The organism is Paenibacillus sp. MCAF9 (genome assembly GCF_052114265.1).
Taxonomy (GTDB): domain Bacteria; phylum Bacillota; class Bacilli; order Paenibacillales; family Paenibacillaceae; genus Pristimantibacillus.
In genome coordinates, this window is the sequence record NZ_JBFREL010000034.1 from 1 (window position 1) to 57671 (window position 57671).

53 protein-coding genes and 1 riboswitch (1 of these 54 running past the window's edge) are annotated in these 57671 nt (G+C 46.0%); of the genes, 29 read left to right on the forward strand and 24 right to left on the reverse strand.

What is annotated here, in order from left to right:
- The 3 genes from AB4Z45_RS28645 to AB4Z45_RS28655 all read left to right on the forward strand — a co-directional run.
- On the forward strand, window positions 1-918 hold a 918-nt coding region (locus tag AB4Z45_RS28645), incomplete at its 5' end, for a BclA C-terminal domain-containing protein (RefSeq protein WP_441912783.1).
- 75 nt (window positions 919-993) lie between these two features.
- The gene (locus tag AB4Z45_RS28650) at window positions 994-2100 is read left to right on the forward strand and encodes a glycosyltransferase (RefSeq protein ID WP_441912819.1); all 1107 of its coding nucleotides are present in this window, start codon (window positions 994-996) and stop codon (window positions 2098-2100) included.
- Window positions 2101-2487: 387 nt separating this feature from the next.
- Window positions 2488-2901 carry an organic hydroperoxide resistance protein gene (locus tag AB4Z45_RS28655; protein ID WP_076271553.1) on the forward strand — a complete coding sequence of 138 codons (414 nt, stop codon included), beginning with the start codon at window positions 2488-2490 and terminating at the stop codon, window positions 2899-2901.
- A gap of 68 nt (window positions 2902-2969) precedes the next feature.
- Here the strand turns inward: AB4Z45_RS28655 and AB4Z45_RS28660 are convergent, their stop codons facing one another.
- The 6 genes from AB4Z45_RS28660 to AB4Z45_RS28685 form a co-directional block, all read right to left on the reverse strand.
- Window positions 2970-3683, reverse strand: coding sequence for an aspartate/glutamate racemase family protein (locus tag AB4Z45_RS28660; protein WP_441912784.1), 714 nt, complete (start codon window positions 3681-3683; stop codon window positions 2970-2972).
- A gap of 45 nt (window positions 3684-3728) precedes the next feature.
- Window positions 3729-4793: a C39 family peptidase gene (locus AB4Z45_RS28665; protein WP_441912785.1), complete on the reverse strand. Its 1065-nt coding sequence runs from the start codon at window positions 4791-4793 to the stop codon at window positions 3729-3731.
- Window positions 4794-4876: 83 nt separating this feature from the next.
- Window positions 4877-6724, reverse strand: a complete 1848-nt coding sequence (gene asnB, locus AB4Z45_RS28670) for an asparagine synthase (glutamine-hydrolyzing) (protein WP_441912786.1) — start codon at window positions 6722-6724, stop codon at window positions 4877-4879.
- Window positions 6725-6763: 39 nt separating this feature from the next.
- Entirely contained in the window at window positions 6764-8236 is a 1473-nt protein-coding gene (locus tag AB4Z45_RS28675; RefSeq protein WP_441912787.1) for a UDP-N-acetylmuramoyl-L-alanyl-D-glutamate--2,6-diaminopimelate ligase, read from the reverse strand.
- A 41-nt stretch (window positions 8237-8277) separates the two neighbouring features.
- Entirely contained in the window at window positions 8278-9465 is a 1188-nt protein-coding gene (locus AB4Z45_RS28680; RefSeq protein WP_441912788.1) for a carboxylate--amine ligase, read from the reverse strand.
- Window positions 9462-9665, reverse strand: coding sequence for a hypothetical protein (locus tag AB4Z45_RS28685; protein ID WP_339205953.1), 204 nt, complete (start codon window positions 9663-9665; stop codon window positions 9462-9464). The genes AB4Z45_RS28680 and AB4Z45_RS28685 overlap by 4 nt, the downstream gene beginning before the upstream one ends.
- A gap of 350 nt (window positions 9666-10015) precedes the next feature.
- On the opposite strand from AB4Z45_RS28685, the gene AB4Z45_RS28690 reads away from it, so the two are divergent.
- Window positions 10016-10210: a Spo0E family sporulation regulatory protein-aspartic acid phosphatase gene (locus tag AB4Z45_RS28690; protein ID WP_441912789.1), complete on the forward strand. Its 195-nt coding sequence runs from the start codon at window positions 10016-10018 to the stop codon at window positions 10208-10210.
- Window positions 10211-10216: 6 nt separating this feature from the next.
- On the opposite strand, the gene tadA is transcribed toward AB4Z45_RS28690, so the two are convergent.
- Window positions 10217-10681 (reverse strand): tRNA adenosine(34) deaminase TadA, encoded by a 465-nt coding sequence (gene tadA / locus AB4Z45_RS28695; protein ID WP_441912790.1) that lies wholly within the window; start codon window positions 10679-10681, stop codon window positions 10217-10219.
- 200 nt (window positions 10682-10881) lie between these two features.
- Between tadA and AB4Z45_RS28700 the strand changes: the two genes are divergently transcribed.
- The 3 genes from AB4Z45_RS28700 to rluF are packed head-to-tail and all read left to right on the forward strand — an operon-like array spanning window position 10882 to window position 14239.
- Window positions 10882-12708: an ATP-binding protein gene (locus AB4Z45_RS28700; protein ID WP_441912791.1), complete on the forward strand. Its 1827-nt coding sequence runs from the start codon at window positions 10882-10884 to the stop codon at window positions 12706-12708.
- A gap of 45 nt (window positions 12709-12753) precedes the next feature.
- On the forward strand, window positions 12754-13530 hold the full coding sequence (locus tag AB4Z45_RS28705; protein ID WP_441912792.1) for an NAD(P)H-binding protein: 777 nt from the start codon (window positions 12754-12756) through the stop codon (window positions 13528-13530).
- A gap of 7 nt (window positions 13531-13537) precedes the next feature.
- Entirely contained in the window at window positions 13538-14239 is a 702-nt protein-coding gene (rluF, locus tag AB4Z45_RS28710) for a 23S rRNA pseudouridine(2604) synthase RluF (protein ID WP_441912793.1), read from the forward strand.
- Between the two features lie 75 nt (window positions 14240-14314).
- On the opposite strand, the gene AB4Z45_RS28715 is transcribed toward rluF, so the two are convergent.
- Complete coding sequence (locus AB4Z45_RS28715; protein ID WP_441912794.1) at window positions 14315-15148, reverse strand: flagellar motor protein MotB; 834 nt, start codon at window positions 15146-15148, stop codon at window positions 14315-14317.
- Complete coding sequence (gene motA / locus AB4Z45_RS28720; RefSeq protein ID WP_054027115.1) at window positions 15132-15932, reverse strand: flagellar motor stator protein MotA; 801 nt, start codon at window positions 15930-15932, stop codon at window positions 15132-15134. The genes AB4Z45_RS28715 and motA overlap by 17 nt, the downstream gene beginning before the upstream one ends.
- Window positions 15933-16113: 181 nt before the next feature.
- On the opposite strand from motA, the gene AB4Z45_RS28725 reads away from it, so the two are divergent.
- The gene (locus tag AB4Z45_RS28725) at window positions 16114-16407 is read left to right on the forward strand and encodes a hypothetical protein (RefSeq protein WP_076271564.1); all 294 of its coding nucleotides are present in this window, start codon (window positions 16114-16116) and stop codon (window positions 16405-16407) included.
- Window positions 16408-16529: 122 nt separating this feature from the next.
- Window positions 16530-17768, forward strand: a complete 1239-nt coding sequence (locus AB4Z45_RS28730) for an EAL domain-containing protein (protein WP_441912795.1) — start codon at window positions 16530-16532, stop codon at window positions 17766-17768.
- On the opposite strand, the gene AB4Z45_RS28735 is transcribed toward AB4Z45_RS28730, so the two are convergent.
- The gene (locus AB4Z45_RS28735; protein WP_441912796.1) at window positions 17765-18289 is read right to left on the reverse strand and encodes a GNAT family N-acetyltransferase; all 525 of its coding nucleotides are present in this window, start codon (window positions 18287-18289) and stop codon (window positions 17765-17767) included. The two genes, AB4Z45_RS28730 and AB4Z45_RS28735, sit on opposite strands and share 4 nt — an antisense overlap.
- A 116-nt stretch (window positions 18290-18405) precedes the next feature.
- Here AB4Z45_RS28735 and AB4Z45_RS28740 point away from each other — a divergent pair, with 116 nt between their 5' ends.
- On the forward strand, window positions 18406-19641 hold the full coding sequence (locus AB4Z45_RS28740; protein WP_441912797.1) for an MFS transporter: 1236 nt from the start codon (window positions 18406-18408) through the stop codon (window positions 19639-19641).
- Window positions 19642-19738: 97 nt separating this feature from the next.
- On the opposite strand, the gene AB4Z45_RS28745 is transcribed toward AB4Z45_RS28740, so the two are convergent.
- The 6 genes from AB4Z45_RS28745 to AB4Z45_RS28770 all read right to left on the reverse strand — a co-directional run bounded on the left by AB4Z45_RS28745 (window position 19739) and on the right by AB4Z45_RS28770 (window position 25899).
- Window positions 19739-21082 carry an FAD-binding domain-containing protein gene (locus AB4Z45_RS28745; protein WP_441912798.1) on the reverse strand — a complete coding sequence of 448 codons (1344 nt, stop codon included), beginning with the start codon at window positions 21080-21082 and terminating at the stop codon, window positions 19739-19741.
- 158 nt (window positions 21083-21240) lie between these two features.
- Entirely contained in the window at window positions 21241-21717 is a 477-nt protein-coding gene (locus tag AB4Z45_RS28750) for a C40 family peptidase (RefSeq protein WP_076271568.1), read from the reverse strand.
- A gap of 3 nt (window positions 21718-21720) precedes the next feature.
- Window positions 21721-21874, reverse strand: a riboswitch (cyclic di-AMP (ydaO/yuaA leader).
- Window positions 21875-22106: 232 nt separating this feature from the next.
- On the reverse strand, window positions 22107-22256 hold the full coding sequence (locus tag AB4Z45_RS28755) for a hypothetical protein (protein ID WP_179089944.1): 150 nt from the start codon (window positions 22254-22256) through the stop codon (window positions 22107-22109).
- Between the two features lie 35 nt (window positions 22257-22291).
- On the reverse strand, window positions 22292-22876 hold the full coding sequence (locus AB4Z45_RS28760; RefSeq protein WP_441912799.1) for a hypothetical protein: 585 nt from the start codon (window positions 22874-22876) through the stop codon (window positions 22292-22294).
- Window positions 22877-23040: 164 nt separating this feature from the next.
- Entirely contained in the window at window positions 23041-23856 is an 816-nt protein-coding gene (locus AB4Z45_RS28765) for a hypothetical protein (RefSeq protein ID WP_441912800.1), read from the reverse strand.
- A 27-nt stretch (window positions 23857-23883) separates the two neighbouring features.
- Entirely contained in the window at window positions 23884-25899 is a 2016-nt protein-coding gene (locus tag AB4Z45_RS28770; RefSeq protein WP_441912801.1) for a M1 family metallopeptidase, read from the reverse strand.
- Between the two features lie 106 nt (window positions 25900-26005).
- Here AB4Z45_RS28770 and AB4Z45_RS28775 point away from each other — a divergent pair, with 106 nt between their 5' ends.
- The 5 genes from AB4Z45_RS28775 to AB4Z45_RS28795 all read left to right on the forward strand — a co-directional run bounded on the left by AB4Z45_RS28775 (window position 26006) and on the right by AB4Z45_RS28795 (window position 29734).
- Window positions 26006-26530 carry a YwhD family protein gene (locus AB4Z45_RS28775; protein WP_430053929.1) on the forward strand — a complete coding sequence of 175 codons (525 nt, stop codon included), beginning with the start codon at window positions 26006-26008 and terminating at the stop codon, window positions 26528-26530.
- 306 nt (window positions 26531-26836) lie between these two features.
- The gene (locus tag AB4Z45_RS28780; protein ID WP_441912802.1) at window positions 26837-27289 is read left to right on the forward strand and encodes a sigma-70 family RNA polymerase sigma factor; all 453 of its coding nucleotides are present in this window, start codon (window positions 26837-26839) and stop codon (window positions 27287-27289) included.
- The gene (locus AB4Z45_RS28785; RefSeq protein WP_441912803.1) at window positions 27286-27837 is read left to right on the forward strand and encodes a hypothetical protein; all 552 of its coding nucleotides are present in this window, start codon (window positions 27286-27288) and stop codon (window positions 27835-27837) included. The genes AB4Z45_RS28780 and AB4Z45_RS28785 overlap by 4 nt, the downstream gene beginning before the upstream one ends.
- Window positions 27838-27869: 32 nt before the next feature.
- On the forward strand, window positions 27870-29048 hold the full coding sequence (locus AB4Z45_RS28790; RefSeq protein WP_441912804.1) for a hypothetical protein: 1179 nt from the start codon (window positions 27870-27872) through the stop codon (window positions 29046-29048).
- Window positions 29045-29734: a hypothetical protein gene (locus AB4Z45_RS28795; protein WP_441912805.1), complete on the forward strand. Its 690-nt coding sequence runs from the start codon at window positions 29045-29047 to the stop codon at window positions 29732-29734. The genes AB4Z45_RS28790 and AB4Z45_RS28795 overlap by 4 nt, the downstream gene beginning before the upstream one ends.
- Window positions 29735-29820: 86 nt before the next feature.
- Here AB4Z45_RS28795 and AB4Z45_RS28800 read toward each other — a convergent pair whose 3' ends face one another.
- The 7 genes from AB4Z45_RS28800 to AB4Z45_RS28830 all read right to left on the reverse strand — a co-directional run bounded on the left by AB4Z45_RS28800 (window position 29821) and on the right by AB4Z45_RS28830 (window position 37885).
- Complete coding sequence (locus AB4Z45_RS28800; RefSeq protein ID WP_441912806.1) at window positions 29821-30840, reverse strand: GNAT family N-acetyltransferase; 1020 nt, start codon at window positions 30838-30840, stop codon at window positions 29821-29823.
- Window positions 30841-31010: 170 nt separating this feature from the next.
- Window positions 31011-31349, reverse strand: coding sequence for a cytochrome o ubiquinol oxidase subunit IV (gene cyoD, locus AB4Z45_RS28805; RefSeq protein WP_076271578.1), 339 nt, complete (start codon window positions 31347-31349; stop codon window positions 31011-31013).
- A gap of 1 nt (window position 31350) precedes the next feature.
- Window positions 31351-31992 carry a cytochrome o ubiquinol oxidase subunit III gene (gene cyoC / locus AB4Z45_RS28810; protein ID WP_076271579.1) on the reverse strand — a complete coding sequence of 214 codons (642 nt, stop codon included), beginning with the start codon at window positions 31990-31992 and terminating at the stop codon, window positions 31351-31353.
- Window positions 31992-33962, reverse strand: coding sequence for a cbb3-type cytochrome c oxidase subunit I (locus tag AB4Z45_RS28815; protein ID WP_076271580.1), 1971 nt, complete (start codon window positions 33960-33962; stop codon window positions 31992-31994). Before AB4Z45_RS28815 ends, cyoC begins: the two co-directional genes overlap by 1 nt.
- Window positions 33963-34024: 62 nt before the next feature.
- A complete protein-coding gene (gene cyoA / locus AB4Z45_RS28820) occupies window positions 34025-35023 on the reverse strand; it encodes a ubiquinol oxidase subunit II (protein ID WP_441912807.1) in 999 nt (332 codons plus the stop codon).
- 287 nt (window positions 35024-35310) lie between these two features.
- Complete coding sequence (locus tag AB4Z45_RS28825; protein WP_441912808.1) at window positions 35311-35595, reverse strand: hypothetical protein; 285 nt, start codon at window positions 35593-35595, stop codon at window positions 35311-35313.
- A 181-nt stretch (window positions 35596-35776) separates the two neighbouring features.
- Window positions 35777-37885, reverse strand: a complete 2109-nt coding sequence (locus AB4Z45_RS28830) for a transglycosylase domain-containing protein (RefSeq protein WP_441912809.1) — start codon at window positions 37883-37885, stop codon at window positions 35777-35779.
- A 510-nt stretch (window positions 37886-38395) separates the two neighbouring features.
- On the opposite strand from AB4Z45_RS28830, the gene AB4Z45_RS28835 reads away from it, so the two are divergent.
- The 8 genes from AB4Z45_RS28835 to argS all read left to right on the forward strand — a co-directional run bounded on the left by AB4Z45_RS28835 (window position 38396) and on the right by argS (window position 49896).
- On the forward strand, window positions 38396-41365 hold the full coding sequence (locus AB4Z45_RS28835; protein WP_441912810.1) for a carbohydrate-binding protein: 2970 nt from the start codon (window positions 38396-38398) through the stop codon (window positions 41363-41365).
- Between the two features lie 166 nt (window positions 41366-41531).
- On the forward strand, window positions 41532-42575 hold the full coding sequence (locus AB4Z45_RS28840) for a LacI family DNA-binding transcriptional regulator (protein WP_441912811.1): 1044 nt from the start codon (window positions 41532-41534) through the stop codon (window positions 42573-42575).
- A gap of 243 nt (window positions 42576-42818) precedes the next feature.
- Entirely contained in the window at window positions 42819-43646 is an 828-nt protein-coding gene (speE, locus tag AB4Z45_RS28845; RefSeq protein WP_054025894.1) for a polyamine aminopropyltransferase, read from the forward strand.
- 38 nt (window positions 43647-43684) lie between these two features.
- Window positions 43685-44554 (forward strand): agmatinase, encoded by an 870-nt coding sequence (gene speB / locus AB4Z45_RS28850; protein ID WP_102708963.1) that lies wholly within the window; start codon window positions 43685-43687, stop codon window positions 44552-44554.
- A 195-nt stretch (window positions 44555-44749) separates the two neighbouring features.
- Entirely contained in the window at window positions 44750-46999 is a 2250-nt protein-coding gene (locus AB4Z45_RS28855) for a bifunctional 2',3'-cyclic-nucleotide 2'-phosphodiesterase/3'-nucleotidase (RefSeq protein ID WP_441912812.1), read from the forward strand.
- Between the two features lie 158 nt (window positions 47000-47157).
- Window positions 47158-47667, forward strand: coding sequence for a DNA-deoxyinosine glycosylase (locus AB4Z45_RS28860; protein WP_076271584.1), 510 nt, complete (start codon window positions 47158-47160; stop codon window positions 47665-47667).
- 79 nt (window positions 47668-47746) lie between these two features.
- A complete protein-coding gene (locus AB4Z45_RS28865; RefSeq protein WP_441912813.1) occupies window positions 47747-48217 on the forward strand; it encodes a DUF1934 domain-containing protein in 471 nt (156 codons plus the stop codon).
- On the forward strand, window positions 48217-49896 hold the full coding sequence (gene argS / locus AB4Z45_RS28870) for an arginine--tRNA ligase (RefSeq protein WP_441912814.1): 1680 nt from the start codon (window positions 48217-48219) through the stop codon (window positions 49894-49896). Before AB4Z45_RS28865 ends, argS begins: the two co-directional genes overlap by 1 nt.
- Window positions 49897-49925: 29 nt before the next feature.
- On the opposite strand, the gene AB4Z45_RS28875 is transcribed toward argS, so the two are convergent.
- The gene (locus AB4Z45_RS28875; RefSeq protein ID WP_441912815.1) at window positions 49926-51062 is read right to left on the reverse strand and encodes a S8 family peptidase; all 1137 of its coding nucleotides are present in this window, start codon (window positions 51060-51062) and stop codon (window positions 49926-49928) included.
- Window positions 51063-51522: 460 nt separating this feature from the next.
- Between AB4Z45_RS28875 and rpoE the strand changes: the two genes are divergently transcribed.
- The 6 genes from rpoE to rho all read left to right on the forward strand — a co-directional run.
- Complete coding sequence (gene rpoE / locus AB4Z45_RS28880) at window positions 51523-52095, forward strand: DNA-directed RNA polymerase subunit delta (protein ID WP_076271588.1); 573 nt, start codon at window positions 51523-51525, stop codon at window positions 52093-52095.
- Window positions 52096-52585: 490 nt separating this feature from the next.
- The gene (locus AB4Z45_RS28885) at window positions 52586-54187 is read left to right on the forward strand and encodes a CTP synthase (RefSeq protein WP_441912816.1); all 1602 of its coding nucleotides are present in this window, start codon (window positions 52586-52588) and stop codon (window positions 54185-54187) included.
- Window positions 54188-54343: 156 nt separating this feature from the next.
- Window positions 54344-54742: a response regulator gene (locus AB4Z45_RS28890; RefSeq protein WP_076271590.1), complete on the forward strand. Its 399-nt coding sequence runs from the start codon at window positions 54344-54346 to the stop codon at window positions 54740-54742.
- Window positions 54743-54940: 198 nt separating this feature from the next.
- Window positions 54941-55153 (forward strand): class II fructose-bisphosphate aldolase, encoded by a 213-nt coding sequence (locus tag AB4Z45_RS28895; RefSeq protein ID WP_076271591.1) that lies wholly within the window; start codon window positions 54941-54943, stop codon window positions 55151-55153.
- Between the two features lie 307 nt (window positions 55154-55460).
- A complete protein-coding gene (locus AB4Z45_RS28900; RefSeq protein WP_076271592.1) occupies window positions 55461-56723 on the forward strand; it encodes a UDP-N-acetylglucosamine 1-carboxyvinyltransferase in 1263 nt (420 codons plus the stop codon).
- Window positions 56724-56846: 123 nt separating this feature from the next.
- Window positions 56847-57671: the 5' portion of a transcription termination factor Rho gene (gene rho / locus AB4Z45_RS28905; RefSeq protein WP_339205993.1), read on the forward strand. Its footprint extends 510 nt past the window's final position; 825 of the gene's 1335 nt are visible here — the first part of the coding sequence; it begins with the start codon at window positions 56847-56849; its stop codon lies beyond the right edge, outside the window.

Consider the following 57671-nt stretch of genomic DNA (forward strand, 5'->3'; position numbering starts at 1 on the left):
GTAACWGGTGCGACAGGAACWGCTGGGRCAACAGGYGCGACAGGRGTAGCAGGAGCAACGGGTGCAACAGGCTCCACAGGAGCAACAGGAGCCGACGGCGTAACTGGTGCGACAGGAACAGCTGGGACAACAGGCGCGACAGGARYAGCAGGAGCAACGGGTGCAACAGGCTCCACAGGAGCAACAGGAGCCGACGGTGTAACTGGAGCGACAGGAACTGCTGGGGCAACAGGTGCGACAGGGGTAGCAGGAGCAACGGGTGCAACAGGCTCCACAGGAGCAACAGGAGCCGACGGTGTAACAGGCGCGACAGGTGCGACAGGAGTGGCAGGAGCAACGGGTGTAACAGGCTCCACAGGAGCAACAGGAGCCAACGGTGTAACAGGCGCGACGGGAGCAACTGGAACAAATGGCGTAACAGGCGCGACGGGAGCAACTGGAACAAATGGCGTCACAGGAGCAACGGGAGCAACCGGAACTACGGGAGCCACAGGTGTAACAGGTGCTGAACCAACGGCCGATTCTAGTTATGCTGGCAATACAACGGGTGCACTTATCGCTGTTGTGCTTGGAGGAACAAATGTACCACTCCCAAGCTCACAAAACCTAAGCGCAAATATTACTGTCAACGGAGCGAATGATACCTTTACAGTTGCTAATGCAGGCAGATATTATATCACTTATCAAATCAATACCACGGCTGCCTTACTTCTTAGTACTCGTCTTCTAATTAATGGTACAGCCAATCTTGCATCTACTGTTGCTCCAGTACTAAGCGTATCGAGCTTTAATAATGATACTATTATTACTTTGACTGCAGGCAGCACCATAACGCTTCAAATGTTTGGATTATTAGGAACAGCAACGCTGTTAGGCGGCGGAGCAGGTGCGGCTTTGACCATCATTCGGGTTAGTTAATAAAGCAGGAGTAACAGGATAATGGCATGAGAATATGATGTATCAATCTAATCGACTCATGGGAGTGTGGTTTTGTTGATTTCCATCAGCTTGTGCCTCATTGTCAAAAATGAAGAGAAAACGCTCGGTCGATGTCTAACTTCCATGAAGGATATCGCTGATGAGATTATTATTGTGGATACGGGTTCCACGGATTTAACGAAGCAGGTTGCGAGCGAGTTTACCGATCGCATCGAACATTTTACATGGATCGATGATTTTGCGGCAGCTCGCAACTATGCTTTTTCTTTAGCAACCAAATCCCATATTATGTGGCTGGATGCAGATGATATTTTGAAGGAAATCGATCAGCAGAAACTGCTGGCGCTAAAACAAAATGTAGATCCTGCCGTCGACTCCATTTCTATGGAATACCATTTGGCATTTGATGAATTTGGTAATGTAACTTCAAAGCTAAGACGAAACCGAATTGTAAAAAGATCGCGTGCTTTCAAATGGATTGGTCCGGTGCATGAATACCTTGAAGTCTACGGGGATATATTGAGCAGCGATATCGCCGTAACCCATAGCAGTATACATCATGACAGTGATCGCAATTTGAACATTTATGAGAAACGACTGGCAAAAGGAGAAATCTTTTCTCCGCGCGATTTATTCTATTATGCCAATGAACTTAAGGATCATGGGAAATATGAGGCTGCTATAAGGTACTACGAAAAGTTTCTTGCGACGGGCAAAGGATGGATTGAGGATAACATTGCTTCCTGCGGCAGGCTTGCAGATTGCTACAGCGAGCTTAATGAAGTACGCAACGTGGTCGATTCGATCTTCCGCTCTTTCCATTACGACAAGCCTCGTCCAGAATTTTGTTGCCGCCTCGGTTATTATTTCTTACAGCGTCAAGAGTATAAGCTGGCAATTTATTGGTATAAATTAGCGCTGAGCACGGAGAAGCCGGAAGAGAACTGGGGCTTTGAGAATTTAGCTTGTTCTACATGGCTGCCGCAGCTTCAACTATGCGTTTGTTACGATGGCATAGGTGATTACGAAGCCGCGTACGATCATAATGAAAAAGCAGCACAATTCCGGCCGACAGATGAGCGCATTTTGGCAAATCGTGATTATTTGAACAAACGGTTAGGAAAGAAAACAATCGAGATTAGTCTAGAACCCTCAACTTAGTGGGTATTAGAGCGATTTTCTAAGATCGAATGAGGATTACTATTTAACTGAATATAATAAAACAACAAGATTTCTTCCCTAAATGTGGAGGAAATCTGTTTTGTTATTTGAGCATATATAACTTAGCACTATTGACATCGCCTATGAGCGAGTGTATATTATATTTTATAAAATTAAATTGTATAAAACACAAAATCTTCACTGCACCAAATTGCATAAGGAGAATAGAGAAGGCTCTCTTTGGCAATAAGAAAACAAGAAGTTATTTCAAGTAACGGAGGTTAAATAAAAGCCGTTGTCGATAAGGTGCATTTTCATGGGGAGCTTCAAGGTCTAGAGCTTGCAAAGTAACGTACTAAAATAAAAACCTAAACGGAGGAATTAATGATGCAAAACTTATATACAGCTACGGTAACGGCAACAGGTGGAAGAGATGGCAAGCTTGTTTCAAGCGATAATATTTTGAATGTAGATGTGAGAGCCCCTAAAGAGCTTGGAGGAGTGGGTGGTGCAACGAACCCAGAGCAATTGTTTGCAGGAGGTTACGCAGCTTGTTTCGAGAGTGCTCTTAACGTTGTATGCCGGATGAAGAAGATTAAAGTGGAGAAAACCGAAGTAACCGCTCATGTTACGCTTGGCAAGGATGCAGATGGCGGATATGAGCTGGCTGTGAAGCTGGATATTGCGCTTGAGGGCGTTGAAGCAGACGTAGCGAAGGAATTAGTCGAAGCCGCTCATCAGGTATGTCCGTATTCTAGAGCCACTAGAGGCAACATTAATGTAGAACTCAATCTTCTTTAATCTAAAATAGTACAAGCCCAAAGCATAAAAAAATCCGGAGAATGATCTCCGGATTTTTTGTAATGCTCTTATTTCGCGATGGTTTGTTTGCCCGACAGCTCAATAGATCTTTGTACAAGCACCGTCATTGCATCTACACAAAAGGCTGCGACGTCTTTTTTGATCGGTATGCAGGATAATTCCGTGCATGCGATGATCACACACTGGCACTCATCCTGCACGAGCAAGTGGTTAATGATGCCTTCAAACTCGGAAGGCTCAACAGGCAAATTGCGTTTGACCTTGTTGTAGATAATGTCCATCACATGCTCCTGAATAGCTTCTTCAGGCTCGTGAAGGTGCATATTATACTGATTGCAGCCATGACGGTACACGCCGCTGCTAACCGTTCCATTTGTAGCTAGAATACCAATCTTACAGTGTTCTCCAAAGGTGTCATGGATCTTTTTCAGCGTCTCATCCACCATGTTGATTATATTTATGCTTGTCATTTGCTGCATATCATTATAGAAATAATGCGACGTATTGCAAGGAATCGCAATATTAGATACGCCTGCTGCCTCAAGGATTTTGAAATCTTTAGCAACCGCTTTGAGAAACAACTCGCCTTTGTTTTCTAATATGACACCAGTTCGATCTGGCAAAGTGGCATGATTGAGAATGACGATATCAATATGCTCTTGATCACGGTCTGCTGCCGTTTGCTCGATAATCATATCGAAAAATACGGATGTTGCTTTTGGGCCCATCCCGCCTATGATGCCTAAGCTTTTAGCTTCCATTGCCTCAACCTACTTTTGATGAAGTGTTTAATTGAAATGATTTAGTTATTCAACGATCATAGCATGGCTTCCCATTGCGTCATAGCTGTTAAAAAAAGTGTCTGCATCGTAAGTAACTTGTCCTTTTAACGGATTCATTACATGTACTTTACCATCCTCATATCCATTTAGGACAACCACGTGCAAATTAATAGGAGCTGAATAATATTCACCAGTATCACTGAAATACCAAGCGTAATTCATTTTTGGCGGCGTGAGATCAAGCGTGATCCAAGTTACTACAGGAATCCCTTTATTAAGCTGCTCGATGATTTCCTCCCGAGTGCTGCCGCTAATATCTGAAGTACTGTTGCTGCGCCCTGCGACATCAAAATACAAGTTAGCCGCCTCCACGATAGGAGGAGCAAAGCTGAAAAATCCGCCTTTTAACGACCTAGGTTCGCCAGCGTATGATTTATAGGGATCAGGCCCATACAATTTATTGTTCTTGGTGATAAAAGCTTGCTTCGGCAAGTAATTATCCGACATTTCTGTTTTGGTAACGTCATATCCGTAATAATTGAGTACCGCGGTTAATGAAGTAATTTCACAGCCGTTAGGCAGCTCAGGCTTCTGCATGATGGTATCGACATCCATATAAACCTTCTTAATGTTAATAGAGCCATCAGCTGCCCGCTCATAATCCTTCACATATTCAAACGTTTTGTTGGTGGTTGTCAGCTCTTGTTCAGGGCCTTTAACCGCTATTTGATGCTCTTCCTCCGACAGCTGATAAGGCCTGCCGACCTTCTGTTGTTTTATCTTATAGCTGGTACCGTAATCGAGCAAAATAGATGTTGCTTTACCCATTTCGTCTGTTGTCATGGTGCCGATAACCGATCCGCTATTAGCAGCGGTTATTATAAATACAGCATCTTTAATTGGCTGCTGCGTTGCTTCGTCTTTGCTTATTATTGTAATTGTTCCTTGCTCTATTTCTGGAGTAGGGGCAGTCGTTGGTGAAGAATCGACTTTCTCATTGAATACAGGTTTTGCATCTTCTTTCGTAAACAATGTATAAATAAAAAATATAATACCCAATAACACCAGGAGCTTGATCATTCTTTTCATGTTGGTGGCTCCTTCACTTTATAGCCGTAATAGTTATGCGACAGTGTGTAACGAGCAGGCAGCCGGTGGCTGCCCCATGCCTGTTACGCTTGCTCGAAGAACGTCTTATGCCATATAAGGAACACATACACTGTCCAAATGTATCTAGCGTAGTTCTGCTTGCCTGAATAATGCGAATCCAGATATTTCATCAGCTCATCGGTATGAAAGAACAGCTTCGCTCGGTCCGAGAGAAACATGTCCTTAACGAGCTTATAATATTTCTCCTGTCTTAGCCAGTGCCTAATAGGTACAGGAAAACCAACCTTTGGTCGATTCGCCCATTCATCGGGAAGTACTTCCTTCGCAGCTGTACGCAGTGCATACTTCGTATTGCTTGGATGTACACGAAGATCAGTAGGCAGCTTTGAAGCTAGATCCATAACCACTTTGTCTAAAAATGGGACTCTCAGCTCAATGGAATGGGCGAGGCTCATTTTGTCTGCCTTAAGAAGAATATCTCCCGGAAGCCAAAGCTTCAGATCGAGATATTGCATTTTAGTTATATCATCTTTGCCCCGCACTTGATCATACATAGTCTTCGTAATGCTTTGTACGGATGGTCCTTGCTTATATTCGTCCTTCAATACGGCTAAGGCATCAGCTTCTTCAAACACATGAGCTTGACCGATAAAACGTTCCTCAACCCGCTGTCCGCCTTTTACAACAAAGGAGGTGATTCTGTTTTTGGACAGCTTGCCGCTCAATAATGATAACGGCCGCCTGATTGCAAACGGAAGCTTCTTGTATTTTTTCATCGCTGGTGTCGTATCGTACCAATCATAACCGCCAAAAATTTCGTCTGCGCCTTCTCCAGAGAGCACCACGGTCACATGCTTGCTCGCAAGCTCTGCTAGGAAATAGAGGGGCACGGAGGATGGGTTGGACTGCGGTTCATCCATGTGGTACTGAATCGTTGGCAGCATCTTGAAGCACTCATCCGCTGAAACCAGTCGTTTATAGTTTTCGATGTTTAAAATTTCTGACAAATCCTCTGCGAGGTTCGTCTCATTAAAGTTGCCTTCATAATCCTCAAAGCCGACGGAAAATGTTTTGTTTGGTTTTAGCAAAGCGGTAATATAACTGGAATCAATGCCTCCGGACAAAAAAGACCCGACCGGCACATCGCTAATTTGGTGATAGGCGACTGATTCTTTTACTGTGCTTTTAATTTGGTTGACGTAATGGGACAGGCTGTTCGGTTCTTCTGTAAAGTTAACGTCCCAATAAGGCTTCACTTCTAGCTTGCCTTGTTTGTAAAGCATATAGTGACCAGGCTTCAGCTTGTACACGCCTTTAAAAAACGTTTCATCAAGCACGGAGTATTGAAAGGTCAGGTAAGGCTTGAGCGCATCCTTGTTCAGCTCTTTGCGGAAGGCAGGCTGCTTTAAAAAAGCTTTGATTTCAGAGCTGAATAGAAAGGAATTATCCGTTGTGTTTTGTGTATAATACAACGGCTTTATGCCAAAGAAATCCCTGGCGAGAAACATCGTTTCCGTATTCGTATCCCATATCGCAAAAGCAAACATGCCTCTTAGCTTCTGAAGCAGCGAGGTTCCATACTCTTCATAAGCATGAATGATAACCTCGCTGTCCGTATGGCTAACAAAGGTATGTCCGCACTGAATCAACTCTTCGCGCAGCTCTACATAATTGTAGATTTCTCCATTAAATACAAGAACACAGCTATTATCCTCGTTGTAAATCGGTTGGCTGGCTTCTTCAGACATATCTATAATTTTGAGGCGTCTAAACCCTAAAGTTACTTCCTCATCCGAATAGATACCGCCACTATCGGGTCCTCTATGAACGATCATATCCATCATATCTTTAATAATGGCTACTTGATCAACGTCGGGACGACTATCTGCAAAACCTACAAAACCGCACATGTGGAATACCTTTCATTAACTTTATTGTTTTAAGCGCAGTCAAATCGTCGTTTTTAATTTGATTTCCCTGACGATTTCCGATTCATTAAATGGGATTTCCGTTTTCCCAATAATTTGCGACGTTTCATGACCTTTGCCGGCAATGAGAATGACATCGTCTTTTCTGCTGATATCAATGGCAAAAGCAATAGCGTCTCTTCGGTCGATAACGGCCTCATAAGCTCCGTTATAAGCTTCGACTCCTTCAATAATTTCCCTAATAATCAGATTATTATCCTGCTCCTTGGGATTATCAGAGGTGATTACGGAAAAATCAGCAAATGTAGCGGCTACCTTAGCCATCGCTCTACGTTTCTCTGTGCCTGATTCCCCATCAGATGCGTAAACGCCGAACACTAGAATGATTTTGCCTTTGGTAAAAGGTCTGATTGTTTTTAATGCCTTCTCCAGGCTGTCCTCGGTATGAGCAAAATCGACGATGATCTTCGTATCCTCATCTTGATAGACAACTTCCAGCCGGCCTTTAATACCCTCAACAGCCAAAATGCCGTCTGCGATTTGCTGTAGCGTAAATTGATTGCAATAAGCCGTTGCAATAGCGGCTAGACTATTATATACGTAGATCGTCCCAGGCAGGTTTACTTTAATTGCGATGCTACCCTTTGGCGTATTTACAATATAAGTCGTATAGTCGGCATAATAAGTAATATCCGTCGCGTAAATGTCAGCTTCCTGCTCAATGCCATAAGTAACCAGCTTTGGACCTTTATGCTGCAATCGGTCAATGAGAATACGGCCAAATTTATCATCTGCATTAATAATGTTAAAGTCCGTCGTCATGTCGAACAGCAAAGCCTTCGCTTCGAAATATTCCTCCATCGTATGGTGAAGCTCCAAATGATCCGGCGTTAGATTTGTGAAAATGCCAGTTTTGAAGCTGGAATGAGCAACGCGTTTCAAGTTGAGTGCATGCGAAGAAACCTCCATGACGCAGTGCTTCATATGTGATTCGATCATATCGGAGAAGATTCGTTGCAAATACAGCGATTCCGGCGTCGTATTTTTATTTTGAATCAGCTTGTCGCCGATAACTGTGCCGATCGTGCCAATAATTCCGAGGGCTGTCCCCGTTTGCTCGAATATAGATTTTAGAAAATATGTCGTAGACGTCTTCCCGTTTGTACCGGTGATGCCGATAAGATTCATTTGCTCAGTCGGACGATGATAGAAGTTAGCAGATACCAGGGCGAGCGCCTCACGCGTGTCGTTAACGAGCAACACCGTTATGCCTTCGGGAACATCAACATCCTTCTCTACAATAACAACCGTCGCACCAAGTGCGATCGCTTTATCAATGAAACGGTGTCCGTCAACCGAAAAGCCAGTGATCGCAACAAACACGCCGCCAGCTGTGGCTTCCCTCGAATCAAAGGCAATGGAGCTTACTTCAATATGCAAATCGCCTTTCACGAGCGTGTAATTCAGATCCTTCAGTAAGGAGGTCAATAACATACGATCAGCTCCATTCTATTACCTATTACTATTTTCGCAGGTTATCTTCTTAGAAGCTTTTTCGTAAGCTTGCCACCGATGATAGCCGCATAGGAAAAGGCTGGTTTCGGGTCCTTCCAATCCCAGATCGCATAAGCTTTCGGTTTAAACAAGGATACGAATACTTGCTTCCAAGTCAATTGACCCGTCTTGATGTAATCGCGAACAGCAAGCATGTCCTCATATCCATACCAGAAAACACGGTTCGTATTCTCTTTGACGGCTTTGGGAGGCACAAGGTTGCCGCCAGTTAACTCTTGGTAAGTAATCCATGGAATATTTACCCCAACTCGGTACAGCAGGTTGTTCAGGTTGGTAATCCGGCAATTGACTTCGATTAAATAAAAACGGCCAGTTTCGGCGTCTTTTTTGAATTCAATTTCAGCGAAGCCTTTCCATTTCATCTTCTCTAGAAAAGGAGCTCCGATATCGAACAGCTCTTGTACGTATCTCTGCCCTGTATACACCGATGCGCCGAAGTTAATCGGATATTGGCGGAATTTTTGACAAGTGACCCAGTGAGTGACCTTTGAATCTTGGTTTAAATACGCGTCGAATGTATACATATGATCGTCGAAACCCGGGATGATACGCTGTACGATGACTTCCAATCCCGCTTCCTTCGCTTTGGCCAGCGCTTGTTCGAGCTCAGCGCGGCTGTGTACCTTAAAGAGCTTCCGTCTAAACTTGGCAACGAAGGACGGAGAATCTGTTGGTTTGACGATACAAGGATATTTAATGATTTCGTCGATCTTCTCAAAGAAACGATCTTCGTCTACACGGACCGTTTCGGGAACAGCTACGCCATTTTCTAGAGAAAGGCGCTGCAGCACCTCTTTATTCATCATATCCGAATATATGCCCGGAATGTCTTGTGGTATGAGATAGTGTTCTCTAAGCTCTTCCAAATGCTCATCGATAACCTCAAGATAAGAATCGTGGCATGGAATAAGGACAGGAGGAGCGCTTTGCTTGCGGGCATATTCCTTCAAGAAACGAATGAACGCTGCCGTGTCTTCTTTATAATGAGGAGAGATTAGTCTCTCAGACGTATATTTTGAATCGGCGCCATAGGTATCTTTAGTCGAATAATCTACGGCAACCGTATGTACACCGTTAATGCCTAGGCAACGAATGGTGCTTAAACCTATATAATAATTACAACCCAAAATTACTGCTTTATTATTCACAAAGGCACATCCCGACATCCTAATTTATGTTCATTTCCCTGTATTACGACTAATGTTTTAAATAATTTTACTTCATACTTTCTTATAATACAAATGGATTTATCCTCATAATAGCTACAAAGATGTGGAGGATTTGGACCAAATCCGAGGCGCATGCTGCCGCTTAAAACAGCTTCTTTAACAGCCGTTTTTTCTGGCATTCGACACCATTACCCGTAAATCGCTGAAACCATTTATCGGAATTGTTAACATTAAAGCACTTGATGAGCGTTATTAGCATATTTGTGATTTTATTAACATATTTCAATTATTCATATATATGTATATTTTACTATTCTGTATTTAACGCAAGTAACTTTTTCCATATATTGATCGATTTTACTAGTTAAAAAGAACTAGAAATTGGATAAAATACCTTCATTTTGTCGAATAATGCCCGAAAATTGTCTACGTTCGTCGACAAGTTTTTACAAACTCCTTATTGCTCTACGAGTATAATAGAAGCATTACCACACGAGTGCTAGATAAGGAGCGTGCCCCGAAGCGAGCTATGGACAAAAAACACTTGCTTAAACAATTGCAGTCGTTGCGGCTAAAGCTTCATGAAATAGCCGAAGCGCGCGGCAGTCTGACAGATCCGGATGTTCTAGCGATTAGCGAAGAGGCCGATCAACTAATTGTTGCGTTACAGCATATACAAAGAAACGAGCTAACAGATATTACGATACGCCGCGACGATTTGTAGAGAATATTATCTCTCTCGAAGCCGTCGGAAAAATTGAGTCAACAGGTTTGAGCATTCAGGCTGTAAAATACCACTAGTGAGCTCCGTTTCATGGTTGAAACGGGGCTCTTGCAGTAAATTCATGAGCGTCCCTGCACATCCAGCCTTCGGGTCGCTTGTTCCATAAACGACACGTTTAACCCGAGATTGAACAATGGCGCCGGCGCACATTGGACAAGGCTCCAACGTGACATACAATGTACAATCTAATAATCTCCATGCGCCGATGCGATCGCAGGCGTCACGAATAGCTACCATTTCGGCATGAGCGGTTGGATCAAACCTCGTCTCACGCAAATTGTAGCCTCTTCCGATGATTTCATTGTTTCTGACGATAACAGCCCCGATAGGAACCTCTCCAATTTGCTCGGCTTTTTTGGCTTCTTCAATAGCTTCCAGCATCCATTTCTGATCTTCTTGCTCTCTTGTCATATACAATAACTCCTTTACTATTTATTCATTATACAACGAACAAATATTCCGTTGTTAACATGTCGTGGATAACATTGTGGATAACTATCATGATATACACATAAATACTCACAATTTATTCAGAGCTGTGCACAGTAATTGTGGATATTGTGTATAAGTTGTTAATAAAAACGTTTTTGTGTAAAAGGATGTGTCATTCATTGTCAATAAAGATGAAATTCTCAGTCTTGATCACGCTTATCGTTTTGACGTTTTTTATATTCCAGCACATGCTTAGTGAGTATTCGATGATTCAAAGCATGCGTGAGCAAGCGAAACGAGCGATGCACGATACTTCCATGCATGTGGCAAATACATTTTCCTCTTACGAGAAGAAGTCAGGTTCAGGCTATATCTTTCCGGAGAAGGATCGTTCAGGCCCTGGGCATATCTTTGATATCGTAAAAACATTAAATCCAAATATAAATGAAATTACAGTATTTGAGCAAGATACGTCAGCTGTTCGTTACGGCACCTACACGTATTTGGATTCAAATAGCGATCAATCTATTATAACCGATGTGAAGAAAACAGGTTTTGAGCTTCGAAAGATGGAGATCAACGGAAAATCCTATTTTAGAAGTTATTATTACACGAAGCAGATGGGCAACTACATTATAAGTGTCGTTTATGACAGTGAGGGAATGAATGAGCTTATCGCGGAGAAGCGAAATGATTCATTCATTTATACGGGCATATCGATGGTGCTCGTCCTCTTTATTAGCTATTGGCTGGTAGGAGTAATGATTAGACCTCTAAAAGATATATTATGGAAGGTTAACGAGGTTTCATCTGCAAGGTTTCAACAGCCGATTCGAATTAAACGCAAGGATGAATTCGGCTTGCTGGCTCTTAAGGTCAATGCGATGTCGCAAAATCTAAGTATATATATGAACAAGCTGCGCAGAGCATTTGAGGAGAACCGCCGGATGAAGGAGCATTTGGAGTCGTTTATTAACCATACGAGCGATGCGATCCATCTTATTGATTTGGATGGTAAGGTTATTCAAGTAAACCGTGCTTTCGAGCTGCTCTTTGGTTATGAGGAAGAAGAAGCAATTGGTCTCATTAATCCTATTCTTCCCGACTCTCATCATGCAGAGATGAGGGATATGTTAAACCAGATCTTGTCGGGCAAAGTACTGCCAGCTCAGGAAACGATACGAATGACGAAGCTTGGAGAGCTGATACCTGTAAGTGTAACCATATCGCCAATTCGTGATTCGGACGGAACGATTCGTGCCTTTGCCAGCATTTCAAGAGACATGAGGAGCCGTAACAAAATGGAAGAGCTGCTGCGAAGGTCGGAGAAGCTGACGACAGTAGGGCAGTTAGCTGCAGGCGTAGCCCATGAGATTCGCAACCCGCTGACGACGCTTCGCGGCTTCCTGCAGCTCCAGCAGGAGAGCAAGAAGCTGGCGCTTTCCCACGTAACGCTTATGTTATCGGAGCTTGACCGGATCAATCTCATTGTTGGCGAGTTTCTCATTCTTGCGAAGCCGCAAGCGACGAGGTTTGTCACCAAGGACATACGGGATATACTGCAAGATGTTATTGCGTTAATGAACAGTGAGGCACTTCTTCATAATATCGAGTTTTGTGTTACTCTAACCGATGATTCTTGCTTAATTTCATGTGAAGAAAATCAATTGAAGCAAGTTTTTATTAATTTGCTAAAAAATGCGATTGAAGCGATGCCAAATGGTGGACGAATCCATATTCATATTAATCATAAACGGGAATACATTTCGATCACGATTACGGATGAAGGAATGGGCATCCCGGACGATATGATACCGAAAATTGGAGATCCTTTTTTTACAGCGAAGGAAACGGGCACAGGGCTCGGCATTATGGTTAGTCAGCGTATTATTAACAGCCACCGCGGAACGATGGATATTAAAAGCCAGGTTAATGTCGGAACAACGATACATTTGCTGCTGCCAGCTTTGAAAGAAACACGGGAGAGCGGTATACTGGAAGCATAAGCACAGATCGGGCTTCTAACGGAAATGTAAGAGGAGGGATTCTCGTTGAAGCAGGAATCTTCTGTAGATGGTTCATGGCAAAAAGGGAACGTGCTTCATGATGCTTCAGGCTACAGCGCTTTACTCGTAGGAGCTACTGGTTTGATCGGAGCAGCTTTGCTCCGTCAGCTGCTTCGTGATCCGCTGGTGACGATGGTAACCGTTATTGTAAGGCGGCCGCTAGAGACCAAAGCTTTGGGCAGCGCAAATGAGCTCTCCAAACTGAATATGATCGTTATCTCCTTTGAGGATTTGGATCAAACACTGGAGCAGGTACATGCAGATGTCGTATTTTGCACGCTTGGCACGACGATCAGGGTGGCGAAGACGCAAGAAGCCTTCCGCAAAGTAGATTACGAATATCCGCTCACGCTTGCCCGGTTTGCAGAACGCACGAATGCTTCTTTATTTTCTATCGTGACGGCTATGGGGGCTTCCTCCAGTTCAAAAATATTTTACAGCAGAGTGAAAGGGGAACTGCAGGATGCGATTGCTAAGCTGAGCATTCCGCTAGTTCAAGTGTTTCAACCCTCGCTTCTGCTTGGCGAAAGACCGCAGGCTCGACCTGGTGAAGCGTTTGGAGCTGTCGTTTCGAAAGGGCTGCAATTTGCAATGGTTGGTCCGCTGCGCAAGTATCGGCCGATTAAGGGAGAGGATGTAGCTTTGGCAATGAGAAGAGCGGCGGGACAAGCTGGACAAATGAAGGCAGCAAGCAAGTCATCGATGATTCAATATTATTCATCGGACAAAATTGCCGACTTGGCATTACATACAACGGGGTGAAGCAGCTTTGAGAATCAATAAGTTTATTAGTGAAACAGGTTATTGCTCCAGACGTGAGGCGGATAAGCTTGTAGACAGCGGACGTGTTACGATCAATGGAGAAAAGGCACAGCTCGGCAGCCAAGCTGAAATAGGTGACGATGTACGTGTCGATGGCCGCAAAATCGGCGAGCAAAAAAATCATGTTTATATTGCGCTTAATAAGCCGGTAGGCATTACCTGTACAACCGAGCTTCATATTAAAGGCAATATTGTTGATTTTGTTGGTCATGAGGAGCGTATCTTCCCGATCGGGAGGCTGGACAAGGATTCGGAGGGATTAATTCTCCTCACGAATGACGGTGATATCGTCAATCCGATTCTACGCTCGGAGGGCAAGCATGAGAAAGAATATTTGGTCACAGTAGATAAACCGATGACAGAAGCGTTCTTAAAAGGAATGGCAAGCGGAGTTCATATTCTAGGCAGCATGACACTGCCATGTGTTGTAACAAGAGTGACGGACCGCGTATTCCGCATTATTTTAACGGAAGGCCGCAATCGTCAAATTCGTAGAATGTGCGAAGCATTCGGTTATCATGTTCGGAGACTGCAGCGGCAGCGTATTATGAACATCCAGCTCGGCGGTCTTCATGTTGGCAAATGGCGTGATTTGAGTGAAGCTGAGAAGGCGACTTTATTCGAAATATTAAGTTATGAGCCGGTCTAAGCAGGAAGTATTCATTCGTATAACGACAAAAAAACCTGAATCACACGCTTAGGGCGAGTTGATTCAGGTTTTTTATTATGGTTTTTTTACATTTAACTGCTGGGCATTCGTGACATCAGTGTACGTATGGATGATCGAAACCTCTACACGACGGTTCTTGGATTTGCCTGCAACTGTCTCGTTGTCGGCAACAGGGCGATACTCACCGTAACCGATAGCGCTAAAGCGCTCGGGTTTCAGTTGTTTATTTTCGAGCAAGACGTCCAAGAAACGAATCGCCCTCATAGAGCTCAAATCCCAGTTAGATTTAAATTGGTAAGTCGAGATCGGCGTTGTATCGGTATGACCGGAAACGATGACCTCATAATCAGGGTACTGCTGCAGCATTTTGCTGATTGCAACGGCAAGCTCCTTCGATTCAGGCTTAACAGTTGCTTGTGCCGGTGCAAATAATGCGTTGTCGCTAATCGTAATCATCAGCTGTGAGAGATTTAGCTTCGTCTCAAGATCAGATGTCAGTCCGTTTTTCTTAATATAGGCATCTACTTTTTTCTTCAGATCCTCGAGATCCTTCTGCTCCTGCTTAATAAGTTCCTCGCGAGCTTTCTCTTCATCTGATTGATTTTTGTTTACATCCTTGTCGGGAAGCTTGCCGCCTTCTTCTTTTTGCTTCTTCCCGTCATCCTCGCCGCTTTTCACAGCGGACGTTTCGGTTAGAATACCGCTGCCAGTGCTGAGTGCTAAACTAAATGCTTTCGACATTTCTTCAAACTTCTTTACGTCGACGGAGTTCATGGAGTACAGCACGATAAAAAGTGCTAGCAGCAGGGTGAGCAAATCGGCGTAAGGAATGAGCCATGATTCATCCACATGCTCCTCGTGTTCTTCGTGTCTATGCTTTCTGCTCAACGGCGCCTTCCTCCTTTTCCCTCATCTTCAATCTTTCTGTAGGTGTAAGGAAAACAGATAGCTTCTGATTAATAGCGATCGTTGATACGCCGGATTGAATAGAAAGAAGGCCTTCCACCATCATAAGACGGATTTGAATTTCTTTCTTAGACATGCGCTTCAGTTTATTAGCAATAGGATGCCATAATACATAACCTGTAAAGATACCAAGAAGTGTTGCGATAAAAGCTCCTGCGATGGCATGTGCGAGTTTTCCCATATCGCTCATATCAGCAAGTGCGGCAACGAGGCCGACAACTGCTCCGAGTACCCCAAGTGTAGGGGCATATGTACCAGCTTGCGTAAAAATAAGTGCCCCCGCTTTGTGGCGGTCTTCTGTTGCGGCAATATCCTCAAGTAAAACATCGCGTACAAAATCTTGGTCATTTCCGTCAATAATCATACGCATGCCGTTACGAAGAAATGTATCTTCAATTTCGTCAACTTTTGCTTCAAGAGCGAGCAAACCCTCGCGACGTGTAATGGAAGCCCATTCCATGAAGCGCTGAATCAGCTCATCACGCATAGGCAGCTTTTGCTCAGTGAACACCATTTTGAATAGTTTACCGACTTTGGATAGCTCGGACATCGGGAAGGCGATCATGACGGAGGCTATAGTTCCCAAAATAATAATCATAAAAGCAGCTGGATTTGCAAGAGAGGACAGGTGTGCTCCCTTTAAAACCATGCCTCCAAGTACAGCGACTAATCCTAGCACCAAACCAATAATTGTTGAATTTTTCATCATACACCCCGTCCAATACATTTTCGACATTTCTCTACTTCTTATATTATCGACAAATGGGTATTCTGAAGTTAGAGTATATGGAATGATTTAAGGCGAATGCGTTAAAAAATGATAAAATGCGGTAGAATAGTAGAGAGATATGTACAAAAAATGACGATAGCAAAGGTGGTATACGCAAATGGGCGTAAGACATGCAAGAGAATATTCAGATATATTGAAGGATTTTACAGCAGCTGTGGCTGAAATTGAGAATAGCTATACTTTTTTTGAAATGGAGCCTGATGAATGGGCTCAGCTGCCTGTAAGCGATCGGCATGAAGTGATGGAGGCTTTGGCGGATGATGTTTTCTTTGGGCTAGGAGAGAATCCGGTCATTGAGGTAGGAAGCGGTGTCATTACGTATAATAGCAAACATCACATCATAGAGGTTTCACAGGATGATAAGGTGACACAAATCATTAGATTGATATAAGTATTCGACATAAAACTTCATGCTCTTGTCGGATCTTTACATTTAATGTCGACTCTATTACAATGTTATTCAATACTATATGACATATAATTTGACATTGATCTAACATAGAGGAGAACGACATGAATGAGTGCTCATCATCGTTGCTGTTGCCGAAAGCGCTTGAATTAGATGGTGAAACATTGGCAGCATTTTATCAGCCCATTATAGCGATGGATACAAGACGCATTATGGGGTACGAGGTGCTTGCTCGAGCTGTAAAGGGTGATTCCGTGCGGAGTCTTGGACCTTTCTTCTGCAATGAACAAATTCCAGAAGAGGACCACATTATAGTGGACCGGGTACTGCGGGAGCAGGCATTCTCCAAGCTTGCTTTAATGGAAGAAGAACAGCCCATGTTATTCATTAATTTGAAGCCGTCTTGGATTTATCGGTATGAGGAGATCGGCGAGCTCTACACGTTGTCGCTGCTTGATAAGTACGGAATCGACCCGAAACGAATTGTCATAGAGATAACGGAGGAAAGCTTCCAAGGTTCCATGGATAGGCTTCGTTCTGTTGTCGACATATACCGGGCAAGGGGCTGTTTAATTGCAATCGATGATGTAGGCAGTGGTTTTAGCAATACGGATCGGATTGCTCACATTCAGCCCAACCTGCTCAAAATCGATATTCATATGATTAAGAAAAGCGCGACTCATGATGGCTATTTCGGTGTGCTGCGATCCTTCTCTGATTTAGCAGAGCAAATTGGAGCTTCGCTGCTCGTCGAGGGAGTGGAGACAAGGGAGGATTTGGCTCGCGCAATTCAGGCAGGCGCCCGTTACGTCCAAGGCTATATGTTTGCAAGGGCAGAGCCGGAGTTTCGTGAGCCTGCTTGTTTTGCATCACTAATTGAAGCGGAGCTTGATCAGCATCTGCTGCATTTCGTTGGAACTGAACGCTATTGGCAGCGGCAATCGGAGAAGCTGGCAGAGCAGTGGGTTGCGCTTGTTCAAGAGACGCGTTACCTGGATCATGAGGATGAATGGATAGAGGGGCTGCTTCCCGAGCTTTACGAGCATTGCATTCGGGTTTATTTGTGCAATGAGAGCGGTATTCAGCTCTCATCCAATTATTATCGCGATGCGGACAAGGCTTGGAGGCGAGAGGAGCAATACCGCGGTGCCAACTGGTGTTGGCGTCCCTATTTTGTTCCTAATCTCGTCCAGCTCAATGAGCATCGACGTGCAATCGTTTCGCGCGCCTATACTGATCTCGATTCTCACGCATGGATTAGAACCGTATCTGTTCTAGCAGCTCCTGGTCTTATTTTACTTATGGATTTGAGGGATTCTGAGCGCGGAGCCCAGCGTCGTTAACGTGCGGCTGCTGGCTCATAAACCATACAATGGCATTCGGCAAAGCCAGTGGGAGTAGACCGCGCATAGGTGTCTGTAATATGGAAGCCGGCTTGTTCATAAACGCGCATCGCACGAGTATTCCAAGTAAGCACCTCCAAATCAATTTCGTTTTGAGGGGTGCGCCTTATTGCCTCTGCGACAATGAGACGCGTGAAGGCAAGGCCGAGGCCTTTACCGCAAAGATCAGGCCGCAATCCGAGCCCGAGCCGCGTTACGCCTGTTAAAGGAAAAAACTGCGCGAACCCAATGAGCGCAGACTGAGCGTCTAGGACAGCTATATATTGGGCAGCACGAAGGACGGGATCGCCAAATTCGATTTCGTCTTTTTTCATTTGCTCCCAAGTCGGCCAATTATATACATCAAATGGAGCCTCGTAGCGCCAGCCGCATAGTTGCTGTGCATGGACGGTTTCGAGCGGGCATATGGTCATATCGCCTTCATCTCGATTATAATGAATAGAGCTTTGATGGCTTGTCATTTGTTTTTACCTCCGCTTGAAAGAAAGTAGCTGAATAGAGCGAATGTCGAATGAAATAGGTTTATTATAACAGATAGGCGTGCGTTGATCGCGCGTAAATAAGGAGAAGCATCAAAATGAAGAAGTTGATCTGGCTAGGCTGCTTGTCATATTTAGTCATCGGCGTTGCCCATGTTGTGGGCGGATCTATCTTGGAACAGCTCATTGCTCATTATGGTTTAACCTATAAAGATGGCGGGCAATGGATTATGAATCAATTCCTCGGGTTCCTGGTGGGTGTTCTGTTAGCGCCATCTATTACTTCGAGAGTTGGAAAAAGAGGCGCAGTACTGATTGCGATGGGCGTACTGACGCTCAGTGAGGCGGCATACAGTTTGCTGCTACCATGGGGCTGGATGCTCGCGATTGCTCCGCTTGCGGGTCTTGGCTTTGGGATGACGGAAGCGGTCGTCGGCGCAATGATTATTGATATGGCGAAAAACGGCAAGGCATCGGCGATGAGCCGATTGGAAACCTTTTTTGGCGTTGGCGCATTGTTGATTCCAATTGCAGCGGCTTATCTGATTCAGCATAGCATATGGCAGGTTTCCTTTCCGATTCTGGCAGCGATGTCAGGCATCACCTTTGTTCTCTGGCTGACGATGTCCTTTGGAGAGCTGGATGATGAGCTTGGTATAGTTGCTCGAACACCGGAAGTGAAGGAAGGCCATTCGAATGAGTTGGAAGGATTGCAATCCACTCGCGGTTCTGTCTTTTTTGGCTATCCGCGCAAAGCACTTCCATTTCTCTTGTTATCGGCTTTATTTTTTATGCTTTATGTAGGAATGGAAATGAGCTTCTCCAACTATCTGCCTTCTATTCTCATCGTTCGATCAGGTGTAGGAGAATCCAGTGCGGCAGCGGTGCTCAGCTTGTTCTGGGGAACGATGGTGCTAGGGCGTCTGTTTGCTGGGCTGTTGGCTGATCGGATGGGTTATTCGCGTTACTTGCTTATTGCTACAGCGGGCGCCTCGGTCGTTTTTGTTTTAATGGCTGTTATGGGTCAGCTTAGCTGGATGCTTGCCTTTGTCGCACTTAGCGGATTGTTCTTCTCGGGTATATTCGGTATCGCTCTTGTTTATGCCAATGAGCTCATTCCGGGTATGACGGAGAGGACAACGAGTTTGCTTGTAGCATTCGGCGGGCTTGGAGGAGCGATTTTTCCGCGTTTGACTGGCTGGATAATGGATCAGTACAACGTGCAATCTACGTTATGGTATATAAGCAGCTTAGTTATACTGCTGCTGCTTCTGCTAGCGGCGATGCTCCTGCTCGGAAGAAAACAAATTCACAGCATACGATCCAAGGCTTAAATGAACTGCAAATTATAAAAAAACCTCCACATTCGCTGTTTCAAAGCGGGTGTGGAGGTTTATTTATTATTAAACGTGTTGTTCTAAATGCTTTCAACTATTTAAGAATGGTTTTGTATACCTCTATGGCGCGCGCGCGTGATGCTTTCAAGTCGACGATGGCACCGCTTTGCGGCTGATGAATCTCTTTGTCTGTCAGATGATTCAAATGAGGCAGCCAGCGCCTAATATAGCTGCCGCTAGGATCATGCGTTTGCGACTGAGTTGCAGGATTCATGATGCGGAAGTAAGGCGCTGCGTCATACCCGAGTGAAGAGCACCACAGCCAGCCGCCGCGATTAAGCGTGTTGTCATAATCGCTTAAGTGAAGGCGGAAATATTGTTCGCCAAGCGTGAAGGGACATAGCAGATTTTTAGTTAAAAACATGGCTGTTACCATTCGCAAGCGGTTGGGCAGCTCACCTGTACGATTGAGCTGCGTCATGGCCGCATCAATGATTGGAATGCCGGTGGCAGCTGCAGCCCATGCTTCTAAATGAGCATCTGAGAGCTTGGACATATCAGCGAGCTGCTCGTAACGAAAGAAATCATCATGATACATCGCTTGGTATAAATAAAAATCACGCCATGCCAGCTGCCGTACCCATAATTCAGACCCCGGAAGCCCTTGGGTCATTTCGTAGGCTTGGCGGGCGGAGATGGCGCCCGTATTAAGGAAACGTGCAAGCTGGCTTGTATGATCACCGGCATATGCGTCCCTGCTCTCCGAATAAGAGGCAAGGCGTTCTCGTACGAACCGTTCCAGCTTGGATAATCCTTTGGACGATCCTTGCACGTTCGTGCCGCCTAGGGCGCGCGAAACGGATTCAGGCAAAGCGAAGGATTGCGCAACCTTGGCATTAATTTCGCTTAAGGTAGCAAGCTCATGAATCGTCGTTTCACTCATTGGGCTATAGCACTCCAGCATAAAGCTGCTCCACTTGCGATAAAAGGGTGTGAAAACCTTGTATGGCTCCATTTTTCGAGCAAATGCCGGGAAAGCATCTAGATCAGCAAGAGGTGAATCGGCAATAGACATCCATCGGCGGCCAAGGCTGCGTGTGGTTAGCCCAAGCTGCTCATCTCGCTGCCGTGAGTAAGGCGTATAGTCTGTATGAACAATAACCTCATCAATGGGATGCGCATGCAGCAGTGCTTCGGTGATCGCAGCAGGATTACCATAAAGCACATGCAGTTCCTTTCCTGCATTAGAATAGCTGTGCAGAAGTGAGGCGGCTTGCGCCATGAAATTCCGGCCGCTATGACTAGTTAAACGGCCATCTCCTGTAATAACGGGATCTATGATTAGCAAATGAATGCCTTGTTTCTCTTTTTTCTTCAAATAATCAAAAGCGCGCAAATCTGCAATACGCAAATCCTTGCGGTGAATAAACAAATACATCAGTGATAGCTCCTTCCATAAGCGCAACATTGAACGGCCGCATTCTAGCTGGAATGAAACAGCAAAGCCGCAAGTCATTTGTCGTCAGAGGACAAAAAACTGCGGCTTTGCTAGATGAGTCTACCCGTTCAACCCTCAAGAAGAGGGATTAGGTTGCTCTATTTTACGTCAACGTTGGCTTGGTATGAATCAGCATCCATGATACGACGAGCAGTTACATATCGTCCCTCATAGTACTCGGAGTTAAGTTTGTCAGTTACAACGCCTCTGCTCGAGGACGAATGTACAAACTTTCCATCTCCAATGTAAATGCCAACATGGGATATGGCGCTATTATTGCCGCCAACTGTGTCGAAGAACACAAGATCTCCCGCAATGAGGTCAGCCTTAGCGACCTTTGTACCTTCTTTTGCTTGCGAACCAGAAGTACGTGAAAGCTCAATGCCCATTTTCTCGAACACATAGCTCGTGAAGCCGGAGCAATCAAAACCTTTCGACGACGTTCCGCCGCTTTTGTACGGAGTACCAATAAGATCATTGACAATTCCGTTCAATTTTGAGTCAGCGAAAGCGCTTCCCGCTTGAAAAGCGAGCACGAGAACGAGACCCAGGATTAATGCGGTAATCTTCTTCAATTGTGAAACTCCTTCCAATGCCGACGAGGTTAGCTGTGGGGTTCGGTTGAAGGCTCCCTATGATTCCTCGGGCGTTTGAAAAAAACTCAAACGTCGGAATCAATTCACCCAAAGTGGTTCCCCCGTATCCCAATAGGGAATTAGGCAGTTTTTTTATTGCTTTGAGAAATATTCGATTATTTTCAATGATCTCCTGCCTTTAGTGGCAATTTCTAATAATTCTCATGTAACCTTTTGACAATTTGCTTCGTTAAACCGTTCTTTCTGTAATATAAACACGCCACAGTAGTGCTTTCTAACTAAATACATGGAGTCAATTTCATTAATTATGTGGATGTTGTGTAAAATATACCGATTTGTCCTTTTGGCGCTATATCGCAAGGACTAGCTTAAAGTGCCGTAAACGGCGGTATTTCACCATTTTGCTCCTCATAAATTAGAAAAATCTCATCTATATCACTCGTGAATAAGAGTAGATTCAGACAGCCTAGCTGCTGCTCCAGATAGAGCGGCAGAAATAGACAAAGGAGGCTGTTCATGAGAACAGCCCCCTTTGGGCAATCGAAAAAAAGATTTATTTTGCGGTGACGATTTTTTCAGAAATGAGCTGTGGATCGTTGTTTTTTTGCTGCATCCAAAACTGTACCTTGTATTTTCCAGCATTTTTAAAATCGTAGGAAACGAGCTTGGAGCTGAACCAAAAGGTGTCTTTTTCGACGAACTCTTTAAAATCATCATCATCTTGGCTGCGGCTGTCGATTGTCGTTTCCTTATCATTAGGATCGACGATGGTCACTTTGAACTCTGAAATCGCCATATTCAAATTATCGATTTGCGCTTGCACTAAAAATTTCTGAACACTGCCTTTATCAACCTGTCCGAACATAGCTCGCTTCTCGTTCATTAGAAACATATGCACATTGGGCTTCTGAATAATGAGCTTCTTATCATTGCTCTTCCATTGGACGAAGGCTTGAAGGGTGTCGCTTAAAGAACGAATACTAATATAAACCTTATCGTCTACAACGACAGCATCGTCAGTGGATTGCTTATTATTATAAAGGAGCGTTACCTTCTGAAATAGTTTGTCTGCTGCAACCAATGAACCGCCCGATAAGAGCAATACCATGGATATAATAACTAGTTTTTTACGCATCATTTGTGAATATCCCCCATTTTTGATTTTCTTTCAGTTATTTATACAGAACTCCCATCATTTAGTTGCGGTTAGTTGCAAAAAAACCTCCACACCACAGCAAAGCGTGGAATGAAGGTTTATTTTTGCTTCAGCATCCAGAGGACGCTGAAGGCTTTTTTGGTTTGCTACATTCTTTTCGTTTCCAGGAAGTCATATTGCGCGGCAATCGTCCAGACCTTCATCAGCGTTTGAATGAGATAATAACCCTGATGCAGGATGAGTGCCAACAGTCCGGCCCACAGCATGGAGAGACTTGTCACCACAATTCCAGCGGCTGCTCCAATCCCCCACATGATGAGCGACACAGCTGCATAGGTGAGGAAATTTCGGAGAGCGTGCCATAAGGAACGGAATATGCTTCCTCCTGATGCAGCGCTGAATTGCATGGCTAGAAACAGCAGATGCAGCACTGTGCCCCATAGGAGCCATAGAAGGGCGCTAGGCAGCACCGTTTGCAGCAGCTCTGGAATAGAGCCGCTCACTAGAAGCGCATCCAGTGAGTGCGGCAGCACATACCAAGCAGGAGCCACAGATAAAATAACCTCGATCCAGTAAAGCAGAACTACAGGCTTCCAAGCTTTGCGAATGCCTTCTAGAAATCGTGTCCCTCCATTCGATCTGGACTGATTTAACGAATAGAATAGACCGGCATTGAATAAGGGAGTGATCAGCATTCGGGCAACTAGGAGACCGCCCAGCGTCCAGACGTAAGGATTAATGAGATCGGTCTTGAACAGCTGGAATTGAGCTTCGGTCATGAATAGCTGAACGGCTGCTTCTGAAGGAGCGGAGCTCGGATATCGACGCAGCAGCGGAGCCACGACCGAATCAATGAAGCGGTAAAGGAAGAACCCCCAGATCAGCTGATAAAGAAATAATAAAACAACAATGTAAAAATGTTTCACCGCTAACCGCCAGCCTTGCTTCAAATGTATTTTCATCGTTTATCGCTCCTTGAACGCAATTACTTACCAGCTCAGCGACCCGAGCAGTCCTTCAATTAGTTGGACAACGCCGAGGCTCCATCTCGTGCGTGTATCCTCTGGCAGCTGAGCCTGCATGTAGTTGTTAATGAGCTTATTATCAAGCACATTGCTGTTGTTTGGGTCAACGACTGCCCATTCAAGCGGAGCGGAATGCAGTTGTTTATATTGCATATGGGATTCCTGAGTATCCCAAAGCTTTGTTATCTTGGTGCCGTCAGTAAACTTCATCAACACTTTTATCTCGCCATTACTACCGCCGTTTTTCTTAACGAGTACAACAGATTCATACATCTCAGCACCATCTTGGGTGACTGGGCGTACATGAATCGATTCGATCGAAAAGTCGGCCATTTTGTTGCCGTAGACATATTGGCTGAAATAATCATTCCATTTCGTTTTTGTTACCTGTTCGACAACACGCTGGAAGTCTGCTGTCGATGGATGCTTGAACTTATACTTTTGGAAATAGGTTCGCAATATTTTTTGCATCGTTCTGGAGCCGACCTGATTCTCGATGCCAACGAGCACCAGCTTTGCCCTCAAATATACATTCTCGGCATATTGCGAGTGGCTGGCGTATGACCAAGATTGCTGCTTGAGCGGAGCAGGGTTGGTCATATAGCTCGCTTCCATGCGCAAATTCGGCTCCAAGCCGTATGCCGTCTCCATTACTTTATCCTCGGCATAGGACGTAAACCCCTCGTCCAGCCATGCCTCCTCGAATTCATTAGAGGCGACCATTCCGTACCAGTATTGATGGCCAATCTCATGCACGACCGTACGTTCAAGATCGTAGCCTGGGTTATCATTTTCTGCAGCGAAAGCGGTTATGAGTGTTGGATACTCCATGCCGCCAGCTCCGTTCGCTCCTTTGGGCGGAACGACGATCGACAGCGTACTGTAAGGATATTCACCATACCACTTGGCGTAGCTTGAGAGTGCGGACTTGGCTGCATGCATGTAGCGATCCTTAAGGTCAGCATGCGCAGGATCAAGATACAGCTTAATGCGTACACCGGGAATGCCGGTATCTGAATAAGCAGTCTCTTCATAAACGAAGTCTGGTGAGGCCGACCAAGCAAAATCATGAATATCATCAGCATAAAACTGGTAAATTTTTGTTGCTTCCTTGATCTCGATAGGCTTTGTCTGGAAGCCCGTTGCAGCGACGGTGTAGTTCTCAGGCACATTAATCCGAACGCTGTATATGCCGAAGTCGCTGTAGAACTCAGAATTGCCATGATATTGATGGACATTCCAGCCCTCAGCTGTACGTCCGCGCATGCCGGCTGTCTCATATACAGCGAGCTTTGGAAACCACTGCCCAGCCATCACGAAGTTGCCGGAATAGCCCATTCTTGCGAATACCTCTGGGAGCTTCACCTCGTAGCTCATTCGCAGCGTTACGGAGGTGCCGGGAGCGATAGGCTCCGGCAAGCGGATTTTGGCCAAAGTAAAGTCATTGGCATTGCCATCGTCAGGTTGTACATATTGAAGGCGTGGCAGCAGGCTCTCTCCGTTCAGCGTTTCTAGCGTAAGCAGGTTCATATAGCCTTGGCTATTGGTTGTTGCTTTGTCCTGGCGCAGCTTGCCGCCGGATTCTTTCATAAACGTGGTTTTGCCCGATTGAAAGGCGTTCGGGTACAGATGGAAATAGAGCTCGGACACTGTTTTTTTGCCAGGGTTAGTCCAAGTTACGGTTTGCTCACCGTTCAGCTGCTTTGCATCATTCGTTAAATGCACGTTGATATGGTACTCAACGACACGATTGCTCAGCTCTTGCGGTTTAGGTGTGATGACCGTATTCGGCTCCTGCACGGCAGGCGGCTTGACCGACTTTTGGGCAGGCGCTAGTGCTTGCTTGGCGTTAGCGGCGGGGGCGAAAGCATAAGTATATTGGGATTGCCAAGCAGTCCCGAAGTCATGCTGCATCGATATCCCGAGCAGCGCGACTGCGAGTATTACGAGTAAAATTCGTTTGAAATAGCGTGGAGTCATTGAACGTTTCCCTCCCGTTGACAAGCATCTACAGCATGTATATGTTTGCTTTTCGATGATTATTAGCTAAAATGGAATTATTGTATCGGGGAAGGTGTGAATACGAATGACGGAAGAACAAGGACAGCCGGCTGAGCCGGTAAAGAAAGAAAAGAAATCACTGTCGCTCAACGTAGTGAGCAGCAAACAACATAAAGGTTTTGGAGCAGGAACGATCGATTTGAGCGCGGTATCCTGTGTTATTATTGATGATGGCGTTGCTTATATCGATGTTGGCGCTATGCATGCAAAGAGTAAAGTAGAGCGTGGCATTAAGTTTACGCCAAACAAAGAGGATACTCCGAACGGTCGTCAATGCTGGATCGTATGGGTAGCGGTTGACCGCAATGAAGAAGGCTCCTATTACGCGGGCGCTACGGCATGCGAGATGCTGATTGATTCCGAGGCGCGTCGCGGGTGGAAGCTTCTTCCGGATCACGTGAACAAGCTGGATCAATCACTCAAACGCCGCTATAACTTGTCCGAGCTTGGCGATGTCGATAAATCGGCGCTTCGCAAGCTGCTTGTGGAGCATAATCTTGAGTGGTGGGATCGCTCCCCAGATGAGCTTAAGCAAGCTTTGAACGTATAGCAGCTGGCCGTTATTAGCAGCAGATTGAGTTTATTGTGAATTATGGATGAGAACCTCATCGTTCGTAGGCTAGTCCTATCGAATGATGAGGTTTTCCGCGTTGATAGAGGCTGTTAAAGCATTATAAAAATTTTTTTGGCAGCAAGTGCAGGGTATGCGGGACAAGCTGGCGTCTATTAGATTGGGAAGGAGGGGAGCGACATTCAAGACGAGGATTGGATCAGAGAGGTACAGAAGGGCGGGCCCGAGCATTTTGGTCCTTTTGTACAGGCATATGGTCCTTATATATATAGAACAGTCTTCGCAGTGCTTCGTTCACCGCATGATGCGGAGGATATTACACAGGAAGTGCTGCTGCAAATTTATCGCTCCCTTCCGGATTGTCGATTGGATGGGCTCAAAACATGGATTACCCGTATTGCCGTCAATCGAGCGATCGATTTCAAACGCAGCCGTGCACGAAAGCCAGAGGAGCTAATGGATAGCGAAGCGATGTCTGAAAAAGTACATGAAGAACTTGTGTCTGCTCCTGCTGCAGAAACATTAGCCATCGAACAGGCGGATAGGCAGCAGATACGAGAGCGAGTGGAAGAAATGCCGGAAAACTATCGTGAAGTCATAACCGCTTATTATATGGAAGACAAGTCATATGAACAAATCGCAGCCGAAACTGGACTTGAACGCAAAAGCGTAGAGTCCAGGCTGTACCGGGCAAGAGGCTGGATGAAGCGCCATTTTCGGAAGGAGGACTTCGAATGATGATTGAGCATATTTCTTCTGATCAAATGTTTCGTTACGTAAACGACAGACTGGTTGAGGCTGAGCGTATACCGGTTGAGCAGCATTTGGCTGCTTGCGACTTTTGTTTGCAGCTGTTCGTCATTGCGATTGAAACAGCTGAGGGCGAGATGCAGTGGGCAGATTCTCATTTAACGACGCCGCTGCCTAACATGGAGCAAATAGAGAAGCGTGTCGTGGAGCAATTGATGATGGAGCAGGAACATGATCATGAAGAAGTCGGGGCAAGTACTATACAAGAGAAGCCTCGCCGTCTGCGGACATGGCTTCAGCATCCGGTAACGCATTACACCATAGCAGCTTCGATTACGCTGCTCCTGCTCGCCAGCGGAACTTTTGCCTCCTTCTCGCAGAAGCTGGCTCAGCTTGATATGAATGAGAATGAACAGCAGGATATAAGGCCGAATCCGCCAGCGGCGGCAGGTGGACATTCCGAATCTTGGTCAGACAGAATGGTTGATCAAACCGGATCGTGGCTCGATGGCTTAAAAGCATCTCGATTTAGATAAATGAAAAAACGAAGATAGAAGGGAATGAATCAATGATGAATAAAAGCCCGTTAGCGGCGTTCTTTCTTTCCTTTTTACCTGGCGTAGGACATGCCTATGCTGGTCGCCCAGTACGTGCGGTTTTGTACGGGGGAGCTTTCTTTGGTTCGATAGGATTGTGTATGCTATTTGGATTAATGGGCGGGTATATGGAGGATACAGTTTATATCTTTTTGTTATTTGTAGCGGCGATGGCGGGAATCATTAATATGATTGACATGGTCATCTTCTTGCTGCTAGGCAAGGGATTGCCGTCAGGCGCTGCTAATCAGCATCCATTCGAGCATCCTGCTGATCATTTCTCGCCAGGCTTCGTTCCTTTGGAGCAGGAGCGCCAGCGCGAGAAGTCGCGTACCATCATGTTCTCTCTGATTCCGGGTCTAGGGCATATGCATATGGGGCTTATGCAGCGGGGCATTACCTTCCTCATTTCCTTCATTGGCTGGTTTGCGATTATCGTCTTCTTAGGCACGATAACGCACAGGGCAGAGCTGCTCGTTTTTCTTTTGGCGCTTCCCGTTATTTGGATATACAGCATGTTTGACGCAATCAGCCAGCTGCATGCCAAGCAGCGCGGGGAGCATGTGGCGGACCGTGCTATATTTGAGGATATGGAATCGTATATCGCCTCTGGGCGTAAAAGCAAAGTACTGGCTATCGCATTAGCTATTTTTCCAGGTGCAGGACATCTGTATCTAGGTTTGCAAAAACGCGGCCTGCAGCTAATGGGCGGTTTTCTTCTCGCCGTCTATATTATGGACAATTTGCGCTTGTCGCTGTTTTTTTTCCTGCTTCCGCTGTTCTGGTGCTTTGCTTTCTTCGATGCGCTGCAGCAGACGTCTCGATATGAGCGTCAGGTGCTTACCGATGAACCGGTATTGACGCAACTTGTCCCTTATCAGCGCTGGTTTGGTTTTGGGCTGCTGGGATTCGGCGTTTATTACCTGCTCGATCGTGTAGCTGTAGAGGTTACTTCTCATTTCTCAAGGGAGCTTTATTCCCAATACATGCAAATTAAATATATGATACCAACGGCTGTTGTCGCATTTATTATGATTATTGTAGGCATGCGTCTAGCTTTCGGAAGCAAGGCATCTCCGGTAATGAGCAAAGGTAAACCGCCAGAGCTTCATAAGCCGGTGCCAAGAAAGTACGAGGAGGATTCGCATTGAACACCAACACGGTAAATATGGCTGAACCGTCTGTCAATCAACCATCAGGCGTTCGCACTTGGCGCGTCGGCTCATTATCCATGGGCGTGACGCTGATTCTCGTGGGGACAGCGTTAGCTGTCTCTCTATGGCAGGACATGGAGGCTTACGAAGTGCTCGTCTGGGTCGCACCCGTCGTTTTCATTATGCTTGGAGCGGAGCTGCTGCTTTACTTGAAGTTTTCTAGCAGTGCGCGTACTATCGTTCGTTATGACTGGATGAGTGTCTTTTTTGTAGGAATGGTTGGAACAGCCAGTCTCGGGCTTGCACTGCTCATGTCAACGGGCTTGTTCGATGAGCTGCAGCGAGGGCTGCAAATGTCGCAGCGATCAGCATTTGTGGAAACGAAGAAAATAGGGGTGCCTGCTGATATTAAGAAGATTGTTGTGCACACCTTGGATGGCGTGACGCTTGAGCAAACGGAAACACGCGAGCTTAAGTTGTTTGGCCAAATTCGATATTGGTCATCCGAGAAGTATGAGCGATTGGACAATAAAATGCTGAAAACTGATGTTGTTGGCTCAACAATGTATGTCATGGTTGGTTCCGTGGATCACCGGGACGGCGGCCTAATCTCAGACACGGTCAGCCCGGAGCTGACATTAATTGTACCGAAGGATGTAGAGGTCGTGGAACAGGGACGTTAGTAGTGGAATTGGAAAAGCAGCTTGAAGCGGGATGTTCTCGCTTCAAGCTGCTTTTTTTAAGAGAGGGGGATATGAGGAGATGTCGTTCATTGCTGTACTTCGATGGGCAACTTACTCAACACCTCTTGAAGAGGAGCCAGGACACGATAAGAGCCGCGAAGAGGTATATAACCTAACTTGCGATTAATGCTGAGAATAGGTGCATTTGTTGAGTCATTATCTGTACGGATATATGCGGCTTGATGCTGTTGAGCAAGCTCAATCGCTTTGAGCTTTAAAGCAAAAGCAATTTTCCTGCCGCGATAAGCTCTGCTTACGCCGGTATATTCATGATACATCCCGTTTGTTTGTGGATTAAGCAGGACATTAGTAACCCCCACGAAGCGGTCGCCGTCAGCAGCGATAATCACTTGCTCAGGCGCATAGCCGTCTACTTTCAAATACCATTTGCGCCATTCGACGAAATCAGGGACCTCACCAAGATAACCGGGAATGTCCACCAGTGTTTCTTTATAGATCTCATATAGCTTCTGTTCGCTTTCTTCACCGGGTTCATCGGCAAGCGTTAGGAAGCGCAGCGTCCCAAGGTCTGGCATGCTTGGAAACTGCGGTTGTTGCGCTCCATCATGATCACCAAGTGTAAGGACGGACTGGAAGGCATGGCGTTCAATTACAAAAGCATGTCGCTTTGCAAACCGAATCGCATCCTCATTATCGTCCCATACTTCAGTAATGAGCGTAGAAGCGCCGATTTTCAGAGCCCATTTGCCAATGTGAGCTAACAGCAATTGGCCGATTCCCTGCTTGCGATAAGGCTCTGATACGACAAGCGTATTGCATAAGTAGCCAGGCTCTGTCCAAGGCGCCCGCCACGTCCAGGCGTAGCCGACAATATCGCCTTGCTCATTTACTGCAACCTGCCGCTCGCGATCGTATCCGGCAAGCAGTCCGTTCTCATCCATCCATGTATGTCCAATCTCATACAGCTTCTTATCTGCATCGTGCAGGTTCTCAGCAGTCGTCGGTTCTGACCACACTTGATTAAGCAATTGTGCAAGCTGCTCGTAGTCCTCTGGCAGCTGCAAGGGGCGTAGTGTAATGGACATGGCGTCCCACCTCATCTTTCGTTTCGGTATTCATATAAGATGATTATGGCACGGATGAAGCAGCCCTTGATAGGGAGAGTTTGACTATAAGCATTAAATAACAAACGAAAAAAAGCTGCGCCAAAGTCTGATAGACTTTAGCACAGCTTTATATTTATTCATATAGCCGATTATGAAGCGACGGCAACGGCATTGTAAGTCATAATCCATACAGAACCTGCAACGATCGTCAGCAAAATAACGAGGCCGAATATAAGCGCCATCAGGTTGAAGCGAGGTTTCTCCTCATCCCGTATGTGCATAAAGAAGATAAGCTGAACAGCAAATTGCAGAACTGCCGTCACAAGGATGAGCAAGGTTGCAGCTTTTTTGCTGAGCAGGTCATTCATTACCACGACAAGCGGAATGATTGTCAGAATGATGGAGAATAGGAAGCCGATCACATAAGACTTCATCGATCCGCCGTGGGACCCGTGTGCGTCCTGCGAATGTGTGTTATGGTTTTCCATCCTACATCACCCCCATCAAATAAACGATTGAGAATACGAAAATCCATACGACATCCAGGAAATGCCAGTACAAGCTGATGATGCCGACTTTGCGCTTCGTAACGGGTGTAATGCCGCGGCGTCTAATCTGAAGAATTAGTGCAATCATCCAGACTAAGCCAAGCGATACGTGAAGTCCGTGTGTGCCGACGAGAACGAAGAAGGCTGACCAGTAGGCACTTGTTCCGATATTAGCGCCTTCGTGCACCAAATGCATGAACTCATTTACTTCAAGATAGATAAATGAAGCGCCGAGCACTGCTGTAATGGCGAGCCAAAGAATAAGGCCGCGCTTGTTGCCTTTGTTCATTTCAAGAACAGCTATACCGCTTGTAAAGCTGCTTGTCAGTAGAATGAAGGTCGAAATGATAATACCGTTCATCTCAAGCAATTCGGCACCTGTCGGTCCGCCGTCTGTGTTGAGACGGAGGACGACATAGGTTGCGAATAACGTACCGAACAAAATAACGTCGGTTATAAGAAACAGCCAGAAGCCGAACATTTTCATCGATTCTTGATCGTGATGATCGTCATGGTGACCGCCGCCGTGTCCAGCGCCGTGTCCGCCATGCGCTCCTGCTGGAGTGGAAACTGCATGTGCCATTATTTTGTCCCCCTTAACGCTGCTTCCGTACGTTCAATCTCATCCACCGGAATGTAATAATCGGTATCGTAAGAGAACGAACGAACAAGCATACATACGGCTACGCCGACTAGACCTGGTATGGCCATCCATAGCCAATCCCATACGAAGCCGAAGCCTGCAATAAACCAGCAGATCGACATAATGAATGGAATACCTGAATTTTTCGGCATATGAATCGGTTCAAGCGGCGCAAGTGGTTTAGCTGGCTGACCATTTGCAATGCGCTGCTTTTCTTCCCACCACTCGTCTTGGCTAGTAACCTGTGGCAAGCGAGCAAAGTTATATAGCGGCGCAGGTGATGGAATCGACCATTCGAGCGTACGACCATCCCATGCATCGCCATCTTTTTCTTTCTTGAAAAACTTGATGCTGTGAGCGATTTGCCATACTTGGAAAATAAACGCGATACCCATCAAGAATGCTCCAACCGTAGAGACGACGTTCAAAGGCTGCCAGCCCATATCGAAGTCATATTCGTTGAAACGACGCGTCATACCCATTAAGCCAAGTGCGTATTGCGGCATGAAACAAACATAGAAGCCGATGTTCCAGAACCAGAATGCCCATTTGCCAAGACCTTCATGCAAACGGAAGCCGAACATTTTTGGCCACCAGTAGTAAAGGCCTGCGAAGTAACCGAACACAACGCCGCCGATAAGCACCTGATGGAAATGCGCGATCAGGAAGTAACTGTTATGGAACTGGAAGTCAGCAGGTGCGACAGACAAGAGCACCCCGGTCATCCCACCGACAACGAAGCAGGGAATAAATGCTACCGTCCACATCATCGGAGTAGTAAACCTAATTCGGCCTCGATACATCGTAAACAGCCAGTTGAATATTTTAACCCCGGTCGGTATTGCGATAATCATCGTCGTCAAAGCGAAGAAAGCATTGACGTTGGCGCCTGAACCCATTGTGAAGAAGTGATGCGCCCATGTAAAGAAAGAGAAGAAGCTGATCGACATAAGCGCGAATACCATTGATTTATAACCGAACAATTTTTTCTTCGAGAAAGCCGAAACAATTTCAGAGAAAATACCAAAAGCAGGCAAGATAACAATATATACTTCAGGATGTCCCCACATCCAGATGAGGTTGATATACATCATCGGGTTGCCCCCGCCGTCGAGCGTAAAGAAGTGAGCGCCCAGATATCGGTCGATGAACAATAGGAACAAGGTAACAGTCAAAATTGGGAATGCGAAAATAATAGTTACACATGATGACAAGACAGACCATACGAACATCGGCATTTGCATAAGCTTCATGCCTGGTGCGCGCATTTTTAGAATCGTAACGATAAAGTTAATACCTGTAGCCAATGAACCGATACCTGAGATTTGGATACCCCATATATAGAAGTCCTGTCCGAGTCCCGGACTTCCTGACAGCTCAGAGAGCGGCGGATAAGCGAGCCATCCTGCATCAGGTGAACCGCCGATAATGAAGGATACGTTAAACAGCATGGCACCGAAGAAGAACATCCAGAAGCTAAGGGAGTTCAAAAACGGGAATGCAACGTCGCGGGCACCAATTTGCAGTGGGACGACGATATTGAATAATCCGAACATAAGCGGCATCGCCATGAACAAGATCATGATTACGCCGTGTGTCGTAAAGATTTGGTTATAGTGATCCGGCTGCAAAAACTCCACTTCAGGCGCTGCGAGCTGAACACGCATGAGCAGCGCATCAACGCCGCCGCGGAACAGCATAAGAATAGATGCGATGATATACATAATACCGATCTTCTTATGGTCGACGCTGGTCAGCCATTCTGTCCAAAGCCAGCGCCATTTTTTGAAAAAGGTAAGCGTGAATATAATCGCCACAACCGACAGGCCGATGGATACTTGAGCCCCTAAAATAAGCGGATCGCCTGTGACGAAAAATTCGGACGCGAAATCTTTAATTTTGTCTAACATGAGGGGTCCTCCTAAAAGTTTGTGGCACAAACTCGCCTCTTAAGCATTTGCTTGAAAGCGGGTTAATGACCCGCATGAATATGAGCATTTAAATCTGGTTTGCTTTTCGTTTCTTTTTGCGTCGCAGACGTATCCGCTGTAATGGATTCTTTATCCGTTTCTGCGGCGGGCTCTGTTGCGCCTCCACCATGATGCTGGTGAGCGCTGCCGTCGCCTTTTACATATTGCGTTACAATTTTATTGAACAATCCTTCAGGGAAGCTGGAGAACAACTGCACATTAGAAGGACCTGGTTCAGTAAGCTTCTCGAACCCATCCATTGTCAGTGCCGGTGACGATGCTTTAACCTCGCTTACCCAAGCTTTATAGTCCTCTTCGGACGTAGCATCCACCTTGAATGTCATTTTGGCAAAATCTTTTCCTGTGAAGTTAGCACCGGAGCCATAATAGCTGCCTTGCTCATCAGCCTGTAGGAATAAGGTCATCGCCATCCCTGACATGGAATAAATTTGTCCGCCGAGTTGTGGAACCCAGAAGGAGTTCATCGCCGTATCCGATGTTAACTGGAATCTAATCGGCGTATCTTCAGGAATCTTCAAATAGTTGACGGTCGCAATATCCTCTTCAGGATATTTAAACAACCATTTCCAATCAAGTGAAGTAACCTGGATCGTAATTGGCGCCTTAGCCGACTCAATCGGTTTGGAAGGCTCGAGCGCATACGTGTATTTGACGGTGACTATAGCAAGAACAAGGATCGCTACAATCGGAATGCTCCACCAGGTAATCTCTAGCTTCGTGCTGTGCTCCCAGTTAGGCTTATAGGAAGCTTTACTGCCGGGCTTATCACGGTACCGCCAGACGATAACAGCTGTCAGGATAAGTACGGGCACGATAATAACCGCACACAGAATGGTTGAAAAATAAATCAAATCTTTCTGAGACTCGCCGATTGGCCCTTTCGGATCGAGCACGATGAATTGCTCGCCGCAGCCGGAAAGCATAACGGCCATTAGCATAATCAGTGCGGGTGTCAGCATACGAAGAAACGGTCTCATCATCAGTTCAACTCCTCAAAATTACTGCTTACGACTACAATAGCAGATCCACAAGGTAATAACTGCGGGGTTAACAATTACGTCAATAATTCGTCTTTATTCTGTAATAGAAAGTTCACGGCTTAGACAACTGTTAGATTTAGGAGCGTTCAGACAGTGAATTGTTCTTACATATAGTAACTTTACCCAAATAAAATTGTTTTGTCCCAGTAAAAGCAAATAGACAGTCGCATCTGGTCATTGACCGAATGTGACTGTCTATTGGTTAAGAGTGATGAAGTTAATTTTAATTATTGAGGCTCTTTAAAATCCTTTGACGACTGCTCTTGGTTAAGGCGTGCATGAACAAGTCCGATCGCTGTGCCAATAACATAAATATGAACGCTGCCGATTAGGAATCCGATGCCGACCATAAGTCCAACATTTTTATCGCTGAAATGGCTTAAGTTAATGAGGCTTAATAAAACGCCAATAGATAAAACGATCCAAGAGATGGCAGTCATTGCCTTTACGAGGCGCTTGACATCTGATTTAGAAGGCTGAATGTTGCTGATTGTTGCGGTTTTTGTTGTCATATTTAACACTCCCGATCAATTGTAAGTGTTTTCTTATCCATACTATACCACAACTTTGTGGTTTTGTTCAAAGAAAATTCACTTTTTGATCATAAGTTGGACAAAAATGCGCAAAGATCACGGTTGGTTCATTATTGGAAGGAACAAAAGCCCTCCTCATTAAAGGAAGGCTGCCGTTTGTTTAGTCTGTCCACCAGCGTTTCAAGTCATTCCACCAAGAGCGTCGTCCTGCTGTACCAGACCCATTTTGAGAGGCGTCACTGTCGTTATTTCCTGCACCCGCAGGCTCGCCGCATACATCAGTCGGCTCCGTTCCGCTGATGAAGGTTTCTAATCGTCTGTGCGGGCAGCTGCTTTCTGCAAGCTTGCCGCTTGTCGGATCGATATACACGTTTACGATGCCTTCCGGAATAGGGAAAATCTTCGGCGGTATGGCAGACAGCGCTTGCTCTGTAAATTTGGCGAAAATGGGAGCAGCGCGATAAGCCTCGGCAACGGTTAATTTACGATCCTTATCGTAACCTACCCACACTGCTGTCGCTAGTTCAGGCGTATACCCAACGAGCCATGCATCTGTTGGGGTCGTACCCGTCTTGCCTGCTATCGGCCGCTTAATAATAGAAGATACGCGGAAAGCTGTTCCGCCTTCTTCAAATACACTCTCCATTAAACTGGTCATAACATAGGCTTCGGCTGGGGTGATGGCTTGCACTGATTTTTGTTTCGCTTCATATAATACCTGTCCTTTGCGATCCTCAATGCGGAGAATCGCAACCGGCTCCATGTGAATACCGCCGTTTGCGAAAGTTCCAAATGCAGAAGCCATTTCGAATGGGCTGACTGGAAAGGTGCCAAGTGCAAGTGAAGGGACCGGCTTCATCGGACTTTCAATTCCCAGCTTCTTTGCCGTTTCAATAACTTTATCAGCGCCGACGGTCATGATGGTGTTAACCGCATAAATATTATCCGAGCTGGCCAGCGCCTGTCTCATATCAATCAGCTCATTCAAATACTTGTCACCGTAGTTGCGCGGTTCATACGTCTTCCGTCCCTCATCATAAGTGAATACAGTTGGTTCACTCTTATAACGGGTAACAGGTGACATAAAACCGCTTTGCAAGGCGGTTAAATATAAGAAAGGCTTAAAGGAGGAGCCGGGTTGGCGCGTCTTTGCAAACACTCGATTATATTGGTTGTTCTTATAATTTCTTCCGCCAACCATCGCTTTGATATATCCGGTGCGCGGATCTATAGCAATGAGCGCCGCCTGCTGCTCGGAATTTTCGGGAAAGCCCTTTGCAATGACCTCTTCAGCCGTTGCTTGCGCGGACGGATCAAGCGTTGTATAGATGGTAATTCCGCCCTCATTCAGCAAATGCTCATTAATGCCTAGCTTGTCGACAGCAATATACCTGATGTAATCGCGAAAATAAGGCGCAAACCCTTCCTGGTCGCCAGAGCCAAGCGTCTGGAAGCTCAGCATTTCCTTATAAGCGGCATCAGCCTGCTCGGATGTAATAGAGCCGCCTTCAAGCATCGCCTGCAAAATAGTAAGCTGGCGGTCCTTTGCATTCTTCATGTTAAGGTACGGCGAATAATACTTAGGACCCTTCGGAATGCCGGCAAGCATCGCGCTTTCTGCAAGCGTGAGCTCGGAAGCGTGTTTATTGAAGTACATCATCGCCGCTGCTTCAATACCATAGGAGCCGTGGCCATAATAAATTTGATTCAAATACATGCCCAGAATTTCGTCTTTGGAGTAATTCATTTCAAGCTGAACCGTGTACATCGCTTCCTTCAGCTTGCGCTGCCAGGTTCGCTCATGCGTTAAATATAGATTGCGTGCGAGCTGCTGAGTGAGCGTGCTTGCGCCTTGGCGTGCCGAGAAGCTTTGAACGTTAACCATAACGGCTCGCGCCATTCCCTTCATATCGAAGCCGCGATGATCGTAGAAGCGGCGATCCTCTATAGCTAAGGTTGCTTCAATTACATAATGCGAAATGTCGGATAGCTGCACAGAACGGCGGTTCTCTCCTGCATGAAACGTATCGATGACATTGCCATGCAAATCAAGCATTTGAGATGTTTGGCTAATTGCGGTGACTGGCAGCGATTGCGTACGTAAAAAGATAAGTGTACCGGCCAAGATGAGTATGAAAAGGGTGAATGCGGCTGCTGCCCATCTCAACCATTTCTTCATTTTCAGAAATTGGGGAAGGAACCTCTCGGTTATAAATGGAAAAGCAGGCCTGCGGCGCAGCTTACCCTGCTGGTTGGAATGTTTTTTCATGGAGCAGGCTCCCTTCATTGCAAAACTTCGCTTTTCCTTAGTATGGAAAAACGAAGAACACCCTATTCACGAAGAGGAGCGTAATCGTAAATAATTGTAGAAGGGGATTAAATAGTATTCATTATATAGATTGATATTCGGACTTTATTCAGTAGCTTTGCATTTCAATTAGCAGCCTGCAATACATTAATAATCGGCTTGAAATTAGGATGTTGACGATAAGGAAAACGCATGATAATCTCTGATTAAAGGTTTAACCACGAACGATTAGCGTTACTTGGTTAAACGTTTAATTGGTTATCGTTATCGTAAAATAAGGCATGGTATTATGCAAAGATCCATGAACCTTCCTTATAATGCTGCTAATGGATCAAAAAATGTTCTATTGAAAGGTGGTGCTGCCTGACATAGTGGATATCGATTTATGTATGCGTTTACATTAAAATCGCACTTATTCAAATCAACGCAGGTAACTGAGCTTCTATTATATGAAAAGGATCGTGATGATTAATGACGAATAGCCTTAAGAAACGTCTATCCGTACTCATTATTATGAGTATGGTGCTCACATTCTTCGCGCAGGCGCAAACCAGCTATGCAGCTTCTTACGAGGCGGAGTCGGCTTCGCTCTCAGGGGGAGCCGTATATGCGAATGATCATACGGGCTATTCCGGGTCTGGCTTCGTTGGCGGTTTTACAGACGGCAATAAGGGAAATGCAGCTGCTCAGTTTACGGTAAGCGCGGCAGCAGCTGGGGTTCATAACGTAACCGTGCGGTATGCGAATGGAAATGGCAGCGCGAAGACGTTGAGCCTATACGTAAATGGCGTCAAAATGAAGCAAACGACGCTGAATGCAACCGCGAATTGGGACAGCTGGACGACCAGCACAGAAGCAGTGACACTCGCAGCAGGCAGCAATACGATCCGCTACAAATTCGACACTACGGACACAGGAAACGTGAACTTAGACAAAATTGATGTTGAAGCAGCCCCAGCTGCGCCAAACACCCTTGAAGCAGAAGCGGCGACTCTTACGGGAGGAACAACTATAGCTAATGATCATACGGGCTATACAGGAACTGGATTTGTTGGCGGCTTCACAGATGGCAACAAAGGAAGCGCAGCGGTACAATTTGCTGTTACGCCAGCCGCAGCTGGGAGCCGTGAGCTGACATTCCGATATGCAAATGGAACGGGCAGCGATAAAACGTTAAGCCTTTATCTGAATGGAACAAAGCTTCGTCAAGTGACGCTTCCCGCTACATCGAATTGGGACACATGGGGCACCAAGCTGGAAGTCGTTGCTCTGAATGCAGGCAGCAATGCCGTTAAGCTTCAATTTGATGCGGCGGATTCTGGAAATATCAATTTGGATAATCTCGTTGTAGGTGCTCTTACAACAATGCCTACACCAACCCCTACAGCAGCACCAACACCAACACCAACCGTGACACCATCGCCTACGCCTACTGTAACACCAACACCAACACCAACGCCGGGTGCGGGATTTGTGTATCAAGCTGAGGATCAATTTTTCTCAGGCGGGGTAACTAAAGCATCGACCTATTTGCAAAACTTCACAAGCGTCGGTGCGAGAGCTGTTTTCACTGTTAACCTTACTGCGGAAGGGAATTCGGCCGTTGAGCTTCGCTACGCAAATGGAACAGGGGCGAGCAAGACGATAAATATTTACGTGAACGGTGTTTTTGTTAAAACAACAACGCTCTCAGCAACAGGAGGAGCTACCACTTGGGGCAGTCAAAGCGAGACGCTGAGCCTCCGCAAAGGTTTAAATACGATTACGTATCAATATGACAGCGGAAATAGCGGTGGAATAGCAATTGATTACATTTCCGCAGCAGGTGGAATCAGCTTGGCGGCGCGGGGAGCAACCGTACCTTATCAAGAGCTGGAAGCGGAGAGCGGCACGACGAACGCTCAGGTGCTTGCAGCAAACCGTACTTATTTGACTGTTGAATCCGAATCGTCGGGAAGACGCGCTGTAAAGCTGACATCTACTGGTCACTATGTGCAGTGGACAGCGCCACTAGCTGCTAACTCTGTTGTTGTCAGGTATAGTATGCCTGATTCAGCTGGGGGCGGCGGTACGAATGGAACACTTAGCCTTTATGTGAACGGAGCTAAAACACAGACACTCAGCCTGACGTCACGTTATGCATGGACGTATGGCGCTTATCCGTACAACGACAATGCTGCGAACGGCGAAGGACATCGCTTCTATGATGAGAGCCGCTTCCTTGTCGGAAACATTCCTGCTGGAGCTACGGTAAAGCTGCAGAAGGATTCTGGCGATACAGCTTCTTACTATACGATTGATCTTATTAACTTGGAACAAGTAGATGCCGCCTACACAATGCCTGCTAATTTCGTGAGCATTACCTCCTTCGGAGCTGTTGCGAACGATGCAGGTGATGATACGCAAGCGATTCGCGACGCTATCGCTAATGCGAAGTCGACAGGCAAAGCAGGCGTGTGGATTCCATCAGGCACCTTCCGAATGAATGACCGAGTGAATGTGAACGGTATCCATATTCGCGGCGCTGGCATGTGGTACTCTAATTTGCAAGGCACTAACGGGAAAGGCGGCTTTTATGGCGTAGGCGGTAATGTAACGATTACCGATCTTGCGATTACGGGAGATTCGCTGTATCGGAACGACGGTGCGGATCACGCTGCTTTCGAAGGAAACTTTGGAACAGGCTCGCTTATTCAAAATGTATGGATCGAGCATACGAAGGTGGGCTTCTGGCTGCAGTCTGGAACGGACGGTTTATATGTAGTCGGAGGTAAGATTCGCAATACATGGGCGGATGGAGTAAACCTTCACGGCGGTGTCAAAAATACAACGATCAGCCATTTCAGTGTACGCAACACAGGAGACGACGCCTTCGCAATGTGGTCGGACGGCTTACCGAATGAGAACAGCATGTTCCGCTATAATATCGCCCAGGTTCCTGTTCTTGCAAATACTTACGCCCTTTACGGCGGCAAAGACAACAAGATATGGGATAACATAGGCGCAGATACGGTGACGGCTTCTGCAGGAATCGTGGTCAGTACAAGGTTCAATGCGGTTGCATTTAGCGGCACGACTGAAGTGAAACGAAATACGCTGAACCGTACAGGCGGCTGGGAGCGCAACTGGAACACGAGCTTCGGCGGTTTATGGATCTATGCAGAAAATCAGAGCATTTCGGCTCCAGTCGTTGTCGATAATGTTCAAATTAATGACAGCACCTATGAAGCTGTGAAATTCAGCTACAATCAATCGATAACAAACGTGAGCTTTAATCAAGTGAATATCAGCGGCGCCGGCACCTATGGGATTTTGTTTGATTCCGTTACCGGTTCAGGAACATTTAGCAATGTAACGGTCACAGGGGCTGCATCGGGAGGCCTATCCAATCCGAATAATCAGTTTGTAATAACTAGAGGTGCAGGCAACAGCGGCTGGTAGTATGCAATATAGGGGAAGCAGGCTGGCTCGCTTGAGCCGGTTTGCTTCTTCTTTTTTATATTTTCGGAGTACAAATTTTAGTGCCTCCACAAATAAGCTATACTATGATAAAACGTTTAACTCAAGGAGCCGGATGGGCTTTGAGACGAAAGAGAGCGATAAGAGGATGAAAAATGAAGTAAGCATCGTAGACGTTGCCAAGGTGGCTGGTGTATCGATTGCGACGGTATCTAATGTTATTAACGGCAAGGGAAGGGTATCGGGCACAACGAAAGAAAATATCGAGCGGGTAATTACCGAGCTTGGCTACACGCCAAATCTGCCTGCTAGAAATCTGAAGACTCGGCGTACGCATCTTGTTGGACTCGTCGTACCGATGATGCAGCCTGGGAGGCTGCAGGACAACCCATTTTATTGGGACCTGCTTACAGGTGTGGAAGAAGGGGCTCGTGATCGCCAATTTCATATTATTTTATCGGGTATTGATGAGAGCACAGAAACATTCACATTCGCCAAGGAGCGTCGATTGGATGGGTTAATCGTGATGGGGACGAATGAGGGCTCGCAGGCAGTTGATCGCATTGTAAACTTAGGCATGCCTGCCGTCTTTATTGATAGCTACTTGAAGCGGGAGGATCTATATCAAGTTAATTTAGAGGACAGAAAAGGAAGCTATCGCGCGATTCGTTATTTAATCGACCAAGGACATCGACGAATTGCGCTTTTAATTGGAGATATTCCGCTTGAGCGCATCACATATTACGGTGTTTTGCATGAGCGATGGTTAGGCTATAAGGATGCGCTGGCAGAAGCGGGTATTCCATACGATCAAGCCTTAATGATCAGGCTCCCGACATCGCTTGATGGCGGCTATCGCGCTGCGGATCAGCTCATCAAGCTTGCGGACGTGACGGCGATCTTCTCGTTTTCGGATGTAAGTGCAATGGGCTTGCTTAAACGGCTGCGAGAACTCGGCAAAAAGGTGCCGGAGGACTATTCGGTAATCGGCTTTGACAATTTGTCCATCTCTAGCTTTACTTCGCCTGCACTAACGACCATCTCTCAAAATATTTTGGAGAAAGGGCAGGAAGCGATCCGCATGCTGCTCGATCAGATTGATGGCAACCCTGTTTTGGAGAGATGCAAGGCTTTGCCGGTAGAGCTGATCATTCGTGAGACGACAGGCTGCGTGAAGCCGGCAAATGGTTGAGAAGGACAGTATACAAAAGAACAGGTATGATCTTCTCAAGATGAATAAAGGCTGTCCCATGTTATGTGGGACAGCCCCTTGTTGTGAAACAGCATCTACATATCGTACGGAAAATCAGGATATTATACTTAATAAAATCTTTGAAAAACGTTAATGCACGGATTGTCTAGAGTACTTGTAGTGATTTAATAATTTTACTATAATACAGGTTGAACGATTGAAGGAAAGAAGGGATTTAACACCATGGAATTGTGGTATACGGAAAAACAAACAGATAGCTTCGGCATAACGGCGAAGATCACTAAGACTTACGTTAATGAACAAACAGATTTTCAACAGCTTGATATGATCGAAACGGAAGAGTTTGGAACGATGCTTGTTCTCGACGGTATGGTTATGACCACGGTTAAGGATGAGTTCGTTTACCACGAAATGGTTGCGCATCCTGTACTTTTCACGCATCCGAATCCGGAGTACGTGCTTGTTGTTGGCGGCGGAGACGGCGGCGTTATTCGTGAAGTAATGAAACATCCGAAGGTGAAGAAGGCAGTTCTTGTCGACATCGACGGTAAAGTAATCGAGTACTCCAAAAAATACTTGCCATCCATCGCTGGCGAGCTCGACAACCCGCGTGTTGAAGTGCTTGTAAACGACGGCTTTATGCATATTCATGATCATAAAAACACCTATGACGTTATTATGGTTGATTCCACTGAACCGGTTGGCCCTGCGGCAAACCTATTTACGAAGGGCTTCTACCAAGGCATCTACGAAGCATTGAAAGAAGACGGCATCTTCGTTGCTCAAACGGACAACCCATGGTTTAAAGCGGACCTGATCCAAAGCGTAAACAAAGACGTGAAGGAAGTATTCCCGATCGTTCGTGTATATGGCGCGAACATTCCTACTTACCCAAGCGGTCTGTGGACGTTCACAATGGGCAGCAAGAAACACGATCCTCTTGCTGTTGATGAGACAGCAATTCCAGAAATTGATACAAAATATTACACGCCTCGTCTTCACAAAGCAGCATTCGTGCTTCCTAAATTTGTTGAAGATCTTGTGAAGTAACAAGCGGCTACGCTTCAGGAAAGAGAGGGACATACCTCATGAAATTGGATCAAAAATATTCAGGCAATGTCTTCATTTTGAGCTCTGAAAACTACGAAGCTTCCAAAGCGGTTATCTACGGGATGCCGATGGATTTCACGGTTAGCTTCCGTCCAGGCTCCCGTTTCGGCCCTCCTCGCATTCGCGAAGTGTCGATTGGACTTGAAGAATACAGCCCTTACCTAGATCGCAGCCTCGAGGATATTGAATATTTCGATGCTGGTGATTTGCTGCTTCCTTTCGGAAACGCAGCGCGCAGTCTGGAAATCATCGGCGAATTCGTTCGCGGTGTGCTAGACGACGGCAAAATTCCTGTTGGTCTCGGCGGCGAACATCTTGTTTCTTGGCCGATCTTCCAAGAGGTGTACAAAAAGTACCCTGATCTTGCGATCATTCACTTCGACGCTCACGCTGATTTGCGCGAGTCGTATGAAGGCGAGCCGTTGTCCCACTCTACGCCGCTGCGCAAAGCAGCTGGTCTTATGGGTGGACAGAACATTTACCAGTTCGGTATTCGTTCAGGATCGCGCGAAGAGTGGCAATATGCACGCGAGAACATCAACTTCCATCCGTTTGAGGTTTTGGAGCCGCTTAAGAAGGTGCTTCCTGAGCTCGAAGGACGTCCGGTTTATTTAACGATCGACATCGATGTGCTTGATCCATCTGCAGCACCAGGTACAGGTACAGCGGAAGCGGGCGGCATTACATCGAAGGAGCTTATTGAATCCGTTCATGCCATTGCACGTTCCGGCGTGAACATTGTGGGCTTCGATCTCGTTGAGGTTGCGCCAGCTTATGATCCGACGGAGCAAACGCAAATTGTTGCGGCGAAGGTTATTCGCGAGATGCTTCTAGGCTTTTTGAAATAGTCATTAATTATAGTGAAGGCTTCACTGCCAGCGGTCATTTATCCGCGTGGCGTGAAGCCTTTTTTTTATTGTAAAAGGGCACTTTGGATTAACAAAATAAATAAATGACAATTCAGAATATTTGAATTAATATATTGTAGGAAAACATTATTTCATCTTGTGCTTGCAGCAGAGCATCTTATTAATAGAAAGAGAATGAAGGAGGCGTTTTTGTTGGTTAACAAATCGGTGTGGAAGGGTGCTTTAGCTGCTGCTATTACCGTTAGTCTAGGGGCTATGCCGTTCACGGCAATGGCTGATGCGGGTGCAGGGAATACAGTGCAGCTGCGAATTATGGAAACGTCGGACCTGCACGTGAACATGATGAACTATGACTATTTTGCGGACAAGCCTACTGATGAATATGGGTTCGCGAAGACGGCTACGCTCATCAAGAAAGCGCGGGAGGAAGCTCCGAACAGTCTATTATTTGATAATGGCGATTTGATTCAAGGAAATCCCCTAGGTGATTATGTCGCTACTGTTGATAAGCTGAAGCAGGGCGAGACGCACCCGGTGTATAAAGCTATGAATTTGCTTAACTACGATGCAGGCAACTTAGGCAATCATGAATTCAATTATGGCTTATCATTTCTGGACACCTCGCTCGCGGGCGCAGACTTTCCTTATGTAAATGCAAACATTTATAAAGTAGATGGAGACAAGGATGAGACGAATGATGTTAATTTGTTTAAACCTTATCTCATTATTGATAAAGAGGTAACAGACAGCAAGGGCGCGAAGCATAAGCTGAAGGTAGGCGTGATTGGCTTTGTGCCTCCGCAAATTACAACATGGGACAAAGCTCATCTAGAAGGCAAGGTTATCGTTAAGGATGTTGTCAAAACGGCAGAAAAGTTTGTACCGGAAATGAAAGCGAAGGGAGCGGATATCATTGTTGCGATTCCGCACTCGGGCTTTGAAGATATTCCGCAATCAGAGCTGATGGAAAATTCTGTGCTCTATTTAAGCAAAGTTGCTGGCATTAATGCGATTTTGTTCGGACATGCGCATAAAGTATTCCCTGACAAATCGTTTGAAGGAAAAACGGGTGTCGATCTCGCCAAAGGAACGATTAACGGAGTGCCTGCGGTTGAGCCGGGCTTCTGGGGAAATAATCTTGGTATTATTGATTTAACACTGGAGAACAAGGATGGGAAATGGGCCGTTGTCGATTCGAAAAGCACGGTTAAGCCTATCTTTGATGCGGTAAATAAGGTACCTCTTGTAGAAGCTGACAAAGCTGTTGTCGATGCGGTGAAAGAGGATCATGAGCATACGCTTGCGTATGTGCGAGGGCCTGTCGGCAAGACGACAGCGTCAATCAACAGCTGGTTTGCTCTTGTTCAAGATGATCCATCCATTCAGATCGTTACGAATGCACAAAAATGGTATGTAGAGAAGCAGCTGCAGGGAACGGAATATGAAGGGCTTCCTGTTCTTTCGGCAGGAGCGCCGTTTAAGGCTGGCGGCCGCCAAGGACCGAATTATTATACCAATATTCAGGCGGGCGATATTGCAATCAAGAATGTTGCCGATTTGTATTTGTACTCGAATACTGTGAATGCTGTACTCGTCACAGGAGCGGAGATTAAAGAATGGCTCGAGTGGTCGGCTGGTCAATTCAAGCAGATCGACGCATCAAGCACAGAGAAGCAAGAGCTGATCAATTATGATTTTCCAACGTACAACTTCGATGTAATTGACGGTGTGACCTATCAGATCGATGTTGCACAACCGACGAAGTATGAAGCTGGCGGCGCGCTCAAGAACGAAAGCGCGAAGCGGATCGTTAATTTGCAGTTTGAAGGAAAACCAATTAAGGCGGATCAGAAGTTCGTTGTTGCAACGAACAACTATCGCGCATCTTCCAGCAAATTCGCAAACCCAGACGGCAAACGTATTATCCTTGCTTCCCCGGATGAGAACCGCCAGGTTGTCATTGACTACATTCGCTCCTTCAAGACGATTGATCCGGCAGCGGACGGCAACTGGTCGCTAGCGGCAATTAATGACACCGTGAACGTGACAATCAAGACGTCACCGGAAGCAAAGAGTGCAGCGGAAGCGAATAAGTTGACTTCCTACACGGGTGATACAGCTGATGGTTATGCAGAGTTTAAGCTTAATCTAAGTCCGAAGTCAGTAGTATTGCCGGTAGAACCAACAAAACCGACAACACCAACAAAACCGACGAAGCCGACAGAGCCAGCTAAACCTGAGAAGCCAACGACTTCTGTTCCAACGGCTCCTCAAGCTTCGGTTTATACGGTGAAAGCTGGGGATACTCTTTATGCAATAGCTTTGGAGCACGGAACGACATGGCAGAAATTAGCCAGCTACAATAAGCTAAAGAACCCGAATAGAATCTATCCGGGTCAAAGCATAAAGATTCCGGCTAAATAATCGATTCGGATTGATAAAAAGACGTTTTCCGCGTAATCTTAGCGGGAAGCGTCTTTTTCTAATACAAACAGAAAATGCGATCGTATGATCAAGGCTAGAATGGGCTTATAATAAGACGTTATTGCTGCTTTTAAAAATAGATTAGGGGGCTATACGACATGCGCATTTATTCGTTTCCGCCTGTTATCGATGAGCGATCGCGCGTGCTGATTCTTGGGACAGCACCAAGCGTAAAATCGCTTGAGCATAAGCAATTTTATGGACACCCGCAAAATTTTATGTGGAAAATAATATATCGTTTATTCAATGAATCTGACCCGGACCCTGTGTATGACAACCGTCTCGCATTCTTAAAGGAGCATCGCTTAGCGCTATGGGATGTTATTGAATCTTGCGAGCGCGAAGGCAGCTTGGATGTGAACATACGTGGAATCGTACCGCAGAAGCTGCCGGAGCTTGTAGCCAAATATCCAGAGCTGCGCTGCTTTGCATTTAACGGAAGCAAGGCATACGATACCTTTCAGAAATTTTATAAAGGGCATGAAAGCTTTCGAAGCATCACGTTACTCAAGCTGCCTTCCTCCAGTCCGATTCCAACTCCGCGTATGCGAACGCTCGAGGATCGTGTGGAGGCATGGCGTGAAATCGTACCGTTTGCAACAAGTTAACCGGGCTCTGGCGTTGAAATTCGGAGCCTACCTGTATATAGTAGTTACATAAGATTAGACTGATAACAGGAGCAAGATGATGGCAGACAGCAGGAAAGTGCGAATTACCTTGGAGAGTGTGCAGGATGGAAGCTCGCATACTCATGCTTACAAAGGGGATTGGTTCCGCAAGGAGAAATCCATATTTATCCGCTACATCGAGCCGGCAGTGGAAGGCGATATAGAAGCTGGCGAAATACGGACGCTTATTCGATTCCGGCCGGAAGAAATGTCAGTTGTGCGGCGCGGCGCTATAGAATCGGAGCAGCTTTTTGTTCCTGGACATAGGAGAGCTGGCAGCTATCAATCACAAATGACATCTTTATCGCTTGAAGCAGAAACGCTGCGGCTGCGGCTTCATGCGCCGGGTGAAGATGGTGTAATGAAGGCGATGGACACATTGCCTGATCAGCTGCCTTTTACACTTGAATGGGAGTATGAATTGTACGTTGGTGATCAAATGTCGGGTCGGTTTCATATCCGGCTCCATATACAGGAGGAACAAAATTAATGAATGCAAATGTATTAGAGAAGATGTATGAACAAGTCAAAGCAGCGATCGCTGATGCAGCGGTAGCGGCTGGTTTGGCAGCGCGGGAAGAGCTTCCGGCGTTTGTGATTGAAGTTCCTAAGGATAAATCGCACGGTGATTTGGCAACAAATGCAGCAATGCAGCTGACGAAGCTGGCGAAGAAAAATCCTCGTCAAATCGCTGAGGCGATTATTGCGCATTTGGATACGAAGCAAGCTTCTATTCAAGCAGCGGAAATTGCAGGCCCGGGCTTTATTAACTTCCGTATGGATAACAGCTATCTCTATCCGGTTGTGGCTGCAGCGCTTGAAGCGGGAGAAAACTATGGGCGTACTTCGGATGGTTCCGGCAAAAGTGTACAGGTAGAATTCGTGAGCGCGAATCCTACGGGCAGCCTGCATCTTGGACATGCTCGCGGCGCAGCAGTTGGTGATGCATTGTGCAATGTACTTGATTATGCGGGATATGATGTTACGCGCGAATATTATATTAATGATGCGGGCAAGCAGGTGGAGAACCTAGCTGTATCCATCGAAGCTCGTTACCGTCAAGCGCTTGGTCAAGCGGCGGAAATGCCGGAGGATGGTTATTATGGCGAGGACATTATTGGTTTTGCAAAACTTCTTGTCGAGCAAGAAGGCGATAAGCTGCTGGAATTGCCGGATCAAGAACGTTTTACGTTTTTCCGCCAGTTTGGCCTTGAACGGGAGCTAGATAAAATTAAACGCGATCTCGGAAGATTCCGCGTTGGTTTTGACGTTTGGTACAGTGAAACAGCATTATACGAGAGCGGACAAGTGGAGCAAGGTCTTGCAACGCTGAAGGCGACAGGGCATGTCTATGAAGAAGAAGGAGCGACATGGCTGTCTACCATGACTTTTGGCGACGACAAAAACCGCGTGCTCGTGAAAAATGACGGCTCATATACCTATTTGACACCGGATATCGCATATCATATGGATAAATACGGACGCGGCTTCGATCAGATGATCAACATTTGGGGTGCCGATCACCATGGCTACATTCCGCGTGTGAAAGCAGCGATGGAGGCACTAGGCAACGATCCGAAGAAACTGACCGTGTTAATTGCACAGATGGTCAGCTTGTTCCAGAACGGCGAGAAAATGAAAATGTCGAAGCGTACGGGCAAAGCGGTTACCATGCAGGATCTGATGGATGAAGTGGGCATCGATGCGATTCGTTACTTCTTCTCCATGCGGAGCATGGATTCGCATCTTGATTTCGATATGGATTTGGCGATCTCTACTTCAAATGAGAACCCTGTGTTTTATGTTCAATATGCGCACGCTCGGATTTGCAGTATTTTCAGACAAGCGGAGGAACAAGGCATCGTTCTTAAATCCACGGACACTATCGATTTCAGCAAGCTGACTGCCGAGGGCGAGTTCGATCTTCTTCGTAAAGTTGGTGAGCTGCCGCAGGAGATCTCTGAGGCTGCAGCACAATATGCGCCTCATCGTCTTATTCGTTATGTATACGAGCTGGCTTCCCAGTTCCATAGCTATTATAGAGCGGAGCGCGTCATCACAGAAGATGCTGAGCAATCGCAAGCGCGCTTAGCCTTGCTTGGAGCCGTACGTATCGCTATTGCGAATGTGCTTCGTTTGGTCGGCGTTTCTGCTCCAGAACGCATGTAAGCTTTGTTTCATAAAAATAAACCGTGGACTCATACTTTATCCACGGTTTGCATCATACGCATCACGTCAAGCTCGCCGATCGTTCGGCGGGCTTTACTGCCTCTAAGGGGCTGAACGGATCGTTTAATAATTGTCTTGATCTCGGTAGGCGTAAGTCCCGGCTTATGTGCGAGCAGAAGCGCGATTGCTCCGCTGACATGCGAGGTGGCCATGGAGGTTCCACTCATTTCATTGTATTTGCCGCGCAGCCATGCGGATACGATTTTGTCGCCAGGCGCGTAAACGTCAATATAGGAGCCTCGATTGCTGAATGGTGCAACGCGGCGGAGTTTATTCGTAGCGCCAACAGCAATCGTTTGAGGGTAGCGTGCCGGATAATCAACGGAACGGCGCTTCCCGTCATTGCCGGAGGAAGCAACGATAATGACGCCTGCATTGTGGGCGTTAATGACAGCTCCAAGCAGCGCTTTGCTTTTTGTCTTCATACCGAAGCTCATGTTGATGACGTTCATGCGATTGCGGATACACCATTCAATACCGAGAATAATGTCGGATACGAAGGCGCTCCCATTATGGTCAAAAGCTTTGACCGGCGAGATTAACGCCCGCGGGGCTACGCCAATCATGCCCTGTAATTGATTTGCTGCGGCGATGGTACCTGCAATATGTGTACCATGACCGTTATCATCATGAGGGAGCATGCTGCGATTGAGAAGGTTGATGCCCCTAGAGAGTGATTGGCGAAGATCTGGATGGCTGAAGTCAGCTCCTGTATCGATGACGCCGACCTTGACCCGGTGACCGGTTGTCGTGCTCCAAGCCAGCGGGGCTTTAATCTGGTTTACACCCCAGGGGATGCCCTTATCTACAATAATCGACTTTTGTGGAGAAGAATGCACGCTGATTTTACAATCTTTCTCAATACAAACACGCCCGGCGAATCGCTCTAATGATTCCTCGGCCGGCAATGTGCAGGCTATTCCAAGAATGCTGGGCATTTGTCTAATGCTTTTTTGCGGTAAAGATGATGAAGTGACTTTAGGCAATTGCTGTAGGAAGTATCGGTAGTCGCTCGCACGCTGAAAGCGAATGATACGCTTTACAGTCGTTGTGTCCGTGCGAGCCATCGTATCCTGCAACATACGGATAAAAGCGACGGTGTCCAAACTTGGCTTCCCCTCCCGACGGACCATGCTGAACTATTGTATGAACGAGCGCTCTATAACGCATGAGCAACTTGCCTTTTTTCACATAATTAGGCTGAAAACCGTGTCAAAAACCGACTGGGGACATACGATGAACAAAGAGTTCTCAGGGGCTCTTACGACCAAGGTGCGTTGCCTCGTGTCATGGCCGGATGGATACAGTCAAAGCGGAAGGACTATCCTTTCGCTTTTTGCATAGAAGTCCAAGCTATACTGCAGCAGCGTGATCCGCTTGCTTTTTTGCAGGAAATAGGTTTTACTATACTGTGACTAGCGTAAACGACGGGTGCGAGCCTCTGGCAGTTACCGATCGGTTTGCGATTAAATGTGAGCGGTGTATAAGAGAATAACGTACACGATCCTTGCATTTTATAGGTAAGAACGAGTACATAAATTGAATGGCAAGAGAGGATGTGTCCATATGAGCAGCAGCAATTTCACGTTAAAGCTGGATCCTGAACGTATGAAGGAAATGCCTATGGTCGATTTGGCCTTTGAAGTGCTGAAAGCGGCTAATACGCCTTACTACTATCGCGATCTAATGATGGAGATCGCTAAAATACGCGGTCTTTCCGCAGACGGAATCAACCAGTTCATCGCCCAAGTGTATACAGAAATCAACATTGATGGACGTTTCGCTTGCGTTGGCAGCAACATGTGGGGGCTGAAACGCTGGTATCCAGTTGAGCGTTCTGAAGATCCTGTAGGTAATGCGAAGCGTACGCGTATCATTAACGATGATGATGATCTCGAAGATGATGATGTATTTGCGGACGAAGAAGAGGATACTTACGCAGAGGCTGAAGAAGACTACGATGTATTCGACGAGGACCGCGAGGACTTCGAAGAGGCGGAAGAGGAAGCTGAAGTCGATGAGGAAGTTGGAATCGACGACGAGGAGCTGGACGAGGAAGAAGTCGACGGTGAACTCGATGCGGATGATGATGAGTCGGATGATGAGGAATTTGAAGACGACGACGAGTCTGACAAGTAAATGTTTGCTGAAAGTATAAGGCGGTCTAAGCACCCAGCTTATCCTCCTTCTTATACTTTTCTGCGGTACGAGCTCTGCTCTATACAGATGGCTTAGTCGTTTGAACTGGCGTGAGGAATATCCAGTCAGTTTCGCTTGACAGTTGCTACGAGCGCAGAGTAAACTATCTCATGGGCTTAAGATTCGGTTAACAAATAACGCATACAAGCGCAAACGACTCGTTTTCGTCTTTTGACGAGAAGGTCAAGTTTCGCGGTGAAATAGAAGTAGAGCATAACGCATTGCTGATGCTTGCTTGTATTTTTATATATGCCAAAAAAGGAAAAGTGCCCCGTTGCTACGGGTGTCACTTTTTTTGTTTGTGAGGGATGGATCTGTAGGATGCATTCCCACAAATTGGATGGATAGGCGGAGTGTATCCGCATCCATGTTTATCGAGTAAATGGGCAAACCTAAACATTAACCATAGGGCTTGGAGGGTATCATCACAGTGACCAAATATATTTTTGTAACCGGCGGCGTAGTGTCGTCCTTGGGCAAAGGGATAACAGCAGCCTCGCTTGGCCGATTGCTGAAGAACAGGGGCCTCAAAGTAACGATTCAGAAGTTTGATCCATACATCAACGTCGACCCAGGAACAATGAGTCCATATCAGCACGGAGAAGTATTCGTTACCGATGATGGTGCAGAAACAGATTTGGATCTTGGTCACTATGAACGGTTTATCGACATTAACTTGTCGAAGAACAACAATGTGACGTCCGGCAAAATCTATTCCAACGTAATTACCAAAGAGCGCCGCGGCGACTACTTGGGTGGAACTGTTCAGGTAATCCCGCATATTACGAACGAAATTAAAGACCGTGTATTCCGTGCGGGCAAAGAAGCGGGTTCTGATGTTGTTATTACAGAAATCGGTGGTACGGTTGGTGATATCGAAAGCTTGCCTTTCCTTGAAGCTATTCGTCAAATCAAAAGCGATATCGGACGCGACAATGTAATGTACATCCACGTAACGCTTATTCCTTACATCAAAGCGGCAGGTGAAGTGAAAACAAAACCGACGCAGCATAGTGTTAAGGAATTGCGCAGCATCGGTATTCAACCGAACGTAATCGTATGCCGTACAGAGCATCCGCTTGCTGAAGATTTGAAACGTAAAATTGGCTTGTTCTGCGATATCGATGCGAATGCAGTCGTGGAATGCCGCGATGCGTCCACTTTGTATGAAGTGCCATTGATGCTTCGTGAGGAAGGCCTCGACGAGATCGTTGTTAATCATCTGAAGCTTAAGACAGAACAGCCGGATATGCGCGAATGGGAAAGCCTTGTTCAGCGTGTAAAGTCGCTTCATAAGAAGACGGAAATTGCAATTGTTGGTAAATATGTTTCGTTGCATGATGCGTACCTCAGTATTGTAGAGTCGCTAGAGCATGCGGGTATTGCTTCCGACTCAGAAGTGAAAATTCGTTGGCTGCATGCAGATGAGCTTACGGAAGAGAATGTCGAGCAACAGCTTAGAGGCGTTAATGGTATTCTTGTGCCAGGCGGCTTTGGCGATCGCGGTATTGAAGGCAAAATTACAGCGATTAAATACGCACGTGAAAACAAAATTCCGTTTTTCGGCATTTGCCTTGGCATGCAGGTAGCTGTCATTGAATATGCTCGAAATGTGGCGGGACTAGCTGGTGCGAATAGCTCTGAAATTAATTCATCCACTCCATATCCGGTTATTGACTTGCTGCCGGATCAGAAGGATGTTGAAGATATGGGTGGCACGATGCGTCTTGGTCTCTACCCTTGTAAACTTAAGCCAGGTACGCTTGCTGAGCGTGAATATGCCGACGAGCTCGTTTATGAGCGTCATCGTCACCGGTATGAATTTAACAATGAGTACCGTGAAGCAATTGAATCTGTTGGTCTTACTATTTCTGGAACTTCTCCAGACGGCCGTCTTGTTGAGGTTGTGGAAATGGCTGATCATCCTTGGTTCTTGGCTGTTCAATTCCACCCGGAATTCAAGTCTAGACCGAACCGTCCGCAGCCATTGTTCCGCGGATTTGTACAAGCCGCGCTTAACCATTCCGAGTAATATATTGCATTTATGATCAATGGCAGATTCTTTAACAACAACAGATAAGTTTTTCTCTTAACGAGAAGGATTATATACCCACTTTAGCGAATATATTAACGATTATGGAAGAGTTGGCCATTTTCTGGGTAAACTCATTTGCGGGGGGATTTGGAGTTGGATAAGAAGAAAGTGTTGATCGTTGATGATCAGAACGGTATTCGCGTATTGCTTATGGAAGTTTTCAGCAGCGAGGGCTATAATACGTTCCAAGCGTCTAATGGCAAGCTGGCTTTGGAAATCGTCAAGAACGATGCTCCAGATCTTGTTCTGTTGGATATGAAAATTCCCGGCATGGATGGTTTGGAAATTTTAAAGCATGTGAAAGCTATCGACCGAAACATTAAAGTCATCATGATGACCGCATATGGTGAATTGGATATGATTAAAGAAGCGACGGATCTCGGGGCATTAATGCACTTTACGAAACCTTTCGACATCGATGAGATGCGAATTGCGGTTAATATGCAGCTGCGAGGCGGCAACTCCACAAGTCGTTTTGCAATAGGCTCCTGATTTAGCAAATAAACGGCATCGTCTCTTACTTGAAGGCGATGCCGTTTTTTTCATTTATTGGCAATAGCAAAACAAGCTTTACTATTCCAAGGCTCATTATGTTATAATGTCTCAGAATGACAAGTCGGACCGAGCTGGAGGAAGAAAGATAACATTTACGAGGAAGACAGCGATCTTGTTAGTTCCTATGAATGAATTTTGCCAGGCGCTTATAGCAAGCGAGAAACAGTAGTCCAGTTCAACACAGACATCAGGGTAATTACACAAACGATTGTTGAAGCTGCTAAGGAAGAAAAATCACCGTTTATTTGCAAGGTCAGCGAAAGCGCCTTGAAATATATGGGCATTCCATTCACTGCTGCAATGGCGTGTGCCGGGGCCAAAAAAAATCTAGTCTTCCAATCGATTTGATTTTGATCATGATTTTAATTTCAGTTTCAGTATCCCTTTGAGAGAAACATGTTGCTTTTACAAATACAATTTCAAGAAAACAAATAGCTAACGCTGATTCGTTGGAACTACGCCAATACTTGACAGCTGTGCGAATTGAGAAGCTGGCTGTTACTAACAAAAATCCGTTTGTTCGGAAGTAACAACTATGTGTAATAACAGGAGCAAAGGAATAAACCGCCTCATAACGGCAAGTGGGTTTAACACTCGCTTGCTTTGGCGGTTTTTCCTTTATTCTCTTCCAATCTACGGGAGGAACTATAATTAGATGGAGAAATTGATGATACGCGGTGGACGGCCGCTTCGCGGTACCGTTCAAATCAGCGGAGCCAAGAACAGCGCGGTGGCTCTTGTACCTGCTGCTATTTTAGCAGAATCAGAAGTTGTGTTGGATAATTTGCCTATTATAAGTGATGTAGCTGTATATAGTGAAATTTTGCAGGAGCTTGGAGCTGTCGTAAAGCGTGACGGCGATATGATGCGCATTGATCCTTCCGCGCTTGTCTCCAAACCGATGCCAAACGGCAAAGTGAAATTGCTGCGCGCATCCTATTATTTGATGGGGGCAATGCTTGGTAGGTTTGGTGAAGCGACAATCGGAATGCCAGGGGGCTGCAACTTTGAGCCTAGACCAATTGATCAGCATATTAAAGGGTTTGAAGCACTTGGTGCCACGGTAACTAATGATCATGGATCTATTCGAATTCATGCTGAGCAATTACGAGGCGCAAAGATTTACCTTGACGTTTCAAGTGTTGGAGCAACGATTAATATCATGCTAGCTGCCTCGCGGGCCAAAGGAATAACGATTATTGAAAATGCGGCAAAAGAGCCTGAAATTATAGATGTAGCTACTCTCCTTAATGCCATGGGCGCAAAAATCAAAGGTGCCGGGACTGAGACGATTCGTATTGAAGGCGTCGATCAGATGCATGGCTGCCGCCATTCCATTATTCCCGATCGAATTCAAGCGGGTACGTATATGATTGCAGCTGCAGCAACGCGCGGCGATGTCCTTATTGATAATGTTATTCCGAAGCACTTGGAAGCAATGAGCGCTAAGCTTGAAGAGATGGGTGTTCAAGTTATTGAGATGGATGAATCCATCCGTATTATTGGCGGACCTAATTATTCGTCCATTGATGTAAAGGCACTTGTGTACCCTGGTTTCCCTACGGACTTACAATCTCCAATGACAACCTTGCTTACACAAGCGAATGGAGTCAGTATTTTAACTGATTATGTTTACGGTACTAGATTTAAGCATGTTCCTGAGCTCACTCGCATGGGAGCGGATATTCGTGTTGAGGGCCGTTCAGCTGTTATTGAAGGCGGCAAGCTGAGTGCTGCAAAAGTTAAGGCTGCTGATTTACGCGCAGGGGCTGCACTTGTTGTCGCTGCTTTGACTGTTGAAGAAGGCGTTACTGAAATTTCGGGCGTCGAATATATTGACCGAGGTTATGATAATCTAGTAGAAAACTTATGCCGCCTGGGTGCGGAAGTATGGCGTGAAACGGAAGCCACTTCATAAGGAATAGGACGATGCAGACGCTGTGGAATAGACGGCGTCTAATTCGGCAATGATGGATAATCAATCCTATGATTTTACTAGATATACAAAATCATAATGAAAATTAAATAAAGTGGTGAGAACATGACAGACCTTCAGATCGCAGATCTAGAAGAGATGAAATTGACCGACCTTTACAAATTGGCGAAGCAATTTCAAGTTCCCTATTACGGAACACTTAAGAAGAAGGAATTAATTTTTGCAATTCTTCGAGCGCAAGCAGAGAAGAGCGGCCTTATGTTCATGGAAGGCGTCCTTGATATTTTGTCAGAAGGCTTCGGATTTTTACGGCCTATTAACTATTTGCCGAGCAAGGAAGATATTTATATTTCAGCATCTCAAATTCGCAGATTTGATTTGAGAAGCGGCGATCTTGTTTCAGGTAAATGCCGTCCGCCGAAAGAGAATGAGCGTTATTTTGGTCTATTGCAAGTAAATGCTGTTAACGGCGAAAATCCGGAAACGGCTTCCGAACGATTGCACTTTCCTGCGCTTACTCCTCTTTATCCAGAAAAGAAGCTAGTGCTTGAGACGACACAGTCGAAGCTTTCCACTCGAATGATGGATTTGCTTGCTCCTGTAGGACTTGGCCAACGCGGTCTAATTGTTGCTCCTCCGAAGACAGGTAAAACCTTGCTTCTTAAAGAAATCGCCCACAGCATTTCCGAAAATCGTCCCGATATCAAATTGTTCGTTCTGCTTATTGACGAGCGTCCAGAGGAAGTTACTGATATGCAGCGCTCCGTGAAGGGTGAAGTTATCGCCTCCACATTTGATGAGCTGCCCGAGAACCATATCAAAGTAGCAGAGCTTGTACTTGAGCGAGCGCTTCGTCTTGTTGAGCATAAGAAGGACGTTGTCATCTTGATGGATAGTATCACCCGTCTTGCCAGGGCGTATAACTTGGTT

Coding starts and splice junctions, on each gene's coding strand:
- AB4Z45_RS28655 (WP_076271553.1), top strand. CDS start 2,488: ATGCAAAACTTATATACAGCTACGGTAACGGCAACAGGTGGAAGAGAT.
- AB4Z45_RS28660 (WP_441912784.1), bottom strand. CDS start 3,683: ATGGAAGCTAAAAGCTTAGGCATCATAGGCGGGATGGGCCCAAAAGCA.
- AB4Z45_RS28665 (WP_441912785.1), bottom strand. CDS start 4,793: ATGAAAAGAATGATCAAGCTCCTGGTGTTATTGGGTATTATATTTTTT.
- asnB (WP_441912786.1), bottom strand. CDS start 6,724: ATGTGCGGTTTTGTAGGTTTTGCAGATAGTCGTCCCGACGTTGATCAA.
- AB4Z45_RS28675 (WP_441912787.1), bottom strand. CDS start 8,236: ATGTTATTGACCTCCTTACTGAAGGATCTGAATTACACGCTCGTGAAA.
- AB4Z45_RS28685 (WP_339205953.1), bottom strand. CDS start 9,665: ATGCCAGAAAAAACGGCTGTTAAAGAAGCTGTTTTAAGCGGCAGCATG.
- AB4Z45_RS28690 (WP_441912789.1), top strand. CDS start 10,016: ATGGACAAAAAACACTTGCTTAAACAATTGCAGTCGTTGCGGCTAAAG.
- tadA (WP_441912790.1), bottom strand. CDS start 10,681: ATGACAAGAGAGCAAGAAGATCAGAAATGGATGCTGGAAGCTATTGAA.
- motA (WP_054027115.1), bottom strand. CDS start 15,932: ATGAAAAATTCAACAATTATTGGTTTGGTGCTAGGATTAGTCGCTGTA.
- AB4Z45_RS28725 (WP_076271564.1), top strand. CDS start 16,114: ATGGGCGTAAGACATGCAAGAGAATATTCAGATATATTGAAGGATTTT.
- AB4Z45_RS28730 (WP_441912795.1), top strand. CDS start 16,530: ATGAATGAGTGCTCATCATCGTTGCTGTTGCCGAAAGCGCTTGAATTA.
- AB4Z45_RS28735 (WP_441912796.1), bottom strand. CDS start 18,289: ATGACAAGCCATCAAAGCTCTATTCATTATAATCGAGATGAAGGCGAT.
- AB4Z45_RS28740 (WP_441912797.1), top strand. CDS start 18,406: ATGAAGAAGTTGATCTGGCTAGGCTGCTTGTCATATTTAGTCATCGGC.
- AB4Z45_RS28745 (WP_441912798.1), bottom strand. CDS start 21,082: ATGTATTTGTTTATTCACCGCAAGGATTTGCGTATTGCAGATTTGCGC.
- AB4Z45_RS28755 (WP_179089944.1), bottom strand. CDS start 22,256: ATGAACAGCCTCCTTTGTCTATTTCTGCCGCTCTATCTGGAGCAGCAG.
- AB4Z45_RS28760 (WP_441912799.1), bottom strand. CDS start 22,876: ATGATGCGTAAAAAACTAGTTATTATATCCATGGTATTGCTCTTATCG.
- AB4Z45_RS28765 (WP_441912800.1), bottom strand. CDS start 23,856: ATGAAAATACATTTGAAGCAAGGCTGGCGGTTAGCGGTGAAACATTTT.
- AB4Z45_RS28770 (WP_441912801.1), bottom strand. CDS start 25,899: ATGACTCCACGCTATTTCAAACGAATTTTACTCGTAATACTCGCAGTC.
- AB4Z45_RS28775 (WP_430053929.1), top strand. CDS start 26,006: ATGACGGAAGAACAAGGACAGCCGGCTGAGCCGGTAAAGAAAGAAAAG.
- AB4Z45_RS28785 (WP_441912803.1), top strand. CDS start 27,286: ATGATGATTGAGCATATTTCTTCTGATCAAATGTTTCGTTACGTAAAC.
- AB4Z45_RS28790 (WP_441912804.1), top strand. CDS start 27,870: ATGATGAATAAAAGCCCGTTAGCGGCGTTCTTTCTTTCCTTTTTACCT.
- AB4Z45_RS28800 (WP_441912806.1), bottom strand. CDS start 30,840: ATGTCCATTACACTACGCCCCTTGCAGCTGCCAGAGGACTACGAGCAG.
- cyoD (WP_076271578.1), bottom strand. CDS start 31,349: ATGGAAAACCATAACACACATTCGCAGGACGCACACGGGTCCCACGGC.
- cyoC (WP_076271579.1), bottom strand. CDS start 31,992: ATGGCACATGCAGTTTCCACTCCAGCAGGAGCGCATGGCGGACACGGC.
- AB4Z45_RS28815 (WP_076271580.1), bottom strand. CDS start 33,962: ATGTTAGACAAAATTAAAGATTTCGCGTCCGAATTTTTCGTCACAGGC.
- cyoA (WP_441912807.1), bottom strand. CDS start 35,023: ATGATGAGACCGTTTCTTCGTATGCTGACACCCGCACTGATTATGCTA.
- AB4Z45_RS28825 (WP_441912808.1), bottom strand. CDS start 35,595: ATGACAACAAAAACCGCAACAATCAGCAACATTCAGCCTTCTAAATCA.
- AB4Z45_RS28830 (WP_441912809.1), bottom strand. CDS start 37,885: ATGAAAAAACATTCCAACCAGCAGGGTAAGCTGCGCCGCAGGCCTGCT.
- AB4Z45_RS28835 (WP_441912810.1), top strand. CDS start 38,396: ATGACGAATAGCCTTAAGAAACGTCTATCCGTACTCATTATTATGAGT.
- AB4Z45_RS28840 (WP_441912811.1), top strand. CDS start 41,532: ATGAAAAATGAAGTAAGCATCGTAGACGTTGCCAAGGTGGCTGGTGTA.
- speE (WP_054025894.1), top strand. CDS start 42,819: ATGGAATTGTGGTATACGGAAAAACAAACAGATAGCTTCGGCATAACG.
- speB (WP_102708963.1), top strand. CDS start 43,685: ATGAAATTGGATCAAAAATATTCAGGCAATGTCTTCATTTTGAGCTCT.
- AB4Z45_RS28855 (WP_441912812.1), top strand. CDS start 44,750: ATGAAGGAGGCGTTTTTGTTGGTTAACAAATCGGTGTGGAAGGGTGCT.
- AB4Z45_RS28860 (WP_076271584.1), top strand. CDS start 47,158: ATGCGCATTTATTCGTTTCCGCCTGTTATCGATGAGCGATCGCGCGTG.
- AB4Z45_RS28865 (WP_441912813.1), top strand. CDS start 47,747: ATGGCAGACAGCAGGAAAGTGCGAATTACCTTGGAGAGTGTGCAGGAT.
- argS (WP_441912814.1), top strand. CDS start 48,217: ATGAATGCAAATGTATTAGAGAAGATGTATGAACAAGTCAAAGCAGCG.
- rpoE (WP_076271588.1), top strand. CDS start 51,523: ATGAGCAGCAGCAATTTCACGTTAAAGCTGGATCCTGAACGTATGAAG.
- AB4Z45_RS28900 (WP_076271592.1), top strand. CDS start 55,461: ATGGAGAAATTGATGATACGCGGTGGACGGCCGCTTCGCGGTACCGTT.